This is a genomic window from Arthrobacter sp. HLT1-20 (genome assembly GCF_054510895.1).
In genome coordinates this window covers 1-45,642 of sequence record NZ_JBTNDR010000033.1, presented here as the reverse complement: position 1 = coordinate 45,642, position 45,642 = coordinate 1, and the positions used below count along the sequence as shown (strand labels likewise).

Annotated in this window: 30 protein-coding genes and 1 riboswitch; of the genes, 6 read left to right on the top strand and 24 right to left on the bottom strand. The window is 63.2% G+C overall.

Going from position 1 to position 45,642, the window contains the following annotated elements; translation table 11 throughout:
• Positions 1–110 (bottom strand): serine dehydratase beta chain (locus ACX80Q_RS15145; RefSeq protein ID WP_459328716.1); only part of this gene is annotated, 110 nt, incomplete at its 3' end.
• Between the two features lie 318 nt (positions 111–428).
• Here ACX80Q_RS15145 and ACX80Q_RS15140 point away from each other — a divergent pair.
• Positions 429–8,174, top strand: coding sequence for an SdrD B-like domain-containing protein (locus tag ACX80Q_RS15140; protein ID WP_459331361.1), 7,746 nt, complete (start codon positions 429–431; stop codon positions 8,172–8,174).
• Between the two features lie 92 nt (positions 8,175–8,266).
• On the opposite strand, the gene ACX80Q_RS15135 is transcribed toward ACX80Q_RS15140, so the two are convergent.
• From ACX80Q_RS15135 to ACX80Q_RS15120, 4 genes are all read right to left on the bottom strand, one after another.
• Complete coding sequence (locus tag ACX80Q_RS15135) at positions 8,267–10,873, bottom strand: helix-turn-helix transcriptional regulator (protein ID WP_459331360.1); 2,607 nt, start codon at positions 10,871–10,873, stop codon at positions 8,267–8,269.
• 319 nt (positions 10,874–11,192) lie between these two features.
• Complete coding sequence (locus tag ACX80Q_RS15130; RefSeq protein WP_459331359.1) at positions 11,193–11,888, bottom strand: hypothetical protein; 696 nt, start codon at positions 11,886–11,888, stop codon at positions 11,193–11,195.
• On the bottom strand, positions 11,885–12,619 hold the full coding sequence (locus ACX80Q_RS15125) for a hypothetical protein (protein WP_459331358.1): 735 nt from the start codon (positions 12,617–12,619) through the stop codon (positions 11,885–11,887). The genes ACX80Q_RS15130 and ACX80Q_RS15125 overlap by 4 nt, the downstream gene beginning before the upstream one ends.
• A 52-nt stretch (positions 12,620–12,671) precedes the next feature.
• Positions 12,672–13,067 carry a hypothetical protein gene (locus ACX80Q_RS15120; protein WP_459331357.1) on the bottom strand — a complete coding sequence of 132 codons (396 nt, stop codon included), beginning with the start codon at positions 13,065–13,067 and terminating at the stop codon, positions 12,672–12,674.
• 338 nt (positions 13,068–13,405) lie between these two features.
• Between ACX80Q_RS15120 and ACX80Q_RS15115 the strand changes: the two genes are divergently transcribed.
• Entirely contained in the window at positions 13,406–13,705 is a 300-nt protein-coding gene (locus ACX80Q_RS15115; protein WP_062007187.1) for a DUF4193 domain-containing protein, read from the top strand.
• A 108-nt stretch (positions 13,706–13,813) separates the two neighbouring features.
• Complete coding sequence (locus ACX80Q_RS15110; protein ID WP_459331356.1) at positions 13,814–14,347, top strand: AMP-binding protein; 534 nt, start codon at positions 13,814–13,816, stop codon at positions 14,345–14,347.
• A gap of 42 nt (positions 14,348–14,389) precedes the next feature.
• Here ACX80Q_RS15110 and ACX80Q_RS15105 read toward each other — a convergent pair whose 3' ends face one another.
• The 13 genes from ACX80Q_RS15105 to ACX80Q_RS15045 form a co-directional block, all read right to left on the bottom strand.
• Entirely contained in the window at positions 14,390–15,121 is a 732-nt protein-coding gene (locus ACX80Q_RS15105; RefSeq protein WP_459331355.1) for a 4'-phosphopantetheinyl transferase family protein, read from the bottom strand.
• A gap of 8 nt (positions 15,122–15,129) precedes the next feature.
• Positions 15,130–15,930 (bottom strand): ABC transporter permease, encoded by an 801-nt coding sequence (locus tag ACX80Q_RS15100; protein ID WP_459331354.1) that lies wholly within the window; start codon positions 15,928–15,930, stop codon positions 15,130–15,132.
• Positions 15,927–16,952 (bottom strand): ATP-binding cassette domain-containing protein, encoded by a 1,026-nt coding sequence (locus tag ACX80Q_RS15095; RefSeq protein ID WP_459331353.1) that lies wholly within the window; start codon positions 16,950–16,952, stop codon positions 15,927–15,929. Before ACX80Q_RS15095 ends, ACX80Q_RS15100 begins: the two co-directional genes overlap by 4 nt.
• Positions 16,952–17,161 (bottom strand): MbtH family protein, encoded by a 210-nt coding sequence (locus ACX80Q_RS15090; protein ID WP_459331352.1) that lies wholly within the window; start codon positions 17,159–17,161, stop codon positions 16,952–16,954. Before ACX80Q_RS15090 ends, ACX80Q_RS15095 begins: the two co-directional genes overlap by 1 nt.
• A 96-nt stretch (positions 17,162–17,257) precedes the next feature.
• The gene (locus ACX80Q_RS15085) at positions 17,258–27,703 is read right to left on the bottom strand and encodes an amino acid adenylation domain-containing protein (protein WP_459331351.1); all 10,446 of its coding nucleotides are present in this window, start codon (positions 27,701–27,703) and stop codon (positions 17,258–17,260) included.
• Between the two features lie 74 nt (positions 27,704–27,777).
• Positions 27,778–28,047 carry a hypothetical protein gene (locus ACX80Q_RS15080; RefSeq protein ID WP_459331350.1) on the bottom strand — a complete coding sequence of 90 codons (270 nt, stop codon included), beginning with the start codon at positions 28,045–28,047 and terminating at the stop codon, positions 27,778–27,780.
• A 217-nt stretch (positions 28,048–28,264) separates the two neighbouring features.
• On the bottom strand, positions 28,265–29,026 hold the full coding sequence (locus ACX80Q_RS15075; RefSeq protein ID WP_459331349.1) for a metal-dependent transcriptional regulator: 762 nt from the start codon (positions 29,024–29,026) through the stop codon (positions 28,265–28,267).
• 81 nt (positions 29,027–29,107) lie between these two features.
• The gene (locus tag ACX80Q_RS15070; RefSeq protein ID WP_459331348.1) at positions 29,108–29,881 is read right to left on the bottom strand and encodes a class I SAM-dependent methyltransferase; all 774 of its coding nucleotides are present in this window, start codon (positions 29,879–29,881) and stop codon (positions 29,108–29,110) included.
• A gap of 65 nt (positions 29,882–29,946) precedes the next feature.
• Entirely contained in the window at positions 29,947–31,356 is a 1,410-nt protein-coding gene (locus tag ACX80Q_RS15065; RefSeq protein WP_459331347.1) for an aminotransferase class V-fold PLP-dependent enzyme, read from the bottom strand.
• A gap of 43 nt (positions 31,357–31,399) precedes the next feature.
• Positions 31,400–31,513: riboswitch (SAM riboswitch) on the bottom strand.
• Between the two features lie 181 nt (positions 31,514–31,694).
• Complete coding sequence (gene hisN / locus ACX80Q_RS15060) at positions 31,695–32,510, bottom strand: histidinol-phosphatase (RefSeq protein WP_459331346.1); 816 nt, start codon at positions 32,508–32,510, stop codon at positions 31,695–31,697.
• Positions 32,511–32,678: 168 nt separating this feature from the next.
• On the bottom strand, positions 32,679–33,797 hold the full coding sequence (gene rsgA / locus ACX80Q_RS15055) for a ribosome small subunit-dependent GTPase A (protein ID WP_459331345.1): 1,119 nt from the start codon (positions 33,795–33,797) through the stop codon (positions 32,679–32,681).
• 4 nt (positions 33,798–33,801) lie between these two features.
• Positions 33,802–35,130, bottom strand: coding sequence for a 3-phosphoshikimate 1-carboxyvinyltransferase (gene aroA / locus ACX80Q_RS15050; protein WP_459331344.1), 1,329 nt, complete (start codon positions 35,128–35,130; stop codon positions 33,802–33,804).
• Positions 35,131–35,136: 6 nt separating this feature from the next.
• On the bottom strand, positions 35,137–35,652 hold the full coding sequence (locus ACX80Q_RS15045) for a DoxX family protein (protein WP_459331343.1): 516 nt from the start codon (positions 35,650–35,652) through the stop codon (positions 35,137–35,139).
• A gap of 265 nt (positions 35,653–35,917) precedes the next feature.
• On the opposite strand from ACX80Q_RS15045, the gene ACX80Q_RS15040 reads away from it, so the two are divergent.
• Complete coding sequence (locus ACX80Q_RS15040) at positions 35,918–36,589, top strand: sigma-70 family RNA polymerase sigma factor (RefSeq protein WP_459331362.1); 672 nt, start codon at positions 35,918–35,920, stop codon at positions 36,587–36,589.
• Between the two features lie 2 nt (positions 36,590–36,591).
• Positions 36,592–36,852: a mycothiol system anti-sigma-R factor gene (rsrA, locus tag ACX80Q_RS15035; protein WP_459331342.1), complete on the top strand. Its 261-nt coding sequence runs from the start codon at positions 36,592–36,594 to the stop codon at positions 36,850–36,852.
• Positions 36,853–36,880: 28 nt separating this feature from the next.
• Here the strand turns inward: rsrA and ACX80Q_RS15030 are convergent, their stop codons facing one another.
• From ACX80Q_RS15030 to ACX80Q_RS15005, 6 genes are all read right to left on the bottom strand, one after another.
• A complete protein-coding gene (locus ACX80Q_RS15030; RefSeq protein WP_459331341.1) occupies positions 36,881–37,372 on the bottom strand; it encodes a group III truncated hemoglobin in 492 nt (163 codons plus the stop codon).
• A 78-nt stretch (positions 37,373–37,450) separates the two neighbouring features.
• Positions 37,451–37,525 (bottom strand): 50S ribosomal protein bL37, encoded by a 75-nt coding sequence (locus ACX80Q_RS15025; RefSeq protein ID WP_370739471.1) that lies wholly within the window; start codon positions 37,523–37,525, stop codon positions 37,451–37,453.
• Positions 37,526–37,616: 91 nt separating this feature from the next.
• Positions 37,617–38,225, bottom strand: a complete 609-nt coding sequence (locus ACX80Q_RS15020; RefSeq protein ID WP_459331340.1) for a PadR family transcriptional regulator — start codon at positions 38,223–38,225, stop codon at positions 37,617–37,619.
• Positions 38,225–39,049, bottom strand: coding sequence for a DUF4097 family beta strand repeat-containing protein (locus ACX80Q_RS15015; RefSeq protein WP_459331339.1), 825 nt, complete (start codon positions 39,047–39,049; stop codon positions 38,225–38,227). The genes ACX80Q_RS15020 and ACX80Q_RS15015 overlap by 1 nt, the downstream gene beginning before the upstream one ends.
• Before the next feature lie 192 nt (positions 39,050–39,241).
• Complete coding sequence (locus tag ACX80Q_RS15010) at positions 39,242–39,841, bottom strand: GDSL-type esterase/lipase family protein (RefSeq protein ID WP_459331338.1); 600 nt, start codon at positions 39,839–39,841, stop codon at positions 39,242–39,244.
• Positions 39,842–39,924: 83 nt separating this feature from the next.
• Positions 39,925–43,746 (bottom strand): multifunctional oxoglutarate decarboxylase/oxoglutarate dehydrogenase thiamine pyrophosphate-binding subunit/dihydrolipoyllysine-residue succinyltransferase subunit, encoded by a 3,822-nt coding sequence (locus ACX80Q_RS15005; protein ID WP_459331337.1) that lies wholly within the window; start codon positions 43,744–43,746, stop codon positions 39,925–39,927.
• A 323-nt stretch (positions 43,747–44,069) separates the two neighbouring features.
• On the opposite strand from ACX80Q_RS15005, the gene guaB1 reads away from it, so the two are divergent.
• Entirely contained in the window at positions 44,070–45,569 is a 1,500-nt protein-coding gene (gene guaB1 / locus ACX80Q_RS15000) for a GMP reductase (protein ID WP_459331336.1), read from the top strand.
• Positions 45,570–45,642 lie beyond the last annotated feature (73 nt).

Below are 45,642 nucleotides of genomic sequence, written 5' to 3'. Positions count from 1 at the left end.
CCCTGGATCAGTTCCTGAACAAACGCCGCAGCCGCACGCATGGGCCCCACAGTATGCGAACTCGAAGGCCCAATGCCCACAGAAAACAAATCAAAAACACCAACGGACATGGCAGGGGCTTTCTTGAGAACGTAGCCGCACGGTGGGTGCTGCCAACACGTCCTTCCATGGTACCGCCCCACCCCGCGAATGTGACCCAGGTCCCATTCGGCGGCCATATTGCTGGCCGGGCGCCCTGGATGCGTCTTGAGAGGGTGAAATGCGGGGGTGATTTATCCGCAAGTACAGCCCCTGTCCATTTGGACAGTGGAAGTATGTTCTATGGAAATCTGTGACACATTTTCGGGCGCATCTGGGGCGCCTGCACAGGGAAATGATGAGCGGCCATGGGAAAGCATGTGCCAATCACCGATGAGTTAAGGAATTGAATGTTAAGACTTCGTAGAGGCTTGGCCATAGTGCTGACGCTCATCCTGGCAGTGGGCGTCGGGGGCCCCCTTGCCGTGGCGTCACCAGCTGTGCCCTCGAGTCAGGGCAACGGCATGGTGCTGACCAAGACTGTGGTGGACGCCAAGCCGCTGCACCCAGGGGAATTCGTCACCTACAAACTGACGGTGGGCTGTTCATCCATCACCGACCCTTGCGTTGGTGCAAAGCTCGTGGACCTGCTTCCGCCGCCACTGGTTCTGGAATCGTTTGACCTTCAGGGATTTGCGCAGCCCGTGGGCAGGGGCGATGCCTTGGACAAGAGCCAGCTCCAACTGACCTTTAACGAATTCTCCGCGGACAGGCCCAACGACAAAGGCTTGATTGCGGGATCAGACTACGAAATCACCATTGTGGCAAAGCTGCCCACTGACACCTCGGCCGAACTGGGCGGCACCAAGCTTGTCAACGAGGCGACCTTGACCTCAAATCTTGGCGAGCTCAAGGCCACTGCACCGGAAGTTCCGCTGGTCATTGACCCCGCGCCCAACGCCGCTATCACCAAGTCGTGGGAACGTGACACAGTGCTTGCCGGGTCCGGTTCGGGCAACACAGTGACTCTCGGTGGCATCAGGAACACCTCCAAGGTGGGGGCAACATCGTTGACCATCCTTGAGCCGTCGGGCGGTTCCACGCCGTTTGCCTCGGTGGCGTTTACCGGTTTCGGCGCGGTGAGCTTTCCTGGCAAAGCCGACCGGATCCAGGTCAATTACTTTGTGGGAAACACCAAGCACGACGGCGCCCCCGCAGCAGTGCCTAGCCTGCCGGCTGGCGTGGACCCTTCCACCGTCACAGGTTTTGAGTTCGTCTTTACCTCCTCCGAATCCACCACTGTCAAGGGTGGCATTGCCGCCAACGGCGCTGCGGGGTCCATCAAACTGAACACAGTGCTGCGGGCCAATGCTGCCCCGGGAACTGTGCGCAACGACGTGTCAATCACAGCCCAGACGCCCAAGGGTGATTCCACCAAGCCAACCGCCGCAACCGACTCCTTTGTTGTTGAGGCAGTGGACTACAGAGTTCAGGCGTCCAAGTCCTTCACGCCCGGCCAGGTTGTGGCGGGTGTGGCCCCCTTCGAAGGGCGCACCGCGGAGAAATCCGTTGTCAAGCTGGGGGCCAGCAACGCCTCGAACCAGCCGCTGAAGACCATGACACTCACCGAACCGGCAACAGGGGTGGCCCCTTTCGGCAGCGGCATTGACTTTGCAGCATTTGTGCAAAGCCCGTGGCCCGCCAACACCGATTCCATTGAGGTGACCATTGCCGGGGAGACATACACGCTCCTGAACACCAATGGAAAGATCAGCTACCCGGCAGACGTGCCCGCAGGCCCGGCCGTGACGAACTTCTCCGCAACGTTCACCGGCAGCTACGCACCTGCGGCAGCTGTTGCTCTCGAGTTTGGTGTGGTGGGCACCACTGTGGGAGCCCACGCCAACACTGTTCGTGCCAGTGGCACCTCGCCCGGCGGCACAGCAGCCACAACCGACGATGAGACGGCAACCCTTCAGGTGGTTGCGCCCGTCGAAAGGCTTTCCAGCAGCAAAAGTTTCTCCCCGGATCGTGTCGAGGGAATCGTGGGAGACACCACCACCGCCTCGCTGACCACGGGACTGGACGCAGCCACCAACGCTGACGTGCGCCAGATTGTGCAAACAGACATGTTCGCCCCCATGGCACCTGCCTGGAAGCCAGTGTCACTGACCATCGCCAACCGCCAAAACGCCACAACCGTCCGGGTTGAATACCAAAACGGCGCAGGCGCCTGGGTTGTGGCTGCCGCCAACGCCGGAGCCACGGCGATCGCATTGCCGGCCGATGCGAAGGGGGTGCGCATCAGCTACCTGCGCACCGACGGCACCTTCCCCAGGAACCAGTCCGTCACAGCAAACGTAGAGTTTGAACTGACCCAGCTGGTTGCTGACAAAGTACAGTTCACCAATGTGTTGGGCAGCAACAACGGCCCGGATGCCTCAGGCACTGTGGTTGTTGACAAGCCGCTGCACCTGTCCACGTCCAAGACGTGGGCGACGGCCAGCATTGTACAGAAGCCCTCAAACATGACCCCGGCCTCGGTGCTCAAGCTTGCGACCCAAAACACCTCAACGTATGCCGTGGATGCACTGAAAATTTCAGAGCCCACCGCGGGCAGCAAACCGTTTGACTACATGGAAATCACCAATTTCAGTGCGGCACTGGGCGGGGGAGCAGTTGTCGAGATGGCGCGGCTGACGTTGACAATGGCCGACGGCGCCACGCGTGAGTTGTCAGGCGTCCAGGCCACCAGCCCGGCAACCGTTGCGGATATTGACTGGGCCAACGTTGTTGGCTTTGACTTCTCCCTGGTCAAGACCGGCAGCGCCAGCGTCCCCCGTGACGCCCGCTTCGACCTCACGGTCGCCACGAAGTTGCGCACCACGCTGCTGGGCACTCAGACACCCATTGACACGGCCTTGGCCGCGGTGGTGCCCAATGTGGTGACCCCGAAATACACCATCAAGAACTCCGTGGGCTCGGAAATCGGCCGTGGCCCGGACACCCAATCGGGTGAGGCGTCAGCAAACCTGAGTGTGGTGACCAGGAATTCAGTAGCCATCGCGCCCACGCTGAGCAAGTCGTTTAGCTCCGCTGGCCCTGCAACACTCTTCCCCGCGAATGGGAAACCTGCTCCGGTTGATGTGACGCTAGTTCTGAGCTCCGGTGCGGACAAGGCCGACAAGATTGTTGTGGAGGACATTGACCCCACCTTCTGGAACGCGTTTAACTTTGTTTCGTGGCGGGATTTCCAAAGCGGTCCGCAGAGCGCCAAGATGAGCTACGAGTTCTTCACGGGCGCCAGCTACAAGAATGTTGACGGTCAGCTTGTTGTCACAGGTGGTGAATGGGTCAGGGCGGACAACCTGGCCTCCACCATGGCGGCGCTGGTGGGTGCCCACAACGGCAAGGCACCCATGACGTCGATCGAGGGTTTCCGCATCACCATCACGGCTGCCGACTTTGCTGAATTGGCGCGCACGGACAACACTTTCAAGTTCCAAGTGCTGCCACGCTACGAACTGCGGTCGGGGGAGTTGAACAGCACCAAGGGGGACGCTGCCAACGCCGGTGAAGCAAAGAACTCCACCGTTGCCAACACGGCAAGCGGGACGGTTTCCCGTTTGGGCAGGGAATACCCGAAACTAGACTCCACGGCAGAGTACAAATACCTGCCGGGAGTTCCCGGTGCAGCTGTGGCCAAAACCAACGACGCCCTCAACGGCAGGGTTTCCGCAGGCCAAAGCATCAACTACACCATGAAGGTCACCAACTCCGGCTCGGAGCCCATCACCACACCGAGCATTGTTGACGCCCTGCCCAAGGACGCCAAGGGTCCATTGTTGGGAGTTGAACCGGACTTTGCCGCCACGGTTGTCTACACGCTCGCCGGCAAGTACGCCGGTGCCAAACCGGGCAGCACCATGCCGGAAAGCGCCAAAGACGTCAGCGCAACGGTTGCCAATGGCAATGAGGTCTCCTTCACCTTCCCCGAAGGTGCCATCCTGTACCCCGGTGAAAGCTACACCATTGTGTTGCCCGTCCAGGTCCGTGCGGGTGTTCCAGCCGGAACTGACCTGACGAACACCCTGACGTTCACGGGGGAGAATCTTACTGCACCCTTTGTTGGCACCAGCGTGGTGGGTGTCATCGAAGGCCAGGGCTACTCGTCCATGAAGTTGGTGCGTGAAGTCCCCACAACTGGCCAGAGCGCTCCCACTGGCGTCCACAACAACATCAATGGCAGCAGCTGCCACGATTTTGGTGGCGGTTTCTACCGCTACCCCTGTGTTGTGGAAACCAAGCCCGGTGGAACGGCACAGTGGAAGCTCCAGGTGACCAACACAGGCAACGTGCCCACCAACCACCTTGAGGTCTTGGACATCTTCCCCTGGGTGGGCGATCATGGCGTGACACCCACACAGGCTGGCACCGCACGCGGCTCCCAGTGGACACCCACCCTGCTGGACATTGAGGCTCCTGCCTTGGCGCCAGGAACAACCCGGGCACTTTTCTACTTGATTGGTGACCCAGCCAGCTGCAAGCCCAACGGCAACCTAGCTGCAGGCACCCCGTGGACGGGCTGCACCAACAACTGGGTATCGGCTCGTCCGGCAAACCCGAAGGACATCAAAGGCCTGAAGGCCGTCTACGACTTCGCCCCCGGGCTGGCCCCGAACGAATCCGTGTCGCTGACATTCACCACCGCATCGGCAACTGAAATGCCCGCCGGTGCCGAAGCGTTGGCACCTGCCTGGAACTCATTTGGCTACTATGCGCGTGCGCAGGTCAACAATGTGCCTGACCACCGCAGCCAGGAGCCCATCAAGACGGGCATCACCTTCCGCCCCCTGGAGAAGGAAAAAGTTTCACTGGGAGACTTTGTCTGGGTGGACGGCAATGCCAACGGCGTTCAGGACGCCGGCGAGAAGGGCATCAAGGATGTTGTCCTGGGTGTTGTTGGCCCGGACGGCCTGGCTGTCACGGATGTGTACGGCAATCCCGTGCTGCCGACCATGACGGACTCCAACGGCAAATACACGTTCGAGAACCTGCCGCCCCTCAAGGCTGGGCAGTCCTACACTGTCACCATCGACCAGCAAGCGTCAGCCAAACCGCTGGAACTCTACATGCCGACCAAGACTGGTGCGGGCGACCGCGGCACCGATTCCGCCACTTGGACAGCCACGAGTGAGGGCTTGACCCAGGATGGTGACAGGGATCCGAGCCTGGACTTTGGCTTCGTTGTCATCCCGCCCAAGGTTTCCGTGGGCGACTTTGTGTGGGTGGACAGCAACCGTGATGGTATCCAGACAGCGGGTGAGAAGGGCATCGAGGATGTTGTGCTGACCCTCACCGGCCCCGATGGCAAGGCTGTCACGGATGTGTTTGGCAGGCCTGTTGGCCCTGCCACCACGGACGAAAATGGCGGGTACACCTTTGAAAACCTGCCTGCCTTGACGGCTGGCGAGTCCTACACCGTCGCCATTGACAAGGCAGCCTCGGCCACGCCCCTGGCTCCCTACATCCCCACCATCACCGGTGCCGGTGATCGAGGCACTGATTCCGCCACCTGGACCGCCACCTCCCAGGGCTTGACCCAGGATGGTGACAGGGATCCGAGCCTGGACTTTGGCTTCGTGCTGCCCAAGGTCTCTGTGGGCGACTACGTGTGGGTGGACAGCAACCGTGATGGTATCCAGACTGCGGGTGAGAAGGGCATCGAGGATGTTGTGCTGACCCTCACCGGCCCCGATGGCAAGGCTGTCACGGATGTGTTTGGCAGGCCTGTTGGCCCTGCCACCACGGACGAAAATGGCGGGTACACCTTTGTGAACCTGCCCGTCCTGAAGGATGGCGAGAACTACAATGTCGCCATTGACAAGGACGGTTCGCAGGAAGCCTTGGCTGCGTACATCCCCACCATCACCGGTGCCGGTGATCGAGGCACTGATTCCTCAAGCTGGACCGCCACCTCCGAAGGCTTGACCCAGGACGGTGACAGGGATCCGAGCCTTGACTTCGGCTTCGTGCTGCCCAAGGTCTCCGTGGGTGACTATGTGTGGGCAGACACCAGCCGGGACGGTATCCAGACTGCGGGTGAGAAGGGCATCGAGGGTGTTGTGCTGACTCTCACCGGTCCGGACGGCTTGCCTGTCACGGATGTCTTCGGCAACCCTGTTGGCTCCGCCACCACGGACGAAAACGGCGGGTACACGTTTGTGAACCTGCCCGTTCTAAAGGATGACGAGTCCTACACGGTGGCCATCGACAAGGCCGGTTCGCAGGAAGCCTTGGCTGCCTATATCCCCACCATCACCGGTGCCGGTGATCGAGGCACCGATTCCTCGACCTGGACCGCCAGCAGTGAAGGCTTGACCCGGGACGGTGACAGGGATCCCAGCCTTGACTTCGGCTTCGTGCTGCCTAGGGTATCCGTGGGCGATTATGTGTGGGTTGATACAGACCGTGACGGTATCCAGTCCGACGGCGAGAAGGGCCTTGCGGATGTTGTGCTGGCCCTTCTTGGGCCGGACGGCTTGGCGGTCACAGATGTGTTCGGCAACCCTGTTGGCCCCCTAACCACGGATGAGAAGGGCAAGTACAGCTTCGTGAACCTGCCCGTCCTGGCGGCCGGCGAGTTCTACACGGTCACGATCGATCAGACTGCTTCGGCCAAGCCCCTGGCCCCGTACATCCCCACCCAACTGGGTGCAGGGGTTCGTGGCACCGATTCCTCGACCTGGACTACCACCACCGAGGGTTTGCTGAACGACGGCGACAGGGATCCGAGCCTTGACTTCGGCTTCGTGCTGCCCAAGGTCTCCGTGGGTGACTATGTGTGGGTGGACAGCAACCGCGACGGCATCGCGTCCGACGGCGAGAAGGGCATCAAGGATGTCATCCTGACGATCACCGGCCCCGACGGCAAGCCTGCCAACGATGTGTTCGGCAACCCCGTGGGGACCTCCACAACGGATGAAGACGGCAAGTACACGTTCGTGAACCTGCCTGTCCTGCCGGCCGGCAAGTCCTACACCGTCACCATCGACAGGGACGGGTCAAAGGAAGCTCTGGCACCCTACGTCCCGACCATCACCGGGGCGGGCGAGCGTGGCACCGACTCCTCGACCTGGACCGCCACCACCGAGGGTTTGCTGAACGACGGCGACAGGGATCCGAGCCTTGACTTCGGCTTCGTGCTGCCGAAGGTCTCCGTGGGTGACTATGTGTGGGTTGACAGCAACCGGGACGGCATCGCCTCCGACGGTGAGAAGGGCATCAAGGATGTCATCCTGACCATCACCGGCCCCGACGGCTTGGCGGTGACGGATGTGTTCGGCAAGACTGTTGCTCATGTTGCCACCGACAAGGACGGCAAGTACACGTTCGTGAACCTGCCTGTCCTGCCGGCCGGCAAGTCCTACACCGTCACCATCGACAGGGACGGGTCAAAGGACGCCCTGGCACCCTACGTCCCGACCATCACCGGTGCGGGCGATCGTGGCACCGACTCCTCGACCTGGACCGCCACCACCGAGGGATTGCTGAACGACGGCGACAGGGATCCGAGCCTTGACTTCGGCTTTGTCCTGCCGAAGGTCTCCGTGGGTGACTACGTGTGGGTTGATCGCAACGGCAACGGCCGCCAAGATGCAGGCGAACCCGGCATCAAGGATGTTGTCCTGACGATCACCGGCCCCGATGGCAAGGCTGTGACGGATGTGTTCGGCAAGACTGTTGCTCAGGTTGCCACCGACAAGGAGGGCAAGTACAACTTTGAGAACTTGCCTGTCCTTACGGCCGGGCAGTCCTACACCGTCGCCATCGACAAGGAGGCATCCGCGAAGGCTCTGGCCCCCTACCTGCCCACCAAGGCAGGCCAGGGTGACAGACTGGGCGACTCAGCCACCTGGACTGCCAGCAGTGAAGGCCTGTTGCACGACGGCGAGCGGGACCCCACCCTCGACTTCGGGTTTGTGGTGGTTCCGCCCGCTTCCGTCACCACAATGCCGCCGACCGGATCGGGTCTGTCTAACACAGGCTTCGACGGTGCATTGCTGATGGCCATGGGCCTGGTGCTGACAGCGCTGGGAGGCGGGGCCTTGGCACTGTCTGCCCGACGCCGTCGCACCTCCACAGCGCGGCACTAGGAGGAAGGCCAGAACGGCTGCGGCCCTGCACCCTCAAGGGAGCAGGGCCGCATGGGGTGTGCCCGCCAGCGAATTCGGCGACACGGAGGCCTCTAGTGGCCCAGCAGCTTCTCTTGGTTGGCCACCAGCAGCGCCTCCTCGCGCGAGCTGACACCAAGCTTTTTGTAGAGACTGCGGAGCTGGGACTTTACGGTGTTGAGGCTGACAAAGTGCAAGCGTGCGATCTCGGCCCTGTCCGCCGTCCGGGCCAAGGTGTCCAGAATGGACCGCTCGCGGGGAGTCAGTGCGATCATGGACAATGCCGAGGGCAGGGATCCTGTCGGCAGGCCCGCCAGATCCGGGAAAGGGATGTGCTGCGCCTCCACTGTCTCGCGCAGCAGACGCAGGCTGGATGCCGGCAGCAGGGACAGGGGCCACAGATTGTTCAGCGTCTCCAGGCTCCCGGCGAGCTTCTCTACGTCCGCACGGACCACATCCGGGGGCAACAAGTGCAGCCTGGCGACTGTGAGGATGGCCTGCGACTCCACTCGTTGCAGGGTTGTGGTGAACTTCAATCCCGAGCCGAGGGATTCCACCACATCCTGCGGCCGGCCCAGCGCAAGACTCAATCGAGCCCGCGAAATTTCTGCTGCAGCAGACCCCCGCAAGGATGCGCGCTCAAGCGCTGCGGACGCGCCTGAGGCCTTGCCAGTGGCCATGAGCAGGTGAGCCTGGAGCACTTTCAAGCCGATAGCGTCGCCAGGGTTCAGCGCCGGGTGCTCCAACTTGAGCTGGAGGGCAAGTTCCAGCTGGCCCGATGCTGCACCCGCACGGCCCTTGAGTAGGTCGATGTGCGCCTGGATAATGCACATTTGGCCCCAAAACTCGCTGGTTGGGGCCTCTCTGATGACCTTGGCCAAATGTGTTTCCGCAGCGTCGGGGTGCAGCTGGCCAAGGGCAATCAGGGCCAGAGCCAGATTGAGGGGCGCCTGGTGATGGCCCAAGATGGCTGGCAAATCCGGGACCAGCCGCACTGCCGATTCGGCGTAGCCGGCTGCGGTGCGCAAATCACCGTCAATGGCGTACCGGTAGGCCAAGAGCGAATTGGCGTAGTACATGGATTCCAACGATCCAACCGCAGCGCTCACGGCAAATGCGTTGTACAGGGCCTTGGTTGCAGGAGCGAAATCTCCAATGTGCAACAAAGCCAGCCCCCATTGTCCCAATGCTACGGATTCAAAGACTTGCAACTGGTCACGGTCCGGCAAAGGGAGCTCAGAGAGGTCGCGCAGGCCCCTGCGGGAGACCGCTGCGGCAAGTGTGAACGATCCGCTCAGGCGCAGGGCAACTGACTGGGCCAGGACGGAGGCAAGCCTGAGTTCCACCGGCCCTGTTTTGCCATAAGTTGGCGCATCAGTCAGGGCCAGTCCAAAGTATTCCAAGCCTCTGAGCCGTGTGCGCGTGTCGCGGCTGTGGATAATGCCAAGAGTCACTGCCAACAAGGGGTGCTTCACCATCTGGGCAGACGGCACCTGCTGCAGTGTTCTGAGCAGGAACGGGCTGCTGACAAATAATTGGCGCATGCCCGACTTGAGCAAGATCGTTGTCCCTGTTTCATAGTCCTGGTTGGCTATGGCGTAGTTGAACGCCAACAGATACTCCTTGCGGGAAAACTCGAGGGCAGTCGCAGCCGCCAGAACCTGCCGCCGGCACGCTGCTATGTCACTGGACAACACATCCGTGTACACCTCTCGGAGCAAGGGCAGGTAGCTGTAGCGGATGCCCGATGCTGCGATGGCGGAACTGAGGACGCCAATCTCTTCAAGAGCCAGCAAGGCGGCCCGAACATCCACACCGGGAACAACCGCCCGGGCCAATTCCTCGTCAAAACCCTCCAGCAACAAGGTGGCGGCGAGGAGCCTTACTGTGCCCGCACCCAGCCAGAGTTTTGCGGCGGTGCTGCCTTCCCTTGTGAGGATCTGCGCCACCTGCCCAAGAATGTGTTTTGTGAGTGCTGCGTTGGGCGGAACGGGCCGCCGGGCACAGCGCTGGGCTGTTTTGTGGAGTGCGGGCAAACCTTGAAATTCTTGATTGAGTTCGGCGCCAATACTCTCCACTGCCGTGCCCGCATGGAATTGTGCTGCCTCGGCGTCGCTAAATGCCAAGCAGCCGGCATCAATGGCTTCAACGTCAAGGCTGCACCAGGCCTGCCGTTGCGCAGAGTCCACCGCCGAGCGGGTGGCAACTATCAAGCTTAGTTCGGGGGCCAGCGCAAGCAGCCGGGCCAGCTCCCGCCAACCGCCGGGGTGTCGCTCCGGCTGGTAGTTGTCCACTATCAACGTGGTGGGTTCGGAGCCACGCAGACAGTCAGCGAGCTGGCGGATCGGATCCTCGGCCACGTCCACGACGGTTCGCCGGGACAACCCGGCATGCGAAGGGGTGCCGAGGGCGAGGTGCAGCAGCTGGAACAACTGGTCAGCCGTGGTGGCCCGGTCCTCCAACGTGAGCCAGGCGATGTTCCTGGACGTTTCCGAACTCCATTGCTGCAGGACCACCGTCTTGCCGCATCCCCGTGGGCCGCTCACGATGCACACCGGCGCGGCTGCGGCAGCCTCCAGCAACGCCACCACGCGGGGGCGCAGCAGCAGGCCGTTGATGTTGGGCAGCCGGGCGGGACGGCTGGCAACTGCGCTGCTGCGGTCAAACTCGGCGACGCTCATGGCCGATGTCTATTCCTTCCAGCAACAAGTGGTCATGGGTTTGACTGAGCCAACGGTGGGCTACTCACCAGTAAAGCTAGCAGGAAGTTGTTGCTGTTCCACGCAAGAGGGCAATTTTTGGACGTTCCTCTCACAGGATGCTTGGTTAAATAACTAAGTGGTGGCCCGGTATTTCAACCGGACCACCACTTACCCCCAAAGGTTTGGTGAGTTAGGCCTTGGCGCACCCCGTTCACACATTCATTAGTATGCCAGAAACTAATGGAAAAGTGCACATTTATCATTTCGAAGGGCAAACCCGAACAGGCTAGGCCTGTTTTTAGCCACGAACCCGGCGCCGGCCGAAGGAGACCCACACCAGCACCAGGCCAACGGCAACGAACAGGATTGCGCCGAACGTCATGATGTCCACGGCATGCCAGTTCTCCCACATCGGAATCCGCAACGGCACAGTGGCACAGACAAGGGAGAAGCCGACAAGCATCGAGAATGCCGCTGCCCGGTCAAGGGCAGGCCTTCGGGAGAATGCTGCCTTGGCTGTCGCCACCACCACACAGGCGGAGGCATAGGTGGTGTAGGCAACGCCAAACCACATGTACGCAGCCAACGCTGGCTGCTCACCCAGGGCCACCAAACCCGTGCTGGAGCCGTCCGTATCGGCAAGGAAGTACGTGACCCAAGTTCCTAGAGAACATGCAACCAAAATGGCCACGCCCACGGGCCCCCGGACAAGGGTCTTGGCCAACGGTGAGTTGTAGGCTGCGGCAACCCTGGAAGTGAGTAGAAAGAAGACACCAAAAATACTCATCCGCAGCAGCACATTTGCCAAATTAATGCCGCCCAGCAGGGCATCGACGGGCATATAGATTGCTGGCAGGCTCAGGGCCACAGCTACAGTGGCCAAGAGGAAGGCCCAGGAGAGGCCGCGGTTGCGCCCCCTTAACAGGGAGGGGAAACGCCAGATGGTGCAGGCCAGGCAGACAGCCAAGGCCGTCCATTGCAAAAGAGCCGTCATCCCAGGTACTCCCAAACGTTGTTTGCAGCAGCCGTGTCATCTTCGGAACGACGCAATACCCGGCTCAGCGCCTCCAGGCGCTCGGCCGCCAGGGAAACCAGAACACTGTTGGCTGTGCCCCTTAGCGCCGCTGCGCAGGATCCTGACACCCAGCCAGCCTCCGCGGGCGACAAGAACCCGGTGGCCACCAGGCCGTTGGTCAAGCCGACGCCGGCAATCCGGGCACTGTCGATCGCCAGTTCGGCGCTCAGCCTGTTGGCGCTGATCTGCGCTGACAGATTTTGTGGTGCAATGGCTGCATTCCTGGCCACTTTTTGTCTCAAATCTGTTGGGTCGATGGCGTCAAGCCAGGCCCGCACCGACGATCGGTGGGGGATGGGTGAGAGTTCCACCGGGACTGGGTCCTTCCCTGTCTCAGCTGCGACATTGCGGTTGAGAATTTCCTGCAACAGATCGGCGTCGGAAATTTGGCTGAGCAGTTCCGCTGTGGTGGGGGGCTTGATCCCGGAGGACAGGTCTTCGAACTTTGGGAAGGTGGACAAGGAAGCCACCACGGGCAGATCCAGGGAGCGGCTGACGGCTGCAATGGTGGCCAGCGTGACCCGCCCCCGAACCAGCTGTTGCGCAAGTGTGGAACGTTTGATGCCTGCAGCGCGGCAAACAGCCGCCTGACTGGTGGATCCGGCAACGTGGCTGAGCCAGTACTGGAAGTTTTTTGCTGCAACAGTCATTTTCTCATTCCCCCTGGCCCCAATGTATGGCCAGTTTCACATGAGCGCCAAGTTATTGCGGGTCTTGCGTATCCACTATGCCGCGGAAACGGCTGCCCACGCCGTCATACTCGCTGCGTCGCATGCCAGCACCCGGATCGGGGAGCTCGGAGTTGTTGTGAAAATCGCAGATGACGTAGGTGAAATCGGGCCACCACTTCTTTGGCCGCGCCACCTCGAGGAAGTCGCAGAGGTAACACCGAAGGTCAACCCAAACCGGGCGCTTGCCTGTGGCGTTTGCCCGGGACTGGGCAAGCCATGCCGGAGGGTTGGTGTCCATTGCGGCGACTTCGGCCGCACCCATTCGGGAAGGGATGCCGTTGCGTGCAGCCATTTCCGGGGGAATGTTCAATGCCTGGGCCACTTGGCGGCGATTCAGGGAGGAGTGTGAAGAATAGTTGTTTGCCATGTTCCATTAATGATAAGGCGAAGCCGGGCTGCTGGCGATTCAGGGGCTGCAACCGGCCCGTGGTCCCGTCCGCATTCTTGCGGGTTGTGGGGCCTTGCCGGGAGCCGGTGGACACCGCCTGAATCCCTGAAGGGGCGGTGAGAATGCTCACAGGCGGGCATCTGTCGAGCGTCAAAGTGAGTCTTGTTTTGCCGGTATGCGGGCAAAGTTGCCACCCATACTCTATGCTGTGGGAAAACAGCGGGGAATTAAGGGCTCAAATCCAGCTTTCAGGGGCTATGATGGGGCGCTGAAACACCCCGCCGAAACCACGAACACCTCAGGAGTTTGAAAACCGCATGGCAACGGATTACGACGCACCCCGCAACAAGGACGAAGACCACGAGACAGAGTCGCTTCAGGCGCTCCAGGTTCAGCGTGGCGGTGCCCAGACGGCGCATATTGACGTCGAAGATTCAGACACTGCTGAGGGCATGGATCTGCCCGGAGCCGACCTCTCCAATGAAGAATTGGTAGTTCAGGTCATTCCCGCACAGGACGACGAGTTCACTTGTTCCTCCTGCTTCCTGGTCCGCCATCGCAGCCAGGTTGCGCGCGAAAAGAATGGCATGCTGTTCTGCAAGGACTGCGAAGGCTAAACAGCCCCGCAGAAGCACAGTGCCCACCCGCGCTGTGGGCAACAAGGGTTGCGCGCAACAAGGGTTGCGCGCAACAAGGGTTGCGCGCAACAAGATGGGAAACGGACCGTGCAGGCACGTGTGCAAGAACTGTTGGACACCTTCGCCGTGCCCGGAGCAAATGCGGCCGAGCTGCTGAGCGACCGGCAACCCGCCGGTGCCACGGCGCTTACAGTCATCGCCGCCAACCAAGGTTTTGCTGATATTAGTTACGGCGAGCTGCGGGAGAAATCCACGCAGTTCGCCGCTGCTTTAAGTTCCTTGGGTGTGCGCCGCGGCGATCACGTGGCCACGCTCATGACCCATTCTCTCGAAATGCTCATTGCCCTGCTGGGCATCTGGCGCCTGGGCGCTGTGGAGCTTCCCTTGTCCACCTCCCTGACCCACCATGGCATCGACGCCCGCCTGCCAGCCATCAGCGCCCGCATAGTGATGTGCGACGCCGAGCAACGCAGCAAGCTGGTGCCTCCGGGTGACGTTCCCACCGATGCCTCCCGACTGGTCATCGTGGCCCGCGGCGAGGCCTACGGCTACGATGTCTCGCTGGCCGAAATGCTGGCCGGCACGGGTCCTTTCGGTGACCTGGAGCCACCGCGGCCTTAACGACGTTCGTGGGCATCCCCGTGGCGAAATTCTGGGCTGCTTTTAGCTGCCTGCAAAGATTTCCGGCACGCCACGCCTGGTGATGACAGGATCTCCACCCACGGCCAGAGCCGCGAGGTGATGTGAAATCGCCGGAACCCAGGCGATCCGCAGCCCATGCGTCTCCTTCAGTTCAGGAGACGTCACGACGGCGTCCCAGCCTGCCGCCGCCGGACGGGGTACACACGGTTCAAGGTGCAGCGTGCCCGGCGCTACTGCCAGGCCATGTCCGCTTGCCTTGAGAGCGGCCTCCTTCGCCACCCACAATCGAAGCCGGGATTCGACGTCGGCGGGCGCCAGCAGCAGCTGTTCCTTGGGGGATAGGGCAAAATCGTCGAAGTCTGCGTGCAGCTCCGGCACCATGGCCTCAAGGTCAGCCCCCAGCAGCTGGCCGGACTCAGCCGAGGCAACCATGACGTTGTCCCGAACCCTGGAGAGGCTCAAAGCGACTCCGGAAATGACAGGCTTCCCGTGCGGGCCACCGCAGCTGCGGCACTCGCTGCTGACCGGCAGGTCCCGCGCACCACCTAAGTCCAGGTGTAACGCCCAGGCCGCCATGACTCTAAAAAGGATGTGTGCGCCGGCATACCCGTTGCTGTCGGCCGGGTTTCTGAACCGTTCGGCGGCAGCCAGTTCCGCATCACTGAGCAAGACGCGGGCACCGCCAAAGGCAGCAGCCGCGTCGAGGACCTTCGCGGCGCTGGCGAGGACATAGTCAACGGGAACAGAATTCATGGTGGCGCTCACCTCTTGCTGATTCGCACATATTGCGAGATGGCTAGCGGCGCAAAGACAGCAATGATGGCCGCACAGCACAGGAAAGCGTACAGTAGTGCGTTTTCGCCCGGCCAGCCGCTGGGTGTTGCAAAACCTTGTGGCGCAGGGTTGCCGAAGAGATTTCTGGTGGCCGTGGCCACGGCTGTTACGGGGTTCCATTCGGCAAAGGCCCGCAGTGGTCCCGGCATGGACTGTACGGAAACAAACGCACCGGAAATGAAGGTCACAGGAAACAGCCAGATCAGTCCCAAGCTTTGGGCCACTTCAACGCTGCGTGCCGTCAAGGCAATGACGGCACCAATCCATGACACGGAAAAGGTGAACAGGAGCAACAGCCCCAAGGCCAGCAGGGCCGGGCCCAGACCGTTGGTGATCCGCCAGCCGATGGCCACCCCACACAGCAAGGTGACGGCGATCGACAGCAGGCTGGTGACGAGGTCGGCCGACGAGCGGCCCAGAATGACCGCCGCGCGTGACATGGGCAGCGAACGGAACCTGTCAATGAGTCCAAGCTGCAAATCCTTGGCCAGGTAGACGGCCGTGAAGGAGGCATTGAAGGTCAATGTTTGGGCCAGGATGCCGCCAATCAGAAACGTCCTGTAGTCGGCACCACCCAGCGTCCCGCCAAAGACGAAGGCGAGCAGCAGGACGAACATGACCGGCTGAGCCACGCTCGTCACCATGGCGCCGGGGGTGCGGATCACGTTGCGCAGGTTTCGCCCGGCAATCACCGAACTGTCACGGATGGCCGCGTTGAGACTGCTCATGCTTGAACTACCTCTTGATCCTTGTTGGCTCCGGCTATTGGTGCATCAGTGCTTGGTGTATCACTGCCTGGTGCATCACTGGGAGGGGGAGTCTCTGCCCGCTGCCCCGTCAACTGCAAGAAGACATCGTCCAGGGTAGGCCGGCGCAGGGCGGCCTCAACAACCCTGACGCCCGCGCGTTCAAGGTCCGCCAGTGCCCGGACCAGCATGTGATGCCCGTCGGGGGCCGCAACACTGATGGTGCGTGCCTGCCTATCAATTCCGGGCGTGGCCGTGGCTATCCTGCCCAGGATGGCGGCAGTAGCGTCCACCTGCTCCGGTTGTGCCACGGCCACGTCGATCCGTTCCGAGCCCACGCGGGACTTGAGCTCATCGGCGGTGCCTTCGGCGATGACACGCCCGGCGTCAATGACAGCAATATTGTCCGCCAGCTGATCCGCCTCTTCAAGATATTGGGTTGTCAAGAGCACAGTGGTTCCGTTGCCCACGAGTGAGGAGATGACGGCCCAGGTATCCAGCCGTCCCCGCGGATCCAGCCCGGTGGTCGGTTCATCGAGCACCACCACTGCGGGCCTGGCGACAATGGCGCCGGCCAGATCCAGCCGGCGCCGCATGCCGCCGGAATACGTGCCGGCACGCTTGCCGGCCACCTCGCTGAGCCGGAATTCATCCAGCAGTTCAACGGCACGGGTCGCCGAGGACTTCTTGCTCATGCCGTAGAGACGGGCCACCATGACAAGGTTTTCGTATCCGGTGAGTTTCTCATCCACGGCTGCGTACTGTCCGGACAGGCCTATTGAACGGCGCACGCTGTCCGGGTCCGTCCGAACGTTGTGCCCGGCCACGCTGACCTCACCGGCGTCGGGTGCCAGCAATGTTGTCAGGACCCGCACCGTGGTGGTTTTGCCGGCACCATTGGGCCCCAGCAACCCCAGCACCTGCCCGGGAGCGACATCAAGATTCAAGGAGTCCAGGGCGCGAAAATCGCCGAAATTTTTGCAGAGTCCCCGTATCCGGATCACTAGGAGGCCGCGAGTTCGGCCACCGTGCGCGGAGTCATGTCCGTCCAGCTGCGGGATACGAAGTCAAGGCACTCTTGCCGACCGCCCGGGCCGTACATCACCAACCAACCGTTGGGAACGTCGGCAAAACTGGGCCACAGCGAATGTTGTTGGAGATCATTAACTAATACGCGGAAGGTTGCGTTCGTGTCATCAAAGGGGTTCGTCACGTAATTTTCCTCAGGTTCCTTGCTGGCTGTCTTTGGACAAAGGCAAGGCCCGAGACGGTGCCGTTGCAACCGTGTCGGGCCCCCGCCGTTGGATGGTTATTCGGCGCCCTGGCCCAGTTGGATTGCCAGGACAGGCAAAATGTGATCGAGTGCACTGTCACTGAGCATGTGTGAGTGTGCCGCCGCCACGGGAGTATCAATGATCCGCCCTGTCACGAACGGCTCCCAGGACTGCGACGTGGGCGAGCCTGCGCGGACGTCCTCGGTGGCACGGAAGACGAACAGCTCGCCGTCGAACACCTTCACCTCGGCACAACGGATCATGCGGGCCAAAACCTGGAAGTTTTCCACCATGGCGTTCAGGGACTCGATGGGGATGCTTCCCAGGGGGTTGTGGTTCTCGCGCAGGATCTCCAAAACACGCTCCCCGTCCAGTTCCGCCACGTCCTGCGCCGAAACGGGGAAACCGGTGGCCTGCAAGTAGTTTTGCCACAGTTCCGGACCTGTGCCAATGTCACTGTTGCTTTCCTGCGCTGTGGGGAACGCGTCGAGAATTCCCAAAAATGCCACCTGGTGCCCCAACTCCTGCAGCCGGGTGGCCAGCCTGTGCACCAGGTTGCCACCAAATGACCAGCCGATCAGGTGGTAGGGCCCCTCGGCCTGCACCCGGCGGATCTGGGCAATGTAGTCATCCGCCAGCTCCGTCAGCGTTTGTGCGCGCAGCCCCTGGTCGATGCCGGGGAGCATGCCCGGCATCTGCAATCCGATCAGTGGCCGTTCCTTGTCCAGGCGGCCCAAAAGGGCGGCGAAACCCCAGCTGACGCCGGTGGCAGGATGAACGGCAAAGAGTGGCGCCTTGCTGCCCGTGGTGCGCAGGGGAAGCAGCTGGCGCAGGCTGTCGGCCACGTTCTCCGCACTGCCCTTGGCAGCCTCGGTCAGCAGCTGCTCCACCGTGGGGGAGCGGAACAGCGCCTGCACGGGCAGCTCCGTTCCGAGGGCATCATTCACCCGGGAAATGAGTGGCTGGGCCAAGAAGGAGTGGCCGCCAAGCTCAAAGAAGGATTCATCGACTCCCACCCGTGCCAGTGACAGCACATCTTTGAAGATTTGTGCCACGGTTTTCTCCCGCGGCGTCCGGGGTGCCAGCGAGGCACTGCTGTCCTGCTCCGAGGGATCGGCCAAGGCGGCGGTGTCCACCTTGCCATTCGCCGTCAGGGGAATGCGCTCAACCACCACCACGGCGGCCGGCACCATGTAGCCGGGCAGCACCGAACGCAGGTGCGCTCGGGCACTGTCGGCCAGCTGGTGGGCTGCCAACTGTGCCTGCTCCGGGCCCGGTGCAGCCACCGGCACAAGGTACGCGATCAGCCGGGGCAGGCCTGGCATGGCGGCGTTGTCCCGAACCAGCGCCGCGGCGGCGCCGACGCCGGGAACGTCCCGCAGGGCGCGTTCCACCTCGCCCAGCTCCACCCTGAAGCCGCGAATTTTAACCTGCTGGTCGTTGCGGCCGGCGTAGACCAGCGTGCCCTGTTCACTTCTGGTCACCAGGTCACCCGTCCGGTACATGCGATCTCCCGGTTTGCCCCAAGGGTCCGCGACGAACCTCTCTGCCGTCAAGTCTGACCGGCCCCGGTACCCCCGTGCCAGTTGCGGTCCGGCAAGATACAGTTCGCCGCGCACACCTGCCGGGACATGGGCCAGGTAGTCATCCAGCACATAAACTCTCGAATTGTGGGTGGGGGAGCCGAGCACCGGCGGCCCGGAATCCTTGCTGCCCGGCACCTCGGCGATCAGCGAGTCAACAGTTGCCTCGGTGGGGCCGTACAGATTCCAGGCGCGCACGGAGTCGCGGGTGGAGAGTTCACTCCACAGGGCCGCATCAAAGGCTTCGCCGCCCAGTGCCAGCCGCAGGGCTGGCAGGCCTGCGCGGACCCGTTGGTCCAGCATGGCCGAAAAAGCCGGCTCGGCCAGCAGCTGGCGCACGTACCCTGGTGTGGTTTCCCAAGCCCCCAAGGCATGCGTGGCGAAGTACGCGGCCAGGGCCTGGGGGTCCTGCCGAACATCATCGGTGATCACGTGCACTTCGTGCCCGTCGATCATCCACAACATCGGATCCCACGAGGCATCAAAGCCGACGCCCGTGGTGTGAGCCACCCGGACCGGCCCGTGCTCCTGGCGCTCTGCAGCACCGGGAATCAGGTTTCCTTGATGCGACGCCAGCAAACTGGCCAGGGCGCCGTGGCTGATCTCCACTCCCTTGGGCCGGCCCGTGGAACCGGACGTGAACATGACATACGCCAGCTGCTCTGCCGATATTTCCCTAGGGACAAGATGGCCGGGCCCGTGGTGGGCCGTGGGGCCTGCCGCTGGCAAGTCCTCCACCCTCAGCACGGGTGTGCCGGGTATGCCTGCGGTGGCCAGCTGGCCGGTGAGGGCTGTTTCCATGGCTTTGGTACTGATGACGGCGCTGGTGCGGGCATCTTCGAGGATGGCCCTGACACGTTCGCCAGGGTATTCCGTGTCGATGGGGTTGTAGACGGCGCCCGCCTTCAGCACACCCAAGGCAGCCACCATAGTGTGCAAGGACCTGGGCAAGTACACCGAGACCAGGTCCCCAGCCGTGATGCCCGCATCCACCAAGGCGCCGGCAAGGCGTGAGCTGGCACCATCCAAGGCCGAGAAGGACAAAGATTCTCCCCCGCAAACCACGGCGGTTCCCTCGCCCTGCCGGGCAACAGTCCGGGCAAAAACCTCCAATACTCCAGGAACGGAACCGGTGGTGTCGGATCCGGTGGTGGCGGCGAGTAGGGCGCCTATTTCTTGATTCGAGAGGAGGTTCAGTGAGGACAGGGCGCTATCTGGTGCCGCCACGGCCAGCTGGACGAACGCCGTGAAGCGCTTGAGCAACGTGGCTACGGCAGCACCGCTGAACATGGCCGCGTTGTAATCCAAGGTGGCAGCCAGGCCCCGTCCGGACCCCAACTCACGGAACGTGAAGGACAAATCGAACTTCGCCTCCCCCGTGGCAACTTCCGGTTCGGCCACAGCGTGGACACCGGGGAGTTCGACTGTGGCACGGGCAGTGGTCTCCACGCTCAGCATGGTCTGGAACAGAGGATGGCGTCCCAGCTTGCGCGGGGGATTCAGAACCTCCACGAGCCGCTCAAAGGGAACGTCATCGTTGTCGAAGGCATCCAGAACGCTATGCCGTGCCGTTCCCAGCAACTCCCGGAAAGTCGGGTTGCCTGTGGCATTCAAACGGATGGGGACGGTATTGACGAAGAAACCAATCAGCTCCGCCAGGGCAGGATCAGCGCGCCCCGCCGTCGGCGATCCGATCACCACGTCGGAGCCTGCGCCGCTGCGCAGGAGGAATCCGCCCAACGCGGCGTGCAAGGCCATGAAGAGGCTGGCGCTCTGGGTACCGGCCAAGCGGGAAAGCGCTTCAGTGGTTTCGGCGTCGAGCGTGAACGATTGCTGGCCTCCGGGCTGGCGTGCCCCCGGAGCACGCGGCCCGTCGGCTGGCAAGGTCAACTCCGGCGGTGCACCGGTCAGCGTTTCCTTCCAGTAGCGCAATTTGGCCTCCAACGCCGGCTCGGCGGTGCCGGTGGCGTCCTCGAGCAGTTGGCGCTGCCACAAGGTGAAGTCCGCATACTGCACACCCAACACCCGTTGCAGGGGGCTGGCGCCGCTGCAACGTGCCGAATACGCTGTGGAGATGTCCCTGGCCAGGGGCGCCAGGGACGCGCCGTCGCTGGCGATGTGGTGCACCACCAGCTGCAGGACCCACTCGTCATGGTCCATGCCGATGAGTGTGGCGCGCAGCGGAAGCTCACGGCTGAGATCGAAGCCGTTGGAGGCTGCTGTGGCAAGAAGGCGCCGCAGTTCCCCTTCGGAAGTGGCGTCCTTGCGGGCCATCAGGCCCGCAACAGCGGCGGCTGGATGGATGAGTTGTTCGGCCTTTCCCTGGTGGGAGGGGTAACTGGTCCGCAGGACTTCATGCCGGACCAGCAGGTCATCGATCGCCTGCGCCAGCGCATCAACATGCAGTTCCCCCGTAAGCCGCACGGCCAAGGCAATGTTGTAGTCGGCCGATCCCGGGTCAAGCTGATTCAGGAACCACAGCCGTGACTGGGCGTAGGAGAGCGGAATCTGCTGCGGCCGGTGGACGTTGTGCTGGCCGGCCCACTCCTGGACCGACAGCCCGGAAGCAGGTGTTGCGGGGTTGCTGCGCTCGCTGACGGTGACGGCCGTCAGTTTCCCCAGCAGGGCGGCCGGGGTGGTGGACTCGAAGACTGCCCGCAATGGCAAGTCCGTGCCGAAGGATTCACGCAGCTTGGCGATGAGCGCAACTGCCAGCAGCGAATGGCCGCCAAGGTCGAAGAAATCGTCGTCCAGACCCACCTCGGTGACACCCAGGACCGTTCCGAACACTGCACAGATGTCTTTCTCTTGGACGGTTTCCGGTGCCCTGGAACCTGGGCTGGTGGCTGCCGGTGCTGGGAGCGCGCGCTTATCCAATTTGCCGTGCGAGGTCAACGGGATCTCCGCCAACGCCACGAGCGCCTTGGGCATCATGTACTCGGGCAGGCGGCGGGCTGCAAAGCGCAGCAATTCCGCGGGGTCAGCTGTTCCCACGTAGTAGCCGATGATGCGTCCGGCTGCTCCGGTTTCCACCACCACGGCGGAGCGGCTGACCAGCTCGTGACTGGCGATCACGCTTTCAATTTCGCCAGGCTCCACCCGAAATCCGCGAATCTTCAATTGCTCATCGGCACGGGCCACGAATTGCAGCTCACCCCCGGCTAGACGGCGCACCAGGTCACCCGTGCGGTACATGCGGGAACCGTCACCGTGCGGGTTGGCGATAAACCGGCTGGCGGTCTCGGCGCTTCGATTGGCGTAGCCGGTGGCCATCCCGGCACCGGCCAAGTAAAGTTCTCCGGTGACACCCAGGGGTACTGCCACCAGGTATTCATCAAGGACATGGCTTTGCACGTTGTTGATGGTGCTGCCAATATTCGGCACGGTTCCGCTGATGCGGGTCAGCACAGAATCCACGGTGAACTCGGTGGGCCCGTAGAAGTTGTAGGCCACCACCCGTTCGTTGCCAGCCAGGTCCTGCCACAGATCGGCTGGCACACTTTCGCCGCCCAACGCCAGTACGAGTGGTTTGCGCCGAGGGCTGTCCAGCAGCCCGGACAGTAGCAAGGCGCGGATGTACGACGGCGTGGTCTCCAGCGAGGTGATGTTGTTCTCGGTGCAGAAGTGCACCAGAGCCTGGGCATCTGTCCTGATGTCCTCGGCCACCATGTGCAAGGTGGCGCCTGCAATGAGCCAGAGCATGGGATCCCAGGCCGCGTCAAAACCCAGCCCGGCAATGTGTGCCACTGCTGCGCCGTCGGCCGCGTCTTTCCCCATCGCATCGGCAAATATGGTGCCTTGGTGGTGGCGGAACAGGTTGGCCAAGGCGCCATGGCCCACGGCGACCCCCTTCGGCGTGCCCGTGGAGCCCGACGTGTAGATCAGGTAGGCCGGATCGGCGGGGGCAACACTCACGCGGGCCAGTGCGTCCTTGGCAGTTTCCTCCTGCCCCGCTGTCCGCAGCGCCGCCAGGTTCCCCTCGGCGATGGTGAGCCTGGGTGCGCTGTCGTCCAGAATCAGACCAATCCGTTCGGCGGGGTAGGCCAGGTCCAGGGGAACGTAGACCCCGCCGGCCCGCAGCACCGCCAAGGCGGCACAAACCACATCGTTGGTCCGGGGCAGCGCCACTGCCACCCGGTCGCCCGGGGTCACGCCGGCCGCGGTGAGGCCCGCCGCGAGCACGTCGACGGCTTCGGCGAGTTCGGCAAAGTTCACGGCGTGGAGGCCGTCGCTGACTGCTGTCCGGCCGGGGTGGCGGGCAGCCGTGGCGGCAAATTCATCCAGCACCGTGGCTTCGCCGTGCTCTGCCACGGTGCCTTGCCCCAGAGTAAGGACCTCCGCTGTTTCCTGCGCCGTTGACAACTGGAGCCGGGACAAGGGTGTTAGCGGGTTGTTCGCGAACTGCTCCACCATGCGCACGAAGCGGGCGGCAATCAGGCTGGCCGTTTCAGTGGCGAACAGGGCAGGGTCAAAGCTTAAGGATCCGCCGAGTCCTGTGCCATTCTCGGCCAGGTCCAGCAGCAGGTCGAATTTGGCGCCGCCCGGTTCAGCTGTCCGGTCCGCCACCACGTGCAGGCCCGGCATGGCCAATTCTTCCGGCGCCCCGTTGCTCAGTGTGAGCATCACCTGAAACAAGGGATGCCGGTCTTGTGAGCGGGCGGGGTTGAGTTCTTCCACAACACGTTGAAACGGTGCGTCCTGGTTGGCGTAGGCGCGCAGGTTCGTGAAGCGCACGGCGTCGATCAGTTCCCCGGCCGTGGGATTATTTGAGGTGTCGGTGCGCAGCACCAGGGTGTTGACGAAGAACCCCACCAGGTCATCGAGTGCCGTGTCCGGCCGGCCGGCCACAGGGGTTCCGATCGGGATGTCCGTGCCGGCACCGAGCCTTGTCAACAAGGCCGCGAACGCTGCCTGCAACACCATGAACAGGCTGGCATTGTGCGCCCTCGCCAGGGCGGAGAGCTTTTCGTGGGTTTCGTCGCTGATATGCACCGGCACGGCGGCAGCATCCCAGGGCGCTGTGCGTGCGCCGCGGGCGTGGTCGAACGGCAGGACCAGCTCCTCCGGCGCATCATCGAGCTCGTGCTTCCAGAACGCCAACTGGCGCGAGATGGGACTTTGCGCATCAGTCTCGCTGCCCAGTTCTGCTCGCTGCCACAGTGCATAGTCCGCGTACTGCACCGGCAACGGTGCGAATTCGGGCACGGCTTCTTGGATACGGGCTGTGTACGCCGTGGACAAGTCGCGGGCCAGCGGCGCCAGGGACCAGCCGTCGGCGGCAATGTGGTGCAAGGTCAGCAACAACACGTGGTCCTGGGCTCCGAGCTGGAGAAGTGCTGCGCGCAGGGGAAGCTCACCGGTCACGTCGAAACCACGGGCAGACTCGGCGTGCAGCACGTTCTGGACGTGTTCGGGTGTGGTTTGCACGGCTGCCAGCGGAATCCGTGCCTGGTCTGCCAGGAGGATCAGCTGCTCTGGTTCACCGGCCGTGAACGGGAACGTGGTGCGCAGGCTTTCGTGGCGGGCCACCACGTCGTTGATGGCCGCCTCGAGGGCCGCCACGTCGAGGCGACCACGGAGGCGGAGCACGATGGGGATGTTGTACGCCCCCGATGACGGGTCGAATCGGTTGAGGAACCAGAGCCGGCGCTGGGCAAAGGAGAGCGGCAACGGGGTGGGCCGAGGCTGCGGCTGCAGGGGATGGGTTTGTGGCGAGGGGGCATCCAACGTTTCTGCCATGCCGGCCACAGTGGGAAATTCAAACACGGTACGCAGCGTCGGGGCGGATCCCCTCATGCCGCGCAGCACTGCCACCAGGCGCGTCGCCAACAGCGAATGCCCGCCCAGTTCAAAGAAGTCGTCGTCACGGCCCACCTCCGCTAGCCCCAGCACTTCCGCAAAGGCCGCCGCCACCATGCGCTCGGCGTCGTTCCGGGGTGCCTCGGAGTCGCTGCCCGTAACAGGTTCCGGCAGTGCCTTGGTGTCCAGCTTGCCGTTGGGGGTGAGCGGGATCCTGGGGATGTGGGTGATGGCCGAGGGGATCATGTAGTCCGGCAACTGCGCGCGGATGGCTGCACGGATGGCCGCGGTGTCCACCGGGTCGGCTCCTGTGACATAGGCCAGGAGGTGATCGTACCCGGCCCGGTTCTTGCTCACGACGACGGCCGCCTGGTCAACGCCGGAGGCGCTGCGCAGGACTTCCTCGATTTCCGAGAGCTCTATCCTGAAGCCCCTGATTTTGACTTGTTGGTCAATGCGCCCCAGAAACTCCACCGTGGCATCAGAGAGCCGCCGGACAACATCCCCGGTGCGGTACATGCGTGAACCATCGTTGGCGAAGGGGTCTGCAATGAATCTCTCCGAGCTGAGCTGGGGCTGGTGAAGATAACCTCGGGCCACATTGTGCCCAGCCACGTACAGTTCGCCTATGGCGTTTCCCGGCACGGGATTTAGCCCCGGATCCAGGATGTAGTGGCGGCTATTGGCCACCGAGGAGCCTAGGTGCGGGGCTGTGCCGGGTTCCATGATCGCCGTCATGCTGTCCACAGTGGTTTCCGTGGGGCCATAGAAGTTGTAGGCCGTGAGGCCTCGGATCTGCGCCAACAAACCCCAGAGCGCAGGATCAACTGCTTCTCCGCCCAAGGCGACCACGGAGGGGTGCACGGCTCCGTCGAAGAGCCCTTCCGCCAGGAGAACCTTGGCAAAGGAAGGGGTCGTTTCAATGCTGTCAATCCGTTGTTCGGCCAGGTACTGGGTCAATGCCTGCGGGTCCCGGCGTGTGAGGTCGTCCACCAGATGCAGTTCATGCCCGGCCACGAGCCACAGGATCGGGTCCCACGAGGCGTCAAAGGACAGGCCCGCCGTGTGCGCCACGCGCAGGGTGCGTCCTAGCCGTTCCTGCGCCGGGCCAAAGATGTCCGTGCGGTGTGAGATGAACAGGTTCAGCAGGGCCCGGTGTTCCACGCCCACGGCCTTGGGCCGGCCGGTGGAGCCGGAGGTGAAGATGATATAGGCGAGGTCATGTTGGCCGGCTGCCAGTGTTTGTGGACGGTGCACCGGCAATCCGCGAAGTGTTGCCGCCACCGTCTCGGAGTCGAGTCGGACCTCGGGAACCGGGCTGGCTGGATGGTGCTGGCGTTGCTGCTCGGTGAACGCCGCCGTGGTGAGCAGCAGGAGCGGCCCGGCATCCTCCAACATTCCCTGCACCCGGCCCTCGGGGTAGTCAGGGTCGATCGGAACATACGCGGCACCGGACTTCAAGATTGCCAGGATGGCCACAGCCAACAGGGTGCTGCGCCCCAAACGCACGGCCACCGAGGTGCCGGCCCGGGCGCCACGGCCGCGCAGGTAGTGCGCCAGCTGGTTGGAACGGTGATCCAGTTCGGCAAAGGTGAGTTCGCCGTCCGCTGCCACCAGGGCGCGGGCGGAAGGCGTGGCGCCTGCACGGGCTTCGAATTCTTCCGCGACAGTGTGCGCCGGCAAGCTCAGGAAGTCCGCACTGCCCAGCGCCAACTGTTCACGCTGCTCCGCCGCCGTGGTGACTGTCAGCGCGGCAACCGTTGCATCGAGATCGGCAATGATCTTCCCGAGCAGGAGGGTGAAACGCTGCAAGTGTGTTGCCACCGCATCGAGACTGTACAGCTCGGCATTGGCTTCAAACTGGATGGTCACGGGTTGGGCGCCGCTGGCGAAAGCCTGTCCGGGCGCCAGGCCATGGATCACTATGGACAAGTCATCGATGGGCCCGGTGGAAAGTACTGTCACGGAGCCTGTGGCGGCACCAAAATCGATGCCATCTAACATGGGCAGGATGTTGAGGGAGGGCCCACTGTACGCGGCGCGGGAGGTGAGGCTTTCCAGCCGGAAACGCTGGTGGATCAAGGCGTTGCGCAGCGCGGTGCCGGCGCACATGACAGTGCTGCGCACGGTGTCCTCGGGCGATACTTCAAAGCGCACGGGAACAACGTTGGACAGCATCGAGGGCACAGACTTTGCCAGCGCGCCCCGGCGGGCGGTGACGGGCAAGGCCAGGCTGATATGCCGCTCGGCCGTCATCTTGTGCAGGTAAATTGCCGCCGAGGCAAGAATGACGGCCGGGGCGGTGGAGGGGCCCTCGGCCAGTCCGGATGCAATGTCCGCCGGCAGGGCTGCTGCCAGGCGGATGAGCCGCCTGGCATTGCCGCTGGGGCGTTCGGCCAGTCCGGGCGCCGCTGCTGTTTCGGCAAGGGTGGCCTGCCAGAAATCTTGATCCGCGTCAGCATTGCGGGAATCCACGTAGGCGGCCTCCTCGGACAGCAACGAATCCAGCGACGGGAACTTCGCGGAACTTTCCAGTGCCTCTGCCTCGGTGCCGTGGGCCAGCAGCTCGTTATAGAGCTGGGCGATTCGTTGGAGGACCAGCACTGCGGAATAGCCGTCAAGCATCACATGGTGGACGCGCTGGTAAAACAGGTACCGGTGGTCTTCGATCCGAAACAGCTCCACGCGGAGGAGGGAGTCGTGGGCCATATTGCGCGCCGTGGCCAGATCTTCATCCATCAGACCACGGGCACGCTCGTGCACGGCGTGGCTCGTCGGCGTAGAACGCTCCGCCTGCACCTGGCCTCGCAGATCGGTTAAGTCAAGGTGCACCGTCGACGGCGAGAGCAGTTGGTGCGGGCCGCCGTCGTCCTCGGCGAAGCGCACATTCAAGGCATCCGTCTCGGCAATCACGCCGTGGACAGCCTTGGCAAGCAGCTCGGCGTCCAGTTCGCCGTGAATGTCCACGAACTGGGCAATCTGGTACATCGGGTTTTCCGGATCCAGATTTTGGGCGTACCAAATGCCCCGCTGTGCCGTTGTCAGCTCACGGCGGGTTCCGGTGTTGACTGAGGACTGGGAATATGCGTGCTGGGACATGGGCCTTCTCAACTGAAAATGTGCCCGGCTTGCTGCCGGGGCAGGCTGATGCGGGGCGCGGGGAAGCGTGCCAGCTACTGGAACTGGCCCAGCTGGAAGGGGCCGAACGGGATGGAGACCAGGGGCCCGTTGATCAGGGGTGCGCCCACCAAGGGCCCGGAGATGAGAGTTCCATTGAGGAAGTTGCCACCCAGAATGGACGTTGACGACGCCGGGGCGCTGATGCTCGGTGCCGCAGGGTCCTGCGTGGCGGCACTGGCAGGACCTGCGCCCACGGCGAATCCGCCCAGGGCAAGGGCCGCAACGGCTGTGATCTTTGCGATGTGCATAGCTGACTTCTGCATGGTTTATCTCCTAGTGTTCTCGTCACGATTCACGTTGCTGCGCGGCAATGAATTGCCAGGGCGCAACATAGGTCATTCGGAACCAAGAGCACTTTGGATGGGGCAGAAGCTGGGGGAGCTGATTTGGGCCGCCCGATCAGCCGCGAGCGGGAGCAGGGCCGCAGAGTCCGCTAGCCGCCTCAGGAAAAGGGTGCGCCAGTGCCAGGCGCCACCCGGACTAGCTGCCTGGCGCTGATGCGTGCGGACTCATGAGGGAGCCGCCGGTCAGGTCCTGCACGGAACAGCCGGGGTGTGAACCGGTCGATGAAAGCCACAGCGAAACCGTCACCTCGGTCGCCAGGGCCAGGGGCCCGGCGTCGTGCGGGGCATTGAGTCTTTGGACTTCAATCCCGGCGCCGAAGGGCAGCAGCCGCAACACTTGCAGGGCCGTATCCAGGCCAATGCCATGCTGCTCCAGGTAGCGCAACAGTTCCGGGTCGTGGTCACTGATGCGGCTGACACGCCCGCTGTGGCCGGCGTCGAGCTCGTCGAGCCGGTGTGAGGGGGCCATGATGATCCGGCCATCCGGGTCCGGGATGGGGTCACCGTGGGGGTCCCGGGTGGGATGGCCCAGCTTGGCGCTCATGCGCTCGATGAAGTGCTCGGACACGGCATGCTCCAGGTGTTCGGCCTCGTCATGCACCTCATCCCAGGTGTAGCCAAGCTCGCTGACGAGGTAGGTTTCCAGCAGCCGGTGCCTGCGCACCATGGACAGCGCCAGGGACAGGCCGCTCTCAGTCAGGTGGATGGGGCTGTACGGCTGGTGGTCCACCAGGCCCTGGTCCTTGAGTTTGCGGACCATTTCCGAAACCGAGGAATTGGCCACGCCCAGGCGGGTGGCCAGGGCTGTGGAGGTGATGGGTTTGTCCTGCCACTCCGTGTAGGCATAGATGACCTTGACGTAGTCCTCGATGCTGGAGGAGGTGGCAGTTTGTTTCACGTATTCCAGCCTACCGCTAGGCCCGCCCGGAGAAGGTCAGCCGCTGGGCATTCGTTGAAAACCCCGGCAGGGCCGGTGAGCCTAGCCGAGTTTGTGGGTGCGCCAGGTCTGGGCCACGTAGGGCAGCTCGAGCTCTTCGCCCGGGGAGTGCCCCAGATGGTCAAGGAGGTACCAGCTCAGATTGGCCATGACCTTGGCGCGGATGGGGTCGGCGGCCTTGAGATAGTAGCTGCGGGACTTGGCCAGTTCCATGATGGCCGCCGGCGTCAACGATTGGCTCCAGCGGGTGTTGTGCGCTTGCGGGGCGGCGAATTCCTTGCCAATGGTGGGGTGGAAGTCAGCCTTGTGGACGTCGCCGGCGTGCATGATCCGTGCCAGCCGGTGAACCCAGGGGATGCCGACGTCGAGCTGGTTCCAGATTAAGCCCAAGCTGCCGCCGGGGCGAAGCGTGCGGGCAATCTCGGTGCTGGCAGCGATGGGGTCGCACCAGTGCCAGGCCTGCGCCACCACAGCCAGGTCCATGGATCCGGCCGGCAGCTCCAGGTGTTCGGCCGTGCCCACCATGGTGGTGGCGTGGGGCAACTCGGCGGCCAATTGGGCCAGCATGTCAGCCGAAGGGTCCACCGCCGTCAGCGTCCACCCGTGCCGGGCCAGCAACTGAGTATACTTCCCCGTTCCGGCGCCCACATCGAGGGCGTCCCGGATGGGGCGGGGGGAGCCGGCGATCAACCAGTCAAGGGAATCGCCGGGGTAGCTGGGGCGGACCTGGTGGTAATGGCTTCCGCCCTCCAGAAATGCCGCAGCCATATGTTTGCGCCGCTCCTCGTCGAAGACCGGTCCGCCTACCCCTGCCATGGTGCTCCCATAAAGTTGTGCCGTTTTGCCCGTTCAACTTTACCCCGGGGGAGCGGGTGCGTGGCTCAGGTGTTGCAGGGGGCTGCGCCGGCGGTGCCCGGGGTGTTTGGAGCCCAGTGCGGGTACTCGCGGTTATCGTTGGCGGGGACCCAACGGCCGGCGTCAACCACGTAGTCCCAGCCGAGGCCGTCGCGCAGCAGGGCGGCCACGCCGTTGATCAGGCGCTGCGCGTCCTCAAGCCGGGACCCCACGCCAAAGCTGGCGCGCAATGAACCCGAGGGCAAACCCAAACGGTTCAACAGCGGGTGCGCGCAAAACTTGCCGTCGCGCACGCCCACGCCGTGCTCGGCCGACAAGTACGCGGCGACCAAACCGGCGTCGTACCCGGTGACGGAAAAGTTCACCACGCCGATGCTGCCGCACTCCGGGTAGTCCGCGGAATCGGTGAACAGCGAATGGACGTTGACGCCCTCAATCGCGGCGAAACCGGCCACCAGATGCCCGCGCAGCTGCTGCTCGTGGCTGTGCCAGTCGTGTGCGTCGAGCGCCGCCAGGGCTGCGGCCGCTTTGGCCAGGGTGGCGGCGCCCAGCACGTTGGGGGAGCCGGCCTCGTGGCGTGCCGGGCCGTCACTCCAGCTGGTTGATTCGAGCCGGACTTCACGCACGGCCCCGCCGCCGGCCAAATGCGGCTTGCCGGCGTCGAGCCAGTCCGCACGGCCAACCAGGACACCCGAGCCGAAGGGGGCGTACAGCTTGTGGCCGGAGAAGGCCAGGTAGTCGATGCCGCTGGCCGCCAGATCAATCCGGCGGTGCGGGGCCAGCTGCGCCGCATCAACCACAATACGGGCCCCATAGTGGTGGGCCAGGGCTGCCAGCTCGTTGACCGGCAGCACCTCGCCGGTGACATTGGAGGCGCCCGTGACGGCCAGCAAGAGCACGTTTCCGGCCCGCAACTGGGTCTCCACGCGGGCCAGGGTTGCTGCGATGGAATCCGCGGCCACCACCGAACGGTGGGGCAGTGCCTGCCACGGCAACAGGTTGGCGTGGTGTTCGATGTCCAGGTATAGGACCTCGCCGTGGGCGTTGGAGCGGCCCTCGGTGAAGCCCCTCTGGGTCAGGATGCTTTGCACACAGCCGGCCAAAAGGTTCAGGGAATCCGTTGTGTGGCGCGTGAAAATGACTGTGTCATCGGGACGGGCGCCCACAAAGCTGGCCACAATTCTGCGGGCATTTTCGTACACGGAGGTGCTGACCTGGGAGGCAAACCCTGCGCCGCGGTGCACGCTGGCGTAGTACGGCAGGACCTCGTTCAGGTGGGCGGCAACTTCCTCAATGGCAGGGGCTGAGGCGGCGTAGTCGAGGTTGGCGTAGCGCACATGCCCGCCCTGGATCAGGGGGGCGGCCAATTCCTGGCCCACCACGGGCAGAAGAGGGGACTCTGCGAGGGAAGTTTTTTCCAAAAGGGCGTAGCTCATGGGTAATTCCTTTGACACCTTTGGACCCTTGGAGGAGCCAAGGAGTCCGCGCTTGCCATGACCGCTCCGGCCTGGCCAGGTCGTCACCCGGGGCACCCCGCCGCGAAAGGAGGGTTGCCGGCCAGCAAACCGGGGTTTAGCGCTGGCACTCGTGACCTATGCCAAAAAGATTAGCCCAAGAAATTGCTTCCCGCATTTGTTACGTCATGAACGCAGCGTTACCGCCGGGCTGCCCGGAGGCTGCCCGGAGGCTGCCTGCAGGCCAGCGGGAGGCGGGCAAAAAGAACGACGGCGGAAGCCGCCGTCGTACTTAATACGCTTGAGCCAAATGCCTTGGATCAGCCCAGCAGGTCATCCCAATTGGGATTCAGGCGCTGCAAAACCTCTGTGTGCAGGATGGAATTTGTGGCTAGGGCGTTGCCGCCAAAGGGGCCGTCAGCGCCCTCCAGGGAGGTAAAGCGGCCGCCAGCCTCCGTCACGATCGGCACCAGGGCGGCCATGTCGTACAGGTTGAGTTCGGGCTCGCAGGCAATGTCCACGCTGCCCTCGGCCACCATGCAGTATGACCAGAAATCGCCGTACGCACGGGTGCGCCAGACGTCGTCGGTCAGGGCAATGAACTCATCGCGGTTGCCCCGCTCGGCCCAACCGCTCAGCGATGAGTAGGACAGTGAGGCGTCCTTGAGCTCGGCAACATTGGAGACGCGAATGCGGGTGGCCGCGGCCAGGGACTTGCCCATGTACGCGCCGGTTCCCTCGGCAGCCCACCACCGTTTGCCCAGGGCGGGGGCGCTGACCAAGCCCACCACGGGACGGCCTTCATCCACGAGGGCAATCAGCGTGGCCCAGACAGGCACGCCGCGCACAAAGTTCTTGGTGCCATCAATGGGGTCGATGATCCAGCGCCGCGTTCCATGGCCCGTGCTGCCAAACTCCTCGCCCAGCACGGCATCGCGCGGACGGACCCGGGCCAGCTGGCTGCGGATCGACTCCTCGGCGGCCTTGTCGGCATCCGTTACGGGCGTCAGGTCCGGCTTCGTCTCAATTTCCAGGTCAAGGGCCTTGAAACGGGCCATGGTCAGCGAATCCACGCTGTCCGCCAGAACATGGGCCAGGCGGAGGTCGTCGTTGTACGTCTGGGGTTCAATCGTCATGTACATCACGCTATCGCGGTTTGGGCCAAACACCGGTTCCGACGCCCTCGGGCCCGCTGATGATGCTCGGTTGTACGCCTACGCGTGGTTGTTGACGAATGTGGCGCCACTTCAAGAGTGGCGCCACATAGGCCGGGTAGGGTGCGCAGGCGTCGAACCAGGTGGGGATTACTCGATGATGCCCAGTTCCTTCTCGGCAGCGCGGCCCTCTGTCCTGTCGCTGGTGCCTAGTAGGCGGCGCAGCGAGGCAAGGCGGGCGGCTCCGGCGTCGCCCGCGAGCCCGGCGGCCACATAGGGGTCCAGTCCGCAGTTCACTGCGGCAGTGTCATGCTTGCAACCACGTTCGCAGTCGTCGGTGCCGGGCTGCAGGTCCGGGAAGGCCTGCAGGATCCGGTCCGGGTTCACATGGGCCAGCCCGAAGGAACGGATGCCGGGGGTGTCGATGATCCAGGAGCCGGGTTTGCCGTCCTCGATGCGCAGAGCAAGCGCCGACGAGGACGTGTGGCGCCCACGGCCCGTGACAGCGTTGACGCCGCCCGTGGCCCGCCGCGAACCCGTCAAGGCGTTCACCATGGTGGATTTGCCCACACCGGAGTGGCCCACCATGACGCTGACCTTGCCGTCGAGGTAGCTGTGCAGCTGCTCCACGGCGCCGCCGGCCAACAGGGCCGAATCGCCGTCGTCGCTGCGAGCGTCGATGCCTGAGGCGCCGTCGGCCGCCGTCCGGCTGATGATGACAGTCATATCCAGGTGCTCGTAGTTGGCGAGCAACTCGGAAGGATCCTTGATATCCGTTTTGGTGATCAACAGCAACGGCGCAATGCCGGCGTCGTAGGCGGCCACTAGGGCTCTGTCGATGAAGCCGGTGCGGGGCTCGGGGTTGGCAGCAGCCACCACAATGACCAGCTGGTCGGCATTGGCCACCACGGCCCGCTCCACAGGGTCGGTGTCATCGGCGCTACGGCGCAGCAGCGTCCGGCGCTCCTCGATCCGGACCAACCGGGCTAGCGTATCCGGCCTGCCCGTGACATCGCCCACCAGCGCGACAAAGTCGCCAGCCACCACGGGATTGCGCCGCAGTTCCCGGGCCCTGGCGGCTATCAAGGTGCGTTCGGTGGGCTCATTCTCATCGATGATGGCTGTGTAGCGCCCGCGGTCAACCGTGACAATGCGGCCAATGACGGCCTCCTCGTACGCGGGCCGGTCCTTGGTGCGCGGCCGGCTGCCCTTCTTGTTGGCCCTGACCCGGACGTCGGATTCGTCCCAGTTGCTGTAGTCCTTTGCCATGGCCTTACGCGCTAACGTCGGAGGTGCTGGCGGCTGCTGTCTGTGCCACCATGGCGGCCCACATGGCCGGGAAATCGGGCATTGTCTTGGCCGTGGTGCCAATGTTTTCAACCTCGACGCCGGGCACGGCCAGGCCGATAATGGCGCCGGCGGTGGCCATGCGGTGGTCGTGGTAGCTGTGGAACTCTCCGCCGCGGAGGGGTGCCGGGGTGATGATGAGCCCGTCCTCGGTCTCTTCGGCGTTGCCGCCCAGGGCATTGATTTCAGCCACTAGGGCTGCCAGGCGGTCGGTTTCGTGCCCGCGCAAATGCGCTATGCCGCGCAGGCGTGACGGTGTTGAGGCCAGGGCGCACAGGGCCGCCACAGACGGTGCCAGCTCGCTGGTGTCAGCGATATCCACGCCGTGGATGTCGGGGCCTCCCGTGACGGTCAAGACACCGTCTTCGAGGGTGACAGTTGCACCGAACTGGGGCAGGATTTCACGCCACTTGTCACCCACCTGGGTGGTGTTGGCAGGCCAGTTGGGAATGCGCACCGTGCCGCGGGTGGCCAGCGCGGCCGCCAGGAACGGACCGGCGTTGGAGAGGTCCTGTTCTAGGACCACGTCGAAGGCGGCGACGGGGCCGGGGGCAACCTTCCAGTGGTTCGGGGTGGAGTCGTCAACCACAACACCCACCGACCGCAGGATCTCCACCGTCATGGAAATGTGGTCAACGCTGGGCACGGAGTCGCCGGTGTGCTCCAGGTGCAGGCCCTGGGCAAAGCGAGCGGCAACCAGCAGCATGGCGGAAATGAACTGCGAGGACCCGCCGGCGTCAATGCCCACGTGGCCGCCCTCAACAGCTCCGGTGCCATGCACGGTGAAGGGCAGGAAGCCGTCCCCGCCATCCTCAACCCGCACGCCAAGGCCCTCCAACGCAACCACAACGGGAGCCATGGGTCGCACCAGGGCCGCGGGATCGCCGTCGAACGTCACAGGGCCCTTGACCAGTGCGGCAAGCGGGGGAACAAAGCGCATGACGGTACCGGCCAGACCGCAGTCCACGGTGATGCCGCCCGCGGGTGCCACAAATCCGGCGGGAATGGGTGTGACCACAAGGTCTGGGACCGCGCCGCTGCCGGGCACTTCGGCGATGCCGGCGCCCATGGCACGCAGGGCGCCGATCATCAGATCGGAATCACGGGACTGCAGGGGCGCACGCAAGCGCGATTCGCCGTCGGCAATGGCGGCGAGGACAAGATACCTGTTGGTCAGCGACTTGGAGGCCGGGATGGTGACTGTGGCGTCCAAGGGTGTTGTGGAGAAGGGTGCGGGCCAATGGGCTGCGGTCATGGGTAATTACTGTCCTGTCACGTCGTGAGCTAGCGCGCGGACCGTCTTGTCCGCATTCTTCAATTGCTTGTGGGTGGTCTTCTTGCCGGATTCGATCAGCTTTTCCGCACGCCAGGCCAAGCCGGGGCGTCCAGCCGTGTCCACGCTCGCCAGCAGTGCCCCGCCAATCAGGCCAATGTTCTTGGCCAGCTGGTTGCGGCGGTGGGAGCGAATTTCCTTGCTGCTGGGCTCGGCGTTGCGATACTCCACCACTGTGTTCAGCCCCGCCGTCACGGCGAGCACCACGGCTGCTGCGCGGGAGCACTTCCCGGTGGCCAGCAAAATGCCTGCGCCAACCTGGGTCCCGGCCAGCACGCGTGCCAAAGTCTTCTCGCTCGCCTCGATGGGCAAAGCGGCGCTGAGCGGCCCCAAGACCGGCCTCAATTGGGCGGCAGTCTGGTCTGCGTGGCGCAGCCGGTCAAGGCCGGCGAGGATGAACGATGATGCCAACATGGGGCGGGCAAGTGCGCGAACAATGGACAAGTAGGCCTCCTTGGTTGTGCTCTAGTCTTTCCGCTGGCGTTTCTGCTGGCCCAACGGAAGGCTAGTGCTGTGTCTAAGTCTCCCACGTCTCTTTCGCTGATGCCGTGTTTGCGGAATATCCGACGTCGTTCCCGGGTTTAGTAGGTATGCGGCAGTTCCTCAGGGGGCTGGCTGCGCGGACAAACCACGCGAAGGAAAGGCGGCAATGCAGACACTGAGCCATCCGGCACCCCTGAAGCTGAGTCTGAGCATAGACTCAACAGTGATGAACATTTCCGAGCCTGAGCAAACCATCGAGCCAGCCGTTGCGCGCACCGATGTGGAAGCGGTGGATGTTGCCACCGAGACCACCGAGGAGCGACGTGCGCGTTTTGAGCGTGATGCCATGGTCTATGTAGACCAGCTGTATTCCGCAGCCATGCGCATGGCCCGCAACCCCAGTGATGCCGAGGATCTGGTGCAGGAGGCCTACACCAAGGCCTTCTCGGCTTTCCACCAGTACAAGCCCGGCACCAACCTGAAGGCGTGGCTGTACAGAATTCTGACCAACACCTACATCAACCTGTACCGCAAGCGGCAACGTGAGCCCCTGCAGTCCAATGCAGACAGCATTGAGGACTGGCAACTGGCCCGGGCAGAATCGCACACCTCCCGCGGCCTGCGTTCGGCCGAGGCCGACGCGCTGGACCACTTGCCGGATTCAGATGTGAAGAACGCTTTGCAGGCCATCCCGGAGGAGTTCCGACTCGCGGTGTATTTTGCCGACGTGGAAGGTTTTGCGTACAAGGAAATTTCAGAGATCATGAACACCCCCATTGGCACCGTGATGTCACGGTTGCACAGGGGACGGAAGCTTTTACGAGATATGTTGGCCGACTACGCCGTGGATCGCGGCTACGTCAAGGACGCCACTCAAATGACGGAAACGGAGAAATAATCATGGGCGACTGCCAAAGCCTCGGCGATTGCGACGACGAACGGATCGGTCGGATCTACGAGTACCTCGACGGCGCATTGTCCGTGGATGACCTCACCGAGATCAAAGCCCATCTGGACGGTTGCGAGGATTGTGCGCACCAGTACGATCTTGAATGCGTTATCCGCACGGTGGTGAAGCGTTCCTGCAAGGAAGCTGCCCCGGAAACCCTCAAGGCAGCCATTTTGGCCCGCCTGCACGAGAGCAAACCTGCATCCGTCTAGTCCTGCATCTGGCTAGTCCTGCCGCAGCTTAGTCCTGCCGCAGCCCGATGGTGCTGTGGGCGCTAGCCGGGCGGCCGCTCACCCGGCGGTGCATGGAGCCGGCAATCACGTGGGCTTGGGCTTTTGCCAGCTCAGCTTTCTCGCCAGCGAAAAGGCCATCCACGGTGCGGCTCCACAGCCGTAGCCACCTGTTGAAGTGCTCCAGAGTCAGCGGTTCCCTGGCTGAGATGTCAAAGTGGATCTTCAGCGCATTGCGCTTGTAGAGTCCGGCCCTGAACAGCACTGTCTCCCAGAAGTCCGCCATGATGGGCAGGTGCCGCTCCAGGTCCATGTGCACCACCTCCGTGAAGACGGGCCCAATGAGATCGTCGGCAAACGCTTCGGTGTAGAAGGCCTCAACCAGCCGCAAGATGTCAGCCCGGTCGGCAATGTCCGGCCGTTGCTGCCCAGGCGTCGCCGCGGGCTGGTAGGAGAGAAGGCGCGACGCCGTTCTCCCGGACTTAGGTGCTGGGCTATCCACAGCTCCAGCCTAGCCGTAGGCGCACAAAAGCCCGCCCCGCCGAATGGCGGAACGGGCTTTTGTTTTTTACGTCAAGACTTACGTGTTGGGACGCTTACCGTGGTTAGCGCCGCCCTTTTTACGATCCCGACGCTTACGTGAACGCTTCGACATAGCTGCCTCCAATCATCTAGAAAGACCTTTAAAAACGATCCGTACCCATTTTGGCATAAATGACTCTTGCGTGCCTAACCGAGTGGCCCGGTCATTTCTTCAATGCGGCGCGAATGGCGCTGGCTGACTGGTTTAGGACAGTTCGCAGCGTCTCTAGCGACAGCTCGTCCATTCCATTCCGGGCGGCGTGCAGGCGCAGATCCAGGCGTAGGTCGTCGCGAAATTTTTGCAACAGGAACTCGGCTTCCTTAAGGTGATTGCCTGTACCGGCCGTTTCAGGGTGCGGGTCGCGGGCTGCGTGGCGGGCTTGAGCCTTCGCGTTTTCGGCGCTGGCTGCCAGATCCGCACGCAGGCTGCGCATGTTCTCCTGGAGATCAACGCGGATATCGTCGGCGAGCCTGCGCACGGAGGCAGAAATGCTTGCCTGCACTTCTGTCAGCTCATGGCGGCGCTGTTCCAGCTCCGCCCGTCCTGCGGCTGTCAGGGAGTAGACGGTGCGACGCCCCTCCATGGTTGTCTCCAGGAACCCTTCCTCCTGGAGTTTAGCGAGCCGCGGGTACACGGTGCCGGCGCTGGGGGAATAGGTGCCGCCAAAGCGGTCGGTCAAGGCTCGGATGATCTCATAGCCGTGTTGGGGGCCCTCCTCGAGCACAGCGAGCAGGTAGAGGCGCAGGGCACCGTGGGCGAAGACAGGAGGCATCAGTTCTCCTCCTTGGTCAAGGAGACGTTCAGGTGGGGTTCTTCCGGGGCGTACACAATGGAGACAGCTCCGGACACTGTCGAGGTGTGGGCAATGAGCCGTGGGGAGGCCGGGCCGGTGGCGGCCATGGTGTTTTGGCCCAAGTTGCTGTGGCGCTGTTCATCCAGCAGCAGGGTCCCCGAGGCGCTTGTCGATGTCACATGGACGCCTACTGCCCTGGGCAGGCGGACCGTGATGTCACCGGAGACGGACTTGGCGTTCAAGGTCCGGGGCGTGCCGTGGAGGTCAAAGCTGACGTTGCCGGAGACGGTGCTGGCTCTGACGTTCTCCAGCTCCCCCGAAGCCATGACCTCCCCGGAGACGCTCTTGGCCACCAGATCGCCGCGGTGGTCGCGGGCAATAATCTCCCCGCTCACGGTGTCAAGGGTCAGCAGTCCCTCGGTTGCATCAGCCATGAGGGACCCGGTGACCGTGCGCAGGGTGGTCTTGGCGCTGCCGCTGACCATGCCATCACCATTGACGGTGCTTGCCGAGACAAACGTTCCCGGCGGAACCGCAATGCTGATGACGGCGCTGGCGCCCTGCTGGAAGTTGATCAGCCGCTGCAACCAGTTGGAGGCGTTGAAGTGCTCCACCTTCAACGTCCCGTTGCTGAAGCGCACCTCCAGCGGCTGGCCTTCCACCTCGGAGATTTCCAACGTTGCCGTGGGCCCCTCGGTGACCACAATGTCAAAACGGCCCTTGACCAGAGCCACCTTAACTTCGGCAACGCCGGCAAATTCAAGTGTTTGCGGGTCGCTGACGGACCACGAATCCTGATTCATAGCTACTCCTTCATTCGCGTTATATCGCGTCTATGAAGAACACGATATAACGCGTTGAAGTGCAGATCAAGATATATCGCGAAAAATCCCAGGCTCGCCGGAAACAAAAAAATCTATGTGGCAGTTGTTGGATCAAAAACCACGAAATCGGGGCTTTTGATCCAATAGCTGCCACATAGATCTGAAGGGAAGCTAGACGGCCTCGGGCAGGTCCAGCCACTGGTACCAGCCGCGGTGCAGCACCAGCCAGGCCATGAGGCCGTAGCCGGCCTGGCCGGGGGAGCCCGCGTTGGCCGCCACGTCATTGCGCCACTGTTCGTGGTTCTGCAGCGGGGCAAAGGTGTCAACGTAGTGGTGCTTGCGCCGGGTGGTGACGTCGGCAAAGGCCGCGTTGAGCTCTGCCAGTTTGCGGTTCAACGCCGGATCCAACGACGGCGGCGGGCCCACCACAAACACGGGAATGTTCAGCTGGGTGGCACCATCTAGGATGTTGGCAAGATTGAGCCGGCTGCGGGCGGTAGAGAGGCCATACTCAATGTCGCGGCCGGAGAGGCCAATGACCAGCCGGTTCTCGTGAAAATCATCAAATCGGCGGCCGGCCTCGTGCAGCCAGCGCCCCGCGAGGGCCTCGGTACCCTCACGGGGGCAGGCCAGGACAAACGGCTCAACCGAGACGGTGTCCTGTGGGGTCCTTGCCAAAACCCTGCCCAGCCAGCCCAAGGCGCGGGGATCGCCCACACCTGCCACCAACTCGTCCCCCACAGCCACAATGCGCAGTTCCCGCTTATCCACGGCGCCCCTTTCATTCATGCAAAATTTGAAGTCCAAATAAAAGATGCCCGGCCTGATAATGCAGACCGGGCATCCATGGTGCTTTAGCTACGCTCGAACGCCTGCTTGATCAGCAGGGTCTGCTCGACGGCGTGATTCTTTGCCGAACCTGTTGCCGTGGCCGCTGATGCCGGGCGAGAAACCCGGTTCAGCTTCTGATCCAACTCAGGTGCCAGGTTCAGGCCCATGAACGGCCACGGACCCTGGTTGGCGGGCTCGTCCTGGGCCCAGACCAGCTCGGCGTTGGGGTACTTGGCCAGCTCAGCCTTGATCTCCTCCAGCGGCAGCGGGTATAGCTGCTCCACACGGATGATGGCAGCCTTCGTGTCCCCAGCCTTCTCGCGTGCCGCGAGGAGGTCGTAGTAGAGGCGGCCGGAGACCAGGATGACGCGGTCCACTGCGTTGTTGGCCAGCGCTGCATGCTCGCCGATCACCGGGCGGAAGCCGCCGGTGGTGAAGTCCTCCACCGAGGACGCTGCAGCCTTCAGGCGCAGCAGCTGCTTCGGGGTGAAGATGATCAACGGCTTGCGGGGGCGGCGGTAGGCCTGGCGGCGCAGCAGGTGGAAGTGCGACGCCGGTGTGGTCGGGTTGGCCACGATCATGTTCTCTTCGGCACACATCTGCATGAAGCGCTCAATACGTGCCGAGGAGTGGTCGGGACCCTGGCCCTCGTAGCCATGCGGCAGCATCAGAACCAGTGAGGAACGCTGGCCCCACTTCTGCTCTGCCGAGGAAATGAACTCGTCAATGATGGTTTGTGCACCATTGACGAAGTCGCCAAACTGGGCCTCCCACACCACCAGGGCGTCGGGGCGCTCCACGGAGTAGCCGTATTCGAAGCCCATGGCAGCGTATTCGCTGAGCAGGGAGTCATAGATCCACAATTTGGCCTGGTCTTCGCTCAGATCGCGCAAGGGGGTCCACACCTTGCCATTGGCGCGGTCGTGGAACACTGCGTGACGCTGCACGAAGGTGCCGCGGCGAGAGTCCTGGCCGGCCATGCGGACCGGTACGCCCTCAATCAGCAAGGAACCGAAAGCAGCCAACTCGCCAAAGCCCCAGTCAATGGTGCCCTCGCGGGACATTGCCTCACGCTTTTCCAGCAAGGGTTTGAGCTTCTGGTGAATCTCAAACCCTTCCGGGATGGCCATATGGACGGAGCCGATCTTGGCCAGCATTTCGGCGCTGATGGCCGTCACCTGGGGATCGTTCACGCCGGAATCGCTCTGCTGCGCAATGGGGCGCTCCAGATCGGAAACCGCCGCTGCATCCTTGGTGACGATCGGGATGGGGGAGGTCTGGGCTGCGTGCGTTTCGGCAAACACGCGTTCCAGGCGTTCCTGGTAGTCACGCAGCAGCTGCGTGGCTTCCTCTTCGGTGATGTCGCCACGACCGATCAAGGCTTCGGTGTAGAGGCGGCGCACCGAGCGCTTGGCCTCGATCAGGTTGTACATCAGCGGCTGGGTCATCGAGGGGTCATCACCCTCGTTGTGGCCGCGACGGCGGTAGCAGACCATGTCGATGACAACGTCCTTGCGGAAGCGCTGCTGGAACTGGTACGCCAGCTGGGCTGTGCGGACCACTGCCTCGGGGTCGTCACCGTTCACGTGGAACACGGGGGCCTGGATCATCTTGGCCACGTCGGTGGAGTACACCGAGGAACGTGAGGACGACGGCGCCGTGGTGAAGCCAACCTGGTTGTTGACAACAATGTGAATGGTTCCACCGGTGCGGTAGCCGCGCAGCTGGGAAAGGTTCAGGGTTTCTGCAACAACACCCTGGCCGGCAAAGGCTGCGTCACCGTGAACCATGACGGGCAGCACGGGGAAGTTCTCGCCCTGGTCCAAGCGGTCCTGCTTGGCGCGGACAATGCCCTCCAGGACGCCGTCGACGGCTTCCAGGTGGGACGGGTTTGCCGCGAGGTAAACCTTGGTCTCGTTGCCGGCGTCGGAGGTGAAAGTACCCTCGGTACCCAAGTGGTACTTCACATCGCCGGAGCCCTGCACGCTGCGAACGTCCTGGGTGCCCTCGAATTCGCGGAAGACCTGTGCGTAGGTTTTGCCGGCAATGTTGGTGAGCACGTTCAGGCGGCCGCGGTGGGCCATGCCAATGGCAACCTCGTCCAGGCCGTCGTCGGCGGCGTCGGAGATGATGGAGTCCAGCAGCGGAATCAGGGATTCGCCACCCTCCAGGGAGAAACGCTTCTGGCCAACAAACTTGGTCTGCAGGAACGTCTCAAACGCCTCGGCGGAGTTCAGCTTGGACACGATGCGCAGCTGCTCCTCGCGGCTGGGCTTGGAGTACGGGTGCTCCAATTCGTTCTGGAACCATTCACGCTGCTCGGGTTCCTGAATATGCATGTACTCAACACCTGTGGTGCGGCAGTACGCGTCACGCAGCACGCCCAGGATGTCGCGCAGCAGCAGTTTCGCCTTGCCGCCGAAGCCGCCCGTGGGCCATTCGCGGTCAAGGTCCCACAGAGTCAGACCGTACGTGAGCACGTCCAGGTCGGGGTGCTTGCGCTGGACGTATTCCAACGGATCGGTGTCAGACATCAGGTGGCCGCGCACGCGGTAGGAGTGGATCAGCTGCTGGATGCGGGCAACCTTGTTGATCTCATCGGCCGGGTCAACCTGCAGGTCAAGGCTCCAGCGCACGGGCTCGTACGGGATGCGCAGCGACTCAAAGATTTCGTCGTAGAAGTTCTCCGCGCCGAGCAGCAGCTGGTGGACCTTCTTGAGGAATTCGCCCGAGCCGGCACCCTGGATGACGCGGTGGTCATAGGTGGAGGTCAGGGTCAGGATCTTGGAGACGGCGTTCTGGGCGATGATCTTGGGGCTGGCGCCCTGGTATTCCGCCGGGTAGTCAAGTGCACCAACACCAATGATGGCGGCCTGGCCCTTGGACAGGCGAGGAACGGAGTGAACCGTGCCAATGCCGCCGGGGTTCGTCAGCGAAACGGTGGTGCCGGAGTGGTCGTCGGCCGTGAGCTTGCCGGCGCGGGCGCGCTTGATCAAGTCCTCGTAGGTGCGCCAGAATTCGGCAAAGTTCAGCGTTTCGGCGCGCTTGATATTCGGCACCATGAGCAGGCGCGTGCCATCGGGCTTGGGCATGTCAATGGCAATGCCAAAGTTCACATGCGGCGGCTGAACGGCAACGGGCTTGCCGTCGATCTCGTCGTAGTAGACGTTCATGGAGGGGAAGGCAGCCAGCGCCTTGATGACGGCGTAGCCGATCAGGTGCGTAAAGGAGACCTTGCCGCCGCGCGCACGGGCCAGATTGGAGTTGATGACCAGCCGGTTGTCAATGAGCAGCTTGGCCGGGATGGCGCGCACGCTGGTGGCTGTGGGCACCTCCAGGCTGGTGATCATGTTGACGGCGATGGCCTTGGCCGGGCCGCGCAGCACAGTCTGGACAGCCTCTTCAGGAACAGCATTGTTCTTGGCGGACTTGGGCAGCTGGGCCGGGATGGGGGTGGTGCCGGTTCGGGCGGCATCCTTGGCAGGAGCCGGCGGACGCGGAGCGCTCGGAGCCTTCGCGGCGGCAGTGGCAGCAGCCACCGGTACGGCCGTCGCGGCGGGGGCCACTGCGGTAGCTGCCGGAACAGCGGCGGCGGGTGCCGGCGTCGTGCTGGCAGCAGGGGCTGCGGCTTGAACCACCGGGATCTGGGCGGTAATGGGCGTGGCGTGATTGGCCGTGTGGCGTCCGTTGCCCGCTGCGTCATCAGCAGCGAAACCCTCAAAGAGTGGCCACCATTTGGCATCTACTGAACTTTTGTCGCCCTTGTAGCGCTCATACAGTTCATCGACGAGCCACTCGTTGCCGCCAAATTCTTCGGGTAGACGGTGGATGGATTGCTCTGGCACGTGTATTACGCCTCTTCCATGAGATCTTGTTGCCCGCTGTGCAACCTTGCGCATGGCGACGGCACCCGAATCTGGCGGATGCTGACGGCGCAAACTTGCGTAGCCTATTCGAAAGTTGGTTGGGGTCCAACAAACCCGTTCCGCAGTAAGTCTAGTAAGCAATTTAGCTTGTAGGCCAATCTGTGATGTGGCGCGCCCCTTTCAACGCCCTGAAAGGGCCCAATATTGCGCTAAACGGCCAAACTTGTTCGTTAGACTCAAATCCGGGCGGCCCCAAGATCCTCCTACTGGCTGCCGACTGTCCAACAGTTGCAAGGAGTGCCATGCGTTTTCTTAACCAGCCAGCCACCGATCTGACATATTCAGACGTTTTTCTTGTCCCGTCACGTTCCACAGTGACCTCCCGGCTGGATGTTGATTTATCCAGCGGTGACGGCACCGGCACCACCATTCCGCTGGTGGTCTCCAATATGACTGCCGTCTCCGGCAAGCGCATGGCTGAGACAGTTGCCAGGCGTGGCGGCATCGCCATATTGCCGCAGGACATTCCCCTTGACGTCCTTAGATCCGTCACCGAGTGGGTCAAGCGGCGGGACTCCCTTTATGAAACCCCGCTCCTGATGGGCGCCGGGGATACCGTGATCGATGCCGTCCACCTGATGAGCAAGCGTTCCCACAATGCGGTGGTGGTGGTTGACGGCACCGACTTTGTGGGCGTTGTGCGCGGGGCCGACTGCGAAGGCGTTGACAGGTTTTCCTCCCTCGCCTCGGTGATGCGCTCCAATGTGGTAACCCTAGATGCGGCACCCTTTGATGCGATCCGGGCCCAGGCCGATGCTGGCGCGCTGGACTTTGCCGCGGCCAAGACGCTCACGGATGAGGCCCTACGCAGCGCCTTTGCTGTGCTGGACTCCGCCGGAACCGACTACGCGCCGGTTTTGCGCACCGGGGAGGTGGTGGGTGTGCTGACCCGAACCGGCGCCCTGCGTTCCACCATCTACCAGCCGGCCTTGGATGATTCCGGCCGGCTGCGCGTGGGAGTTGCTGTGGGCATCAATGGCGATGTGGCAGCCAAGGCGGCCGCCCTGCTGGACTACGGCGTTGACGCGCTGGTGGTTGACACCGCCCACGGCCACCAGGAAAAAATGCTCGACGCCCTGCGCGCCGTGCGTTCCCTGGCCCCCACGGTGCCGGTGGCTGCCGGCAATGTTGTCAGCGCCGCCGGTGTGCAGGATCTGGTGGAGGCCGGCGCGGACATCCTCAAGGTGGGGGTTGGGCCCGGCGCCATGTGCACCACCCGGATGATGACAGCTGTTGGCAGGCCACAATTTTCAGCCGTTTTGGAATGTTCCGCTGCGGCTGCGCAGTTGGGTGCGCACGTCTGGGCCGACGGCGGTGTGCGCTATCCGCGGGACGTGGCCCTTGCCCTGGCGGCCGGCGCCAGCCAGGTCATGATTGGTTCCTGGTTTGCCGGCACCTATGAAAGCCCCGGAGATTTGCAGACCGATGCCGGCGGACGGCTCTACAAGGAGAGCTTCGGCATGGCATCGGCCCGGGCCGTGCAAAACCGGACCTCGGGGGACAAGGCGTTTGAGCGTGCCCGCAAGGGACTCTTCGAGGAGGGCATCTCCACCTCCAAGATGTATCTGGATCCGGCCCGGCCGGGGGTTGAGGACCTGCTGGACATGATCACAGCGGGGCTGCGCAGTTCCTTCACCTATGCGGGGGCCGCTTCACTGGCGCAGTTCCGTGACCGTGCCATCGTGGGCGTGCAGTCGGCCGCCGGCTACGAGGAGGGCCGGCCGCTGCCGCAAAGCTGGTAGCCCGCTGCCCCGGGGGAAGGAGGGCGGGGGCGGGGGTGGGTGGGGGAGAAGGGAAGTGGAGGGAGGGGGGCGG

Excerpts from the sequence above, each read along its gene's own strand:
- ACX80Q_RS15120 (WP_459331357.1), bottom strand. The coding sequence starts at position 13,067 with ATGGCAAACAACTATTCTTCACACTCCTCCCTGAATCGCCGCCAAGTG.
- ACX80Q_RS15065 (WP_459331347.1), bottom strand. The coding sequence starts at position 31,356 with ATGAGCTACGCCCTTTTGGAAAAAACTTCCCTCGCAGAGTCCCCTCTT.
- ACX80Q_RS15140 (WP_459331361.1), top strand. The coding sequence starts at position 429 with ATGTTAAGACTTCGTAGAGGCTTGGCCATAGTGCTGACGCTCATCCTG.
- ACX80Q_RS15100 (WP_459331354.1), bottom strand. The coding sequence starts at position 15,930 with ATGAGCAGTCTCAACGCGGCCATCCGTGACAGTTCGGTGATTGCCGGG.
- ACX80Q_RS15105 (WP_459331355.1), bottom strand. The coding sequence starts at position 15,121 with ATGAATTCTGTTCCCGTTGACTATGTCCTCGCCAGCGCCGCGAAGGTC.
- ACX80Q_RS15040 (WP_459331362.1), top strand. The coding sequence starts at position 35,918 with ATGAACATTTCCGAGCCTGAGCAAACCATCGAGCCAGCCGTTGCGCGC.
- guaB1 (WP_459331336.1), top strand. The coding sequence starts at position 44,070 with ATGCGTTTTCTTAACCAGCCAGCCACCGATCTGACATATTCAGACGTT.
- ACX80Q_RS15070 (WP_459331348.1), bottom strand. The coding sequence starts at position 29,881 with ATGGCAGGGGTAGGCGGACCGGTCTTCGACGAGGAGCGGCGCAAACAT.
- aroA (WP_459331344.1), bottom strand. The coding sequence starts at position 35,130 with ATGACCGCAGCCCATTGGCCCGCACCCTTCTCCACAACACCCTTGGAC.
- hisN (WP_459331346.1), bottom strand. The coding sequence starts at position 32,510 with ATGACGATTGAACCCCAGACGTACAACGACGACCTCCGCCTGGCCCAT.
- ACX80Q_RS15080 (WP_459331350.1), bottom strand. The coding sequence starts at position 28,047 with ATGCAGAAGTCAGCTATGCACATCGCAAAGATCACAGCCGTTGCGGCC.
- rsrA (WP_459331342.1), top strand. The coding sequence starts at position 36,592 with ATGGGCGACTGCCAAAGCCTCGGCGATTGCGACGACGAACGGATCGGT.
- ACX80Q_RS15015 (WP_459331339.1), bottom strand. The coding sequence starts at position 39,049 with ATGAATCAGGATTCGTGGTCCGTCAGCGACCCGCAAACACTTGAATTT.
- rsgA (WP_459331345.1), bottom strand. The coding sequence starts at position 33,797 with ATGGCAAAGGACTACAGCAACTGGGACGAATCCGACGTCCGGGTCAGG.
- ACX80Q_RS15115 (WP_062007187.1), top strand. The coding sequence starts at position 13,406 with ATGGCAACGGATTACGACGCACCCCGCAACAAGGACGAAGACCACGAG.
- ACX80Q_RS15020 (WP_459331340.1), bottom strand. The coding sequence starts at position 38,225 with ATGCCTCCTGTCTTCGCCCACGGTGCCCTGCGCCTCTACCTGCTCGCT.
- ACX80Q_RS15125 (WP_459331358.1), bottom strand. The coding sequence starts at position 12,619 with ATGACTGTTGCAGCAAAAAACTTCCAGTACTGGCTCAGCCACGTTGCC.
- ACX80Q_RS15135 (WP_459331360.1), bottom strand. The coding sequence starts at position 10,873 with ATGAGCGTCGCCGAGTTTGACCGCAGCAGCGCAGTTGCCAGCCGTCCC.
- ACX80Q_RS15085 (WP_459331351.1), bottom strand. The coding sequence starts at position 27,703 with ATGTCCCAGCACGCATATTCCCAGTCCTCAGTCAACACCGGAACCCGC.
- ACX80Q_RS15130 (WP_459331359.1), bottom strand. The coding sequence starts at position 11,888 with ATGACGGCTCTTTTGCAATGGACGGCCTTGGCTGTCTGCCTGGCCTGC.